The organism is Shewanella sp. 10N.261.52.F9 (assembly GCF_041471165.1).
GTDB classification, from domain to species: domain Bacteria; phylum Pseudomonadota; class Gammaproteobacteria; order Enterobacterales; family Shewanellaceae; genus Shewanella; species Shewanella marinintestina.
On the sequence record NZ_JBFRNX010000004.1, the window covers coordinates 1 to 54,590 of the forward strand.

General features: G+C 42.2%; 41 protein-coding genes and 5 tRNA genes. 11 read left to right on the top strand and 35 right to left on the bottom strand.

Translation table 11 applies throughout. From position 1 onward, the window contains the following. Positions 1-67: 67 nt before the first annotated feature. The 8 genes from AB4298_RS02970 to AB4298_RS03005 all read right to left on the bottom strand — a co-directional run bounded on the left by AB4298_RS02970 (position 68) and on the right by AB4298_RS03005 (position 3,529). Positions 68-144, bottom strand: a tRNA-Met gene (locus tag AB4298_RS02970). Between the two features lie 238 nt (positions 145-382). Continuing rightward, a tRNA-Val gene (locus AB4298_RS02975) sits at positions 383-459 on the bottom strand. Between the two features lie 2 nt (positions 460-461). Beyond that, positions 462-538 (bottom strand) — tRNA-Met (locus AB4298_RS02980). 38 nt (positions 539-576) lie between these two features. Next, positions 577-653 (bottom strand) — tRNA-Val (locus tag AB4298_RS02985). A 13-nt stretch (positions 654-666) separates the two neighbouring features. Next, positions 667-743 (bottom strand) — tRNA-Met (locus tag AB4298_RS02990). A 584-nt stretch (positions 744-1,327) separates the two neighbouring features. Next, positions 1,328-2,596, bottom strand: coding sequence for an MFS transporter (locus AB4298_RS02995; RefSeq protein WP_371985696.1), 1,269 nt, complete (start codon positions 2,594-2,596; stop codon positions 1,328-1,330). After that, positions 2,596-2,793 (bottom strand): hypothetical protein, encoded by a 198-nt coding sequence (locus AB4298_RS03000; RefSeq protein ID WP_248998539.1) that lies wholly within the window; start codon positions 2,791-2,793, stop codon positions 2,596-2,598. Before AB4298_RS03000 ends, AB4298_RS02995 begins: the two co-directional genes overlap by 1 nt. Positions 2,794-3,031: 238 nt before the next feature. Then, a complete protein-coding gene (locus AB4298_RS03005) occupies positions 3,032-3,529 on the bottom strand; it encodes a VF530 family protein (RefSeq protein ID WP_371985697.1) in 498 nt (165 codons plus the stop codon). A 343-nt stretch (positions 3,530-3,872) separates the two neighbouring features. Here AB4298_RS03005 and AB4298_RS03010 point away from each other — a divergent pair, with 343 nt between their 5' ends. After that, positions 3,873-5,477, top strand: coding sequence for an ABC-F family ATPase (locus tag AB4298_RS03010; RefSeq protein WP_248998537.1), 1,605 nt, complete (start codon positions 3,873-3,875; stop codon positions 5,475-5,477). A gap of 97 nt (positions 5,478-5,574) precedes the next feature. Here AB4298_RS03010 and AB4298_RS03015 read toward each other — a convergent pair whose 3' ends face one another. Next, positions 5,575-6,225 (bottom strand): CatB-related O-acetyltransferase, encoded by a 651-nt coding sequence (locus AB4298_RS03015; protein WP_371985698.1) that lies wholly within the window; start codon positions 6,223-6,225, stop codon positions 5,575-5,577. Between the two features lie 194 nt (positions 6,226-6,419). After that, a complete protein-coding gene (locus AB4298_RS03020) occupies positions 6,420-9,545 on the bottom strand; it encodes a UvrD-helicase domain-containing protein (protein WP_371985699.1) in 3,126 nt (1,041 codons plus the stop codon). A 346-nt stretch (positions 9,546-9,891) separates the two neighbouring features. On the opposite strand from AB4298_RS03020, the gene AB4298_RS03025 reads away from it, so the two are divergent. Beyond that, positions 9,892-10,233: a hypothetical protein gene (locus AB4298_RS03025; protein WP_248998534.1), complete on the top strand. Its 342-nt coding sequence runs from the start codon at positions 9,892-9,894 to the stop codon at positions 10,231-10,233. 194 nt (positions 10,234-10,427) lie between these two features. On the opposite strand, the gene ftsZ is transcribed toward AB4298_RS03025, so the two are convergent. Then, positions 10,428-11,633 carry a cell division protein FtsZ gene (ftsZ, locus tag AB4298_RS03030; protein WP_371985700.1) on the bottom strand — a complete coding sequence of 402 codons (1,206 nt, stop codon included), beginning with the start codon at positions 11,631-11,633 and terminating at the stop codon, positions 10,428-10,430. Between the two features lie 44 nt (positions 11,634-11,677). Further along, positions 11,678-12,706 carry a helix-turn-helix transcriptional regulator gene (locus AB4298_RS03035; protein WP_371985701.1) on the bottom strand — a complete coding sequence of 343 codons (1,029 nt, stop codon included), beginning with the start codon at positions 12,704-12,706 and terminating at the stop codon, positions 11,678-11,680. Positions 12,707-13,007: 301 nt separating this feature from the next. Between AB4298_RS03035 and AB4298_RS03040 the strand changes: the two genes are divergently transcribed. Then, a complete protein-coding gene (locus tag AB4298_RS03040) occupies positions 13,008-14,090 on the top strand; it encodes an AI-2E family transporter (protein WP_371985702.1) in 1,083 nt (360 codons plus the stop codon). Between the two features lie 106 nt (positions 14,091-14,196). On the opposite strand, the gene AB4298_RS03045 is transcribed toward AB4298_RS03040, so the two are convergent. Continuing rightward, entirely contained in the window at positions 14,197-14,631 is a 435-nt protein-coding gene (locus tag AB4298_RS03045; RefSeq protein WP_371985703.1) for a DUF1090 domain-containing protein, read from the bottom strand. A gap of 241 nt (positions 14,632-14,872) precedes the next feature. On the opposite strand from AB4298_RS03045, the gene AB4298_RS03050 reads away from it, so the two are divergent. Then, entirely contained in the window at positions 14,873-16,402 is a 1,530-nt protein-coding gene (locus tag AB4298_RS03050; RefSeq protein WP_371985704.1) for a glutathione synthase, read from the top strand. Positions 16,403-16,503: 101 nt separating this feature from the next. Here AB4298_RS03050 and AB4298_RS03055 read toward each other — a convergent pair whose 3' ends face one another. From AB4298_RS03055 to AB4298_RS03065, 3 genes are all read right to left on the bottom strand, one after another. Continuing rightward, positions 16,504-16,824 (bottom strand): hypothetical protein, encoded by a 321-nt coding sequence (locus AB4298_RS03055; protein ID WP_371985705.1) that lies wholly within the window; start codon positions 16,822-16,824, stop codon positions 16,504-16,506. A gap of 113 nt (positions 16,825-16,937) precedes the next feature. After that, the gene (locus tag AB4298_RS03060) at positions 16,938-17,813 is read right to left on the bottom strand and encodes a putative phage abortive infection protein (protein WP_371985706.1); all 876 of its coding nucleotides are present in this window, start codon (positions 17,811-17,813) and stop codon (positions 16,938-16,940) included. A 208-nt stretch (positions 17,814-18,021) separates the two neighbouring features. Next, positions 18,022-19,779, bottom strand: a complete 1,758-nt coding sequence (locus AB4298_RS03065; protein WP_371985707.1) for a DUF4435 domain-containing protein — start codon at positions 19,777-19,779, stop codon at positions 18,022-18,024. Between the two features lie 208 nt (positions 19,780-19,987). On the opposite strand from AB4298_RS03065, the gene AB4298_RS03070 reads away from it, so the two are divergent. Next, the gene (locus AB4298_RS03070; RefSeq protein WP_371985708.1) at positions 19,988-20,944 is read left to right on the top strand and encodes an IS110 family RNA-guided transposase; all 957 of its coding nucleotides are present in this window, start codon (positions 19,988-19,990) and stop codon (positions 20,942-20,944) included. Between the two features lie 22 nt (positions 20,945-20,966). On the opposite strand, the gene AB4298_RS03075 is transcribed toward AB4298_RS03070, so the two are convergent. The 6 genes from AB4298_RS03075 to AB4298_RS03100 form a co-directional block, all read right to left on the bottom strand. Continuing rightward, a complete protein-coding gene (locus AB4298_RS03075) occupies positions 20,967-21,428 on the bottom strand; it encodes a hypothetical protein (RefSeq protein WP_371985709.1) in 462 nt (153 codons plus the stop codon). 107 nt (positions 21,429-21,535) lie between these two features. After that, positions 21,536-21,916: a hypothetical protein gene (locus tag AB4298_RS03080; RefSeq protein ID WP_371985710.1), complete on the bottom strand. Its 381-nt coding sequence runs from the start codon at positions 21,914-21,916 to the stop codon at positions 21,536-21,538. Between the two features lie 86 nt (positions 21,917-22,002). Next, positions 22,003-22,437, bottom strand: coding sequence for a hypothetical protein (locus tag AB4298_RS03085; protein ID WP_371985711.1), 435 nt, complete (start codon positions 22,435-22,437; stop codon positions 22,003-22,005). Positions 22,438-23,302: 865 nt separating this feature from the next. Continuing rightward, positions 23,303-24,394 carry an HNH endonuclease gene (locus AB4298_RS03090; RefSeq protein WP_371985712.1) on the bottom strand — a complete coding sequence of 364 codons (1,092 nt, stop codon included), beginning with the start codon at positions 24,392-24,394 and terminating at the stop codon, positions 23,303-23,305. Continuing rightward, positions 24,391-25,233 carry a class I SAM-dependent methyltransferase gene (locus AB4298_RS03095; RefSeq protein ID WP_371985713.1) on the bottom strand — a complete coding sequence of 281 codons (843 nt, stop codon included), beginning with the start codon at positions 25,231-25,233 and terminating at the stop codon, positions 24,391-24,393. The genes AB4298_RS03090 and AB4298_RS03095 overlap by 4 nt, the downstream gene beginning before the upstream one ends. A 227-nt stretch (positions 25,234-25,460) precedes the next feature. After that, complete coding sequence (locus AB4298_RS03100; RefSeq protein WP_248998521.1) at positions 25,461-25,763, bottom strand: YkgJ family cysteine cluster protein; 303 nt, start codon at positions 25,761-25,763, stop codon at positions 25,461-25,463. Between the two features lie 348 nt (positions 25,764-26,111). Here AB4298_RS03100 and AB4298_RS03105 point away from each other — a divergent pair, with 348 nt between their 5' ends. The 3 genes from AB4298_RS03105 (at position 26,112) to AB4298_RS03115 (ending at position 28,101) form a co-directional block, all read left to right on the top strand. Further along, a complete protein-coding gene (locus tag AB4298_RS03105) occupies positions 26,112-26,495 on the top strand; it encodes a VOC family protein (protein ID WP_371985714.1) in 384 nt (127 codons plus the stop codon). 232 nt (positions 26,496-26,727) lie between these two features. Beyond that, positions 26,728-27,204, top strand: coding sequence for a GyrI-like domain-containing protein (locus AB4298_RS03110; RefSeq protein WP_371985715.1), 477 nt, complete (start codon positions 26,728-26,730; stop codon positions 27,202-27,204). Positions 27,205-27,408: 204 nt separating this feature from the next. Further along, complete coding sequence (locus AB4298_RS03115; protein ID WP_371985716.1) at positions 27,409-28,101, top strand: helix-turn-helix transcriptional regulator; 693 nt, start codon at positions 27,409-27,411, stop codon at positions 28,099-28,101. A 267-nt stretch (positions 28,102-28,368) separates the two neighbouring features. On the opposite strand, the gene prpF is transcribed toward AB4298_RS03115, so the two are convergent. The 9 genes from prpF to AB4298_RS03160 form a co-directional block, all read right to left on the bottom strand. After that, the gene (prpF, locus tag AB4298_RS03120) at positions 28,369-29,610 is read right to left on the bottom strand and encodes a 2-methylaconitate cis-trans isomerase PrpF (protein ID WP_371985717.1); all 1,242 of its coding nucleotides are present in this window, start codon (positions 29,608-29,610) and stop codon (positions 28,369-28,371) included. A gap of 423 nt (positions 29,611-30,033) precedes the next feature. Continuing rightward, positions 30,034-32,649, bottom strand: a complete 2,616-nt coding sequence (gene acnD / locus AB4298_RS03125; protein ID WP_371985718.1) for a Fe/S-dependent 2-methylisocitrate dehydratase AcnD — start codon at positions 32,647-32,649, stop codon at positions 30,034-30,036. 145 nt (positions 32,650-32,794) lie between these two features. Beyond that, positions 32,795-33,919: a bifunctional 2-methylcitrate synthase/citrate synthase gene (prpC, locus tag AB4298_RS03130; protein ID WP_371985719.1), complete on the bottom strand. Its 1,125-nt coding sequence runs from the start codon at positions 33,917-33,919 to the stop codon at positions 32,795-32,797. Between the two features lie 204 nt (positions 33,920-34,123). After that, a complete protein-coding gene (gene prpB / locus AB4298_RS03135; RefSeq protein WP_371985720.1) occupies positions 34,124-35,002 on the bottom strand; it encodes a methylisocitrate lyase in 879 nt (292 codons plus the stop codon). Between the two features lie 95 nt (positions 35,003-35,097). Continuing rightward, positions 35,098-35,754 (bottom strand): GntR family transcriptional regulator, encoded by a 657-nt coding sequence (locus tag AB4298_RS03140; RefSeq protein WP_371985829.1) that lies wholly within the window; start codon positions 35,752-35,754, stop codon positions 35,098-35,100. Positions 35,755-36,284: 530 nt separating this feature from the next. Next, entirely contained in the window at positions 36,285-37,754 is a 1,470-nt protein-coding gene (locus AB4298_RS03145; RefSeq protein ID WP_371985721.1) for an efflux transporter outer membrane subunit, read from the bottom strand. 1 nt (position 37,755) lies between these two features. Continuing rightward, a complete protein-coding gene (locus tag AB4298_RS03150) occupies positions 37,756-40,833 on the bottom strand; it encodes an efflux RND transporter permease subunit (protein ID WP_371985722.1) in 3,078 nt (1,025 codons plus the stop codon). 8 nt (positions 40,834-40,841) lie between these two features. Next, positions 40,842-41,963, bottom strand: coding sequence for an efflux RND transporter periplasmic adaptor subunit (locus tag AB4298_RS03155; protein ID WP_248998512.1), 1,122 nt, complete (start codon positions 41,961-41,963; stop codon positions 40,842-40,844). Positions 41,964-42,053: 90 nt separating this feature from the next. Next, positions 42,054-42,944 (bottom strand): LysR family transcriptional regulator, encoded by an 891-nt coding sequence (locus tag AB4298_RS03160; protein WP_248998511.1) that lies wholly within the window; start codon positions 42,942-42,944, stop codon positions 42,054-42,056. Between the two features lie 385 nt (positions 42,945-43,329). On the opposite strand from AB4298_RS03160, the gene AB4298_RS03165 reads away from it, so the two are divergent. Together AB4298_RS03165 and AB4298_RS03170 are read left to right on the top strand one after the other, a co-directional pair. Next, positions 43,330-45,603: a multiheme c-type cytochrome gene (locus AB4298_RS03165; RefSeq protein ID WP_371985723.1), complete on the top strand. Its 2,274-nt coding sequence runs from the start codon at positions 43,330-43,332 to the stop codon at positions 45,601-45,603. A 471-nt stretch (positions 45,604-46,074) separates the two neighbouring features. Next, positions 46,075-48,780 (top strand): bifunctional acetate--CoA ligase family protein/GNAT family N-acetyltransferase, encoded by a 2,706-nt coding sequence (locus AB4298_RS03170; RefSeq protein WP_371985724.1) that lies wholly within the window; start codon positions 46,075-46,077, stop codon positions 48,778-48,780. A gap of 90 nt (positions 48,781-48,870) precedes the next feature. On the opposite strand, the gene AB4298_RS03175 is transcribed toward AB4298_RS03170, so the two are convergent. The 4 genes from AB4298_RS03175 to dmeF all read right to left on the bottom strand — a co-directional run bounded on the left by AB4298_RS03175 (position 48,871) and on the right by dmeF (position 53,383). Then, complete coding sequence (locus AB4298_RS03175) at positions 48,871-49,923, bottom strand: GGDEF domain-containing protein (protein ID WP_371985725.1); 1,053 nt, start codon at positions 49,921-49,923, stop codon at positions 48,871-48,873. A gap of 101 nt (positions 49,924-50,024) precedes the next feature. Further along, the gene (locus AB4298_RS03180; RefSeq protein WP_371985726.1) at positions 50,025-51,644 is read right to left on the bottom strand and encodes a phosphoethanolamine transferase; all 1,620 of its coding nucleotides are present in this window, start codon (positions 51,642-51,644) and stop codon (positions 50,025-50,027) included. Positions 51,645-51,965: 321 nt separating this feature from the next. Further along, on the bottom strand, positions 51,966-52,385 hold the full coding sequence (locus tag AB4298_RS03185; RefSeq protein ID WP_371985727.1) for a MarR family winged helix-turn-helix transcriptional regulator: 420 nt from the start codon (positions 52,383-52,385) through the stop codon (positions 51,966-51,968). Between the two features lie 29 nt (positions 52,386-52,414). Beyond that, complete coding sequence (dmeF, locus tag AB4298_RS03190) at positions 52,415-53,383, bottom strand: CDF family Co(II)/Ni(II) efflux transporter DmeF (RefSeq protein WP_371985728.1); 969 nt, start codon at positions 53,381-53,383, stop codon at positions 52,415-52,417. Positions 53,384-53,941: 558 nt separating this feature from the next. Here dmeF and eco point away from each other — a divergent pair. After that, positions 53,942-54,520 (top strand): serine protease inhibitor ecotin, encoded by a 579-nt coding sequence (eco, locus tag AB4298_RS03195; RefSeq protein ID WP_371985729.1) that lies wholly within the window; start codon positions 53,942-53,944, stop codon positions 54,518-54,520. Positions 54,521-54,590 lie beyond the last annotated feature (70 nt).

Here is a 54,590-nt window from a genome sequence, read left to right on the forward strand (position 1 = left end):
CATTTTAGGTACAAAAAAACCAGCTTTCGCTGGCCTACATATCACGCCATTTTTTTAGTAAAAGAATTGGTTGCGGGAGCTGGATTTGAACCAACGACCTTCGGGTTATGAGCCCGACGAGCTACCAAACTGCTCCATCCCGCGTCCGTATTGACGCTAATAACTGTTTTGATTCTGCTATAAAAGAATCTATCACGTAAACTGGATTGCTTTTTACAAAAGCTTGGCAACGACCTTCGCCTATCTTTTATAAAGAGTTGAGTCCGAGTAGCTTTTATACTGCTCCATCCCGCGTCCGCAATAACAACTCAGTTCGAGCAGCCTACATAGCTTCTCCAACTAGCGTTAAATAATAGATTTTTGGATTCTTCTACAAAAGAATTGGTACAACCGAGTGGATTCGAACCACCGACCCCTACCATGTCAAGGTAGTGCTCTAACCAACTGAGCTACGGTTGTATTGGTTGCGGGAGCTGGATTTGAACCAACGACCTTCGGGTTATGAGCCCGACGAGCTACCAAACTGCTCCATCCCGCGACAGGATTATAGATTTTTGAATTCTTCTATAAAAGAATTGGTACAACCGAGTGGATTCGAACCACCGACCCCTACCATGTCAAGGTAGTGCTCTAACCAACTGAGCTACGGTTGTATCGTTTAAGAACTGGTTGCGGGAGCTGGATTTGAACCAACGACCTTCGGGTTATGAGCCCGACGAGCTACCAAACTGCTCCATCCCGCGACTATGTTCTTGCTGTCCGTTTGGCTGTTGCCTTGGAACGAGCGCTATAGTATGGCGATAGCGCTTTCGTTGCAAGTAAAAAAACACAAATAGATGTTAAGCGGTGATTTGCTAGTCAACTTGAGTGGTGTTTAAGCATTTTCGGCATTTTATAAGTAAAACAATTACAAACAAGAATGTTTTAACCCAGTTTTTAAGCAGCTTTTATTGTTTTACGACTCGGTAAAAGCAGCATGCAAACATAAACATGACTCAAATTAGTCATGTTATAGATATCAGCCACTAAAATTGCCTCATTATATCGAACGCTTTTCGAACACTCTACCACTTGCCATCATGCCTTCGAACTCGCACACATCACTCATTAGACTAAATGAAGTAAATTGAACGCAATATAGAAGCCATACATTTAATTGGTATTTAAGTTTACCAACTCAACTTGAATCTAAAACGGAAATTGTTAGGCTAATTTACAGCTATCAAATCTCGCATGACGTAAAAGCATTTAATACGACTGAGTCCATCGTAGAGAAAGAGCCATCCAATTGATGACTCAACTAGTGCTTAGTTTTAAACAATACAGATTAAGCTTGCTTAGGCAAATCGATTACAGTCGCTATAGGAGCAAGTCTGGGATCAAGACTTAATGGCTCAGGCTTATTGAAAGTAAATAAAGGGCGGTCATCAATTGGTAGATGTAATAAAGCTGCTATAAACGCTAGCACCACCGTAGACCACCAAATAGGATCGTAACTACCATAATAGTCATATATACGCCCACCAACCCAAGCCCCTAAAAAACTCCCAACTTGGTGCGTAAAGAACACTAGCCCATAAAGTGTCGAAAGATAACGAGCACCAAAGATCTGCCTAACTAGACCAGATGTGAGAGGTACAGTCCCTAACCAACAAAAACCAATTGCTGCACCAAACAATGCTGCAGTGTTGTCGGTCACAGGCAAAGTCACAAACGCAGCAATAACTGCCGTTCTTACGAAGTAAAGCGCACTCATCACATATCGCTTGCTATACCTGTCACCCATTACGCCCCAAAAATAAGAACCAAAAATATTAAATATACCAACATAGGCCAAGGCTAGTGCTGCAGTAGAAGCATCTAAGTGCTTATCAGCAAGGTAGCTAGGTAGATGTGTGGCAATAAACATAACGTGAAAACCACATACAAAGAACCCCATATGGATTAACCAATAGTTACGATTCATCGCTGCTTGCCTTAAAGCCTGCCCCAACGTCTGCTCATCGGCTAGCTCTTGACTATTACTTTCGCTCTTAGTGGTTTTCATAAAAGAGGCAAACGCAAACATAATGCAGCAAAGCAGCGCAAAAACTTGCAGTGCGGTTTGCCAATCAAAGTGGGTTAATAAGCTTTGCGCACCAGGGATCACTGCAAACATGCCAAAAGAGCCTGCAGCCGTAGTTAAACCAAATGCCTTTGCTGTATGCTCCGATGGCACAACTTTCGCCACAGCGCCAAGCACCACCACATAACTTGTTGCACTTAAACCCAAACCTATCAACATACTAATTGATAGATAAAACATATCGGTAGTTGTAGAAAGGGAGGTTAATAAGAGCCCAACACCATACACCAGTGAACCAAACATAATGATCCGCTTTGAGCCATATCTATCGGCAGCCATACCGACAAAAGGCTGAAACATGCCAAATAGCAAATTTTGTAACGCAATCGCTAAGCTAAAAAACTCTCGACCTTGCTCAAAGCTAACTGATATCGGCGTCATAAAGATCCCGAACGATTGGCGGATCCCTAAACTTAAAATCAATATACCAATGCCTAACCAAACTAACAGCGGGAAGCGAAATATACTCATTAATGATGTCCCCCAGTTTTAGTACTAACAACAGGCTGAGCGGATAGAGGTTGTTTCGGTATTTGGTGGCAGCCGACCTCAGCGCCGTTATCACTAAAGGCATTGAGTAATGGTGGGTAAGAATTAACTAAAATCAAAGTCAGTACTAACGCAGTGGTCATACGGATCAGCTGTGCAGATATGGATTGAGAGCGCATTACTATACAAGGTTACTTAAAAGGAAGCGCATGCTACTGATTTGTAGAGAATGAAACAAATGAATAAATAGAAACAACACTATGCATAAAACGCATAGTGATAATTAGACCTTAAGTTTGGGCTAAACCATGCAATAGGAGAAACAAAAAAGGATCCTTACGGATCCTTTTATTTCTATCATTCTATTATTCCCGCAGTCGCGGACAAGCTTAAAAATGATATTTACGTCAGTCTGGCTTACTTACCCCAAGGGTTTGTAGGATCTTGTGATACTGCAGGGCGTTTAGCGCCACTACGACGGTTTTGTGCATATGAATCTTGAGCTTTAGGTTTGTCTTTACCGAAGCGTGGACGCGACCCGTTTTTCTTCATTTCTTTATAGTTTTCCATAGCTTTAGTGCGCATTTCTGCAACCAACTCCACAGTTAACTTTTCTGGTTTACGCGGCACAATACCATCAGCATAACCACGCTCGCGTGGTTTAAGTGCCATTTGGTCTTCATTGCCTTTTGGCATACGCTTAAAACGGTACAGGTAAAACGCTTCTACACGTTCCCGCGCCCACTCAGTCTTTTTCAAAAACTTTACACATGCATCCATATTTGGATTTAAATTAAAGCATGCCAATCTAAGGGCAGCATAAAGTACTTTATAGTCATAAAACTTCACAAGCTCAGTTAGCATGGTTTCAAGTTTTAAGCCGTGAAGCGGGTTGTTCTGTTGATGTTCAATCATGGGGTGTCCAAATATCGCAGGTAATATATAAAGCGCAAGCACCTATTATAATGATAACCATTTAATAAATACTGAAGACCAATCATAGCGCTGGTCAAAACAATGTCTTAATAATAACAAGAAAAAGCCCTTATCACCCAATCAATTCGTACTCCGTGCGCATTTATTGATAAAAGCCAGCTCAAACACTATAAATATCAGGCTTTGCAATACATGATTGCTCGACATCTAAGCACCTACCTCTGTATAATCCGCGGCTGTTTTGCCTCTCGAACAGGATTAGCCTTGCTAACCTGTTAGCGTCTTTGGCTTTCACTTTATATTATTCACTCAGGATACTCTTTTGATTTCTACCGCAAATATTACGATGCAGTTTGGCCCAGAGCCATTATTCGAAAACATTTCCGCTAAGTTCGGTAACGGCAATCGCTACGGCTTAATCGGCGCAAATGGTTGTGGTAAATCCACCTTCATGAAGATCTTAAGTGGTGAGCTTGCTCCTACGTCAGGTAACGTTTCAATTACCCCGGGTCAAAAAGTCGGTACTTTGAGCCAGAACCAATTCGCATTTGAAGAATTCAGCGTCATTGATGCTGTTATTCAAGGTGATGCAAGACTGTGGGAAGTTAAACAAGAGCGCGAGCGCATCTATTCACTACCAGAAATGAGTGAAGAAGATGGCATGTACGTCGGTGAACTTGAAAGCGAGTTTGCAGAAATGGACGGTTACAGCGCTGAAAGCCGTGCGGGTGAAATTCTACTTGAAGCTGGTGTTGAAGAAGAGTTGCATTTTGGCCTAATGAGCCAAGTGGCTCCAGGTAAGAAACTGCGTGTACTTCTAGCACAAGCATTGTTCTCAAACCCTGATATTCTGCTACTTGACGAACCAACCAACAACTTGGACATTCACACCATTAACTGGTTGGCCGAAGAGCTTAACAAGCGTAAGTGCACAATGATCATCATTTCGCACGACAGACACTTCTTGAATACTGTTTGTACCCATATGGCTGACATCGACTACGGTGAGCTACGTATTTACCCGGGTAACTACGAGTACTTCATGGAAGCCGCAGCACTAATTCAAGAGCAGCTATTAGCTGGTAATGCTAAGAAAAGCGCTGAAATGACTGAACTACAAGACTTCGTTAACCGTTTCGGTGCAAACGCATCTAAAGCGAAACAAGCAAGTTCACGCGCTAAGAAGCTAGAAAAAATCAGTCTAGACGAAGTTAAATCATCAAGCCGTATGACACCATCGTTACGTTTTGAAGATGGCAAGAAAATGCATCGTCAGGCGCTTATCCTAGAAGATGTAGGCCACGGTTTTGATGGCGAAATGCTATTCGAAGGTGGTGAGTTGATCCTTGAGGCAGGTGCAAAACTTGCTGTTATTGGTGAGAACGGTGTTGGTAAATCAACCTTCTTACGTTGTTTGGTAAATGAATTACAAAACAAGCAAGGTGTAATCAAATGGTCTGAAAACGCGTCTATCGGCTATTGCCCACAGGACAGCAGCAAAGACTTTGATAATGACATGACTCTATTTGATTGGATGTCACAGTGGCGCTTACCAAAGCATAACGACCTAATGGTACGTGGCATGCTTGGCCGTTTGTTGTTTACTGAAGATGACATCAACAAAAAAGCACGTAATTGTTCTGGTGGTGAGAAAAACCGTCTGTTATTCGGCAAGTTAATGATGATGGACATCAACGTGCTTGTTATGGATGAGCCAACGAACCACATGGATATGGAAGCCATTGAAGCACTAAACAATGCGCTTAAAGTGTACCAAGGCACATTGGTATTCGTAAGCCATGACCGTGAGTTTGTATCATCACTCGCTACACGTATTATCGACGTAAAAGACAAAAAACTGGTTAACTTCCAAGGTACCTTCAATGAGTACATGGCAAGCCAAGCAGAGAACGAAGCGAAGAAGTAACTTAACGCTTACGCTTAATCAGAAAATGGCGCTACCTTTATGGTGAGCGCCATTTTTGTATGTGCTGTAACGCCGTTATATTTAGCATTAACTAAGGCTATTTATTAGCTAAATGATATTGATATAAACCGTCTATATCAGCACTACACATTAATGACATCGCCCCTTTTAGTTTATCAAGCGGCCAATCCCACCATTTCATGCTTAGCAACAGGGCAACCGCTGCATCATCAAAACGCTGCTTAACCAATTTGTTGCTACCAACCACCACGGAGTATGGCGCAACATCTTTTGAGATCACCGCCCTCGCCCCAATCACTGCGCCATCGCCAATGGTAACGCCCGGCATAATCATTGCCTCGGAGCCAATCCATACGTCATTACCGATAACCGTATTGCCTGCGCGCTCAAAACCACTCTTCACTCCCCCGCCAAACTCTTCTACAGGAAATGGATAAGTCGAGATCCAATCGAGTCTATGCCCCTGATTACCCGCTAGCATAAAACAAGCACCAGATGCGATTGAGCAAAACTTACCGATTATTAGCTTATCGACTTCACCAAAAACGTCAGCCTCCCATACATCTATGGTCGAGCTGTCTCCGAGAAGGTAGCGAACAGCTTGATCTTCAAAAGACTTGCCATGATAAAACCCAGAATAATAAGAGTACTCACCTACCTCAATATTAGGATTGGTGACTTGCTCTTTAAGTCTTTTAGACTCAAGCCAACTGGTAAATGCGCTCATGGGTAACACCTCAAACTTCTACAATAACATTTAAACATCAAAAATAATCATCGGAAAATGATATCAAAAAACAAAGCAACAACGGTAATCTAGCAATCACCTGGACTCGATTTCGTCATTAGGATATCCGCCTTTCAACAGGAAAGTTAAATCTACCATCAATTTTTTTGACCCAACTATTCATTCATAAAAAGCTAGGCTGCGGTACTTTGTTTATCACTGACAAGATCACATGTGTACTGACAACAAGTCGCATCGCCTCTTTTGTGCTGACTACAAGCTAAAAATAATTTTCCACTTTTAGCATTAGTGCGCTGCACAAGTTTACCGGTTAAACATTGAGGACAAATCTGCTGTTGATGGCCACAGTTTTCTGAGCCACAAATATAATGAGTTTGGTTAGGTAACATAGGGCCGCTTTTACACGCAGGACAAGCGTCAACCTTAGTATCGCAATAATCCTTGCCTAGTGAGCAGGTATAAAACAGACCATAGGGACCTTGCCGCGGGATAAGCTTGCCATCGTTACACTCAGGGCAAGACGCTGAATCATGATACTGGTTATCGATTTCACTCAAGTTAAGCCGAACATCGTCGCCGTAACCGCGTAACTCCTTAATAAAGCTTGATTCTTTACCCACTTCAGCTTGCACAAATACCGTTTGCTTGGCGCGAGATAACGCTACATAAAATAAGCGTCGCTCTTCAGCGTCTTTAAATGAGTCCAGCTTAGGTAGCAATACTTCTAAAATCGGGTCGTTCGCTATCTTACTAGGGAAGCCATACTTGTCATCGTTTACATCCAGCACTATCACATAGTCTGCTTGCTTACCCTTAGATGCATGGGCCGACATTGCTGAAATGGCTAATTGCGGGTAACGCTGGCGCCAAACATCTAAGTCCTTCAAACTAGTTTTAAAACGACTTATCAGCATAACACTTGCTTGGTGATTGTTACTCTGGCCAACAATGCTTGCAAAAGCCTGCTCCAATGCCGCTTGCTTAGTATCGATAAGCAAACACACTTGAGGGTTATCACTCTTACTATGGGTGGTAAGCTGTTTGGTTAACTGGGCAGGGTTTGCTTGAATAAAGCGAGAAGCGACTTTTTCAATCTGGTCATTAAATCTAAAGGTTTTATCTAAGCTAATTGTTTGCGTGGTGCCAAAAGTACGCTCAAACTCTGTGGTTAAGTTAAGATCGCTGCCGGCGAAACGATAAATTGCCTGCCAATCATCACCGACACAAAATAATGCGCAGCCAGGATTTGCATTTCGCAAGGTCTTTACCAGTTGTGCCCGTTCGCTTGAGATATCTTGAAACTCATCAACCATGATGTATTTATATCGAAAATGATTACCCGTTTTTTGATGAAACGCCTTACTCTTAGCAATATTAAGTGCTTTGCTGATCATGTCAGAGAAATCAATGGTGTTGTTCTCAACCAGATAAGCTTCATAGCGCTCAATAACCCAACTAAACAAGTGCAAAAATGCCTTCCATCTTAGCTGGTTATAAAGATTATGTTGTTTAACGGCCGTCTTAGTGTTGGCGGTCGGCTTGATATCATCTATACCAGGCGCAACTGCTACACTCTTTAGCGCCGAGTTAAATTTAGTCGCATTTAACTTAGCGACTGTCAGCCCCGACGATTTAAACAAACCCACAAAGCTTGCCATCAAGCGGCTTACATTACGGTATACGCCTAAGGCCTTAACTTGCTCAAATACTGCTTGCGGTGCTATTGGCTTAAATAGTTCACTTTGGGGCAGTCCAAGATCATCACACCGCTGACATAACTGCGCTTCTAAGTTTTGCTCTAGTTCACCGATATTAGCCTGCCAACTAAACGTCTGCAGTAAACAAGTATCATGCTGTTGATGTAGCGCAATCTTCCATTCTCGGCTTTGGTTATATGCCTCTTTATCAATATCAGGGCGAGTATTGCCCTTTTTATCAATGCCAAAGTGCTCGAGATACGCATCCAGTTTAGGTATATAAAAGTCAGGTTGATAAGCGCCCTTACCAGGCTCAGTAACACTTATGCTGGTATTTTCGTTAGCTTGAGCACGATAGTGAGGCTCATACTCAAACTCAATCCCGTGGGTATAAAGGTAATTGCAGATCTTAAGCTCTTGAAAGCTTTTAACTAAGTCACCTGAAAGCGCTCTGATCTCGTTATTTTTAAGGTAAGCATGGTATTGACCTTCCGACTTAAAAGCCAGTTCATTAACCTGCGGATACAAAAAGCGCCCAAAATACTCGGCGACGGGATCGGCCATTTTAGGATCAGCAACAATGCTATCAATCAGCTTATCGATAAATTGGGTAAACTGCTTCTCATCACTGGCAAGCACTGACACTCGCATAGGCTGATGTGTTGTATTTGGCGCTATGCCATTAGAGAAGTTCTCAATGATCTCTTTGCCGATTGCATGAAAAGTACTAATTTTTACACCGCAGTCTTTTACACCGCTGTCATTTCCGTTTGTGGGCTCCGTTTCAAAGGACTGCTCAAATACAGCTTCAAATACCGCTTTAGTCCGTTGTTCGAGTTCAACTCGGGCATCCTTACCGTATGCCAGCATTAAAATCTCTTCGGGCTTGGCTAGCCCTTGCTTAACTAAATAAGCCGCCTTTGCTGCCATAGTGCTAGTTTTGCCGGTACCGGCCCCAGCGATGACCAAGGTATTGTTTTCATCAATCACACAGGCTTGACGCTGCAGCTTAGTTAACGGATGCGCTTCAAGGGAGTCAAATAAGCCAGCGTGAGCGGTTAACTGTTGAGTTTGCCACCATTGGTTATATTTATCGGCGAATAGCTGTGGCTGCTTAATAAATTTGGCTAAGCGGCAATTAAATTTGTCGGTTGCAAAACCAAGGGTAGAAAAATGCGGCTCTAATGAGAACTGCTCAAAACTGGCAGCATAAGCTTGCTCAAACAGCTTAATGTCAGAGCCTCGTAAATAACGCTGATGTTTAGCAAAATGATGATTAAAAGCCTCAATATCCACCAGCAAATCATCAAAACTCACTTGTAATTGAGCGCGATTAGCCGCAAGACGATTATTGAGTGCCAGACTAAATAGCGGTCTGCTGTTGGTAAAATGAAAAAAGCTAAAGCGGTGATTGCCCCAGACTAAGGTTTTAGTGAACCAACCTCGCCTGACTTCAACGGTTTGATCCATCGCCGGATAAGCATATAGCTTGCCATTAACGGTTAAGCCTTGTTTACACAAGTGAGCGCTATTACAAAATACCACGCCTTGTAAAAATCCAAACTCAACAGAATGTCGCCTAAGCTCCATCAATAACCCCATCCGACAAAAACGCCATACTACCAATTAACGCTGTGACTCAATAGCAACAAGCGCCTTAAAAAACCAAATCAAAACACGAGTGCGCAAAAAAAATACGGTAAAAACCAATCGATTATTAGCTACAAGCGTTTTTAGGTTTTTTCACTTATGAAAAGTACACAACGACTGTGATTAACCACACAAAAATGACCCGAACCCGATAAAATGGGGCTTGCCATCACATACCCCATAATAAGTACATGCTAGCCTCTAGCCATCTAAAGTAGCACCTCAAATTAATAGAAATGCTACCAAATATCATCTAGATAACGCTTCCATAAGTGAAATGAAAAAAGGGTTCACCAAAATGAAAAAATTACTCGTTGCAGGTCTTGTAAGTTGTTTATTCGCAGGCACCGCTAGCGCTGAAAACCTAGATACTGATACCGCTGTTGGCATGGCAAGTCTAATGATTTGCACCTCTTTTTATGCCGAGCACGATATGCAAATTGAAGGTCAAATCGTAGGTCAGTCTATGATGTCTCATAGAACAGCTGGTATCGAAGAGATGATCATGAGCAAAGAAACCAGCCAAGCACTAGATGCTTATATGACTAAGTTCCAAGCTGCTAATAAAGAGCAGCAAGTTGTACTATGTGAAGACGCAATCAAGTTCGCTCGTGAAAGTACATTTGTAAAAGTAGACTAAGATCTAAATCGAATTCCTAGACTCCTAGACAAGGAATTAGGGAAGGCCTCAGATAAGTATTGGATTAAACCGGTGTAACGCTTATCACAAGTCATATTGATAACCCCGCAAGGGGTTATCTTGTTTTAGAGATTGTAAAGAGTTCAATAGCTCATTTTAAAGCGCTAGAAAGCCTTTTAATGCCAACGGCCCTATTAACAGTTCTGCTTACGAGTATAAGTCGGAATGTCTAATTCCTCCTCAGGTACGCTAATTGCCCTTGCTGATCTCTCTTTTAAAAAATCATGCAGATTAAGTAGCTCCGATGTATCGAAACGTTCTTTACTAACAGTAACAGGCTTGGCTAACTCTTTTTGACGATCGTTATTAAGTGTTTCATCCTCAACCATACTGTTTATTTGGATATGAGCACCATCAGGTTTAACCACCTTATCAAGCGGTTCATCACTTATCCCCGTAGCAATCACCATTAGCTCAAGTTCACAATCTAGCTCTGGCACTATGGTTAACCCGATAATCACTAATGCGTCAGGATCGAGCTGTTGCTGCAACGTCGCGCCAATACAGTTATATTGGCTTAGCTCAATTTGTTCAGTAGCCATTACACTGACAATAGCGCCTTTAGCTTTAGTTAAATCAATCTGTTCTAGCAGCGGATTTTTAAGGGCATTATTGATGGTCAGTTGTAAATCATCGCCTTGCATCTGCTTGGCCACGCCCATCGCCGCGCGGCCATGATGGCTAATCACCTCGACAAAATCATTGAGGTCGATATTGATTAAACCCGACTGGCTAATGGTTGTGGTTAAGCCCTGAAGCACATCTTGTAAAATACGATTACTTTGATAAAAAGCATTCACTAAACTGATTTTCTTATCTAACGCCTCAAGCAATTTATCGTTTGGCAGCACGATTACCGCATCCGCTTGCTGCATTAGCTCATCTATTCCGGCTTTGGCTATTTTACTGCGCTGGTGGCCCTCAATGCTAAATGGCGTCGTGACTACGGCGACCAATGGCTTATTTAGCTCTGCTGCAACAGATGCCATAAACGGAATCGCACCAGTGCCTGTTCCGCCGCCCATACCCCCGGTGATAAACACCACATCAGCCTGCTCAATCAAATCTCGAATTTCAGTATCAGACTCTTTAGCCGCTTCATAACCCTTTTCCGGCCTTGCCCCCGCGCCCAAACCTTTAGTCACTTGCTGGCCTATCTGTAAGCGAGTGCTGCACAGTGAAAGCTTTAATGATTGGGCATCGGTATTAACTGCCACCAGCTGAACATTGTCTGCGATGGCAGATTGGCTAAGTTGATTAATGGTATTACATCCACAGCCGCCTACGCCAAATACGGTAATACGCGGCGTCTGCTCATTGGGGGTTAGTAATTCAAACATCGGCAGTTATCCTCAATACATAACAAAAATTTGTATCGATAAGACTAAACCTGCTCTGCGACAACCTCCGACGTAGCAGTTTGATATTTATTAATAACTTTACTGCTGAGTTTACAAAAATGCGCGCGTAGCTTAACCGGGGCAATCACTTCAACGCTGTCAGCCATACTCCAAAGGAACTCTCTTAATTTTGGCGTATCCATGACGTTCGCTTTAACTAAATAGCGACCATCGACACGGCGCTCTAGTGTTTGATTGTCGCTCAATTTAGCATTGCGCAATATAAAGCTCGCTGAAGGCTCAAATAACAACTCGATATCGATTGTGCTTTCAGAGTGAACATTACCCACTCGTGCAATATCAAAATCGCTGCGCATCACCGCTTTAGTGTCTAGCAGTTCGATATTACGCAACATGTGTATGGGTTTCGCGTAGCGTCTAGAATGAGTGTTACCTAAGGTAAAGGCCAGTAACACCACACCACCACTTATTTTTATTCCCTCAGGATTAATAGGTCGGTAGTCAATCCAATAATTTTTACCTTTAATCACTCGTTGAATTTGGCAGCCGATTTGTTGATGGTCAAGCAGCGCTTGCTGCACTGTTTCCAGTGCTTTGGGATCGGGCTCATCAAAGGTAATGGGCAGCGGCTCGGGTAACTGAGCCACTCGGCACGCCCAATACAACCAAGGGTTATCGGGATCACTACCAAGAACTTGATCTGCTTTTTCAAAATAAGGCTTTAGCTGCTTAACGCTTTGTGGTGGCAGTAACTGATTAGCGCTGTGCTGTAATGTATGAAACGCCAATGCCACATGCTGATCCATCAAGGTTAAATTAATGCCACGCCAACAAGCAGCAATAGACCAGCCAAAGGGCTTACATCTATCATCCATCACCAATCCAAACAGCCCCATATCATGCATGGCTTTCAGCTCACGCTGCACTGTTCTTAGGCCAATATCAAAATCGCGATTGTTTAACTTCTCAGTAATATCGTTGGCGGTTATTCGTCTTGGGTGACGCGGGATCAGCTCAAGCATAGCAATCTGGCGTTGAATATTGGTTTGCATCAAAAGTTCTCATATTTTGCAGTGCAGACAGCATAATACTATCTTGCGACAGATTATGACGCAGCAAATTATTAATAAGCAAACCACTAAATAAAACCAGCGTTAGACAAAGATCAATCACAGAAGTTATTGTTAGCATTGACTATAGTTAACCTTGTTCTTAACCTTTAACCACCTTAACAAGATTATTTCAGTATTAAGTCGCTTTTATCGCCCAAAATAAAAGGCTTAAGATAAAAGACTTAAAGTAAAATCAGGCCCTAATTAAATCACTTACCCAAAGTGCTTGGAGTTCCTTTTAATGGACAGTTTTAAGCTAAAGCCGCGCCACGCCATATTACTGCTCGCTTTGGCGATTGCGTGTTATGCATGTTATTTGCTGGTATCCCCCTATTTAGGCGCTATCGTACTTGCGTTTATTGTCGCCATCTTAGTCATGCCGTTTCATATTAGGGTGCAACAACATCTACCTAATAGCCCAAATATGGCCTCTGTGGTTTCTTGTACATCTGTCACCGTGATGGTGTTAATACCATTGCTGTTCGTAGCCATTGCGATTATGAACGAAGGCATTAACTTTATGAGTAATGCCTACCAATGGCTTACCGATGGCGGTGCTAAAGACTTTCTTGCCCACCCCTATATTCAAAGTGGTGTTAGCCTATTAAATAAATGGCTGCCTTTCGACACCATTAAAATAGATGAACTCGTGCAGCAAGCAGCGGTAAAAGTGACACAACTAAGCAGTAGCTTTTTAACCGCCAGTACTGGTTTACTCGGCGATGTTGCCGATACAGTTTTATCATTTTCATTAATGCTATTTGTGCTGTTTTTCTTCTTACGAGATCAAGAAAAGATTATTGCAGGTGTTAGACACATCATTCCATTATCACGTTCACAAGAAGAGTTACTGTTTGATGAGGTAAAAATGGTAGCAAAGTCTGCCGTTTTCGGTGCATTTTTAACGGCGTTAGCACAAGGAGCTTTGGGCGGCATCGCCATGGCTATGGCTGGGTTTTCAGGGCTATTTTGGGGCAGTATGATGGCATTCGCCTCTTTCATTCCGTTTGTCGGCACCGCGATGATCTGGCTTCCCGCCTCAATCTACCTTTTCATCACTGGCGACTGGCAATGGGCGCTGTTTTTAATGGCGTGGGGCATACTGGTAATTGGTTCTATCGATAACTTCTTGCGACCTTGGCTAATGCAAGGCAATACCGGCATGAGTACATTGTTACTGTTTTTCTCACTCCTAGGCGGTCTACAACTTTTCGGCCTTATAGGATTAATTTATGGTCCAATTATCTTTGCGGTAACACTCGTGTTAGCCCGCTTATATGAAATCGAGTTTCAAGACTTTATAGAGCAGCAAGATAAGACTTAAAATTAGTCTTCTTAAGACTCATTTGTAAGTATTAAACTAAGGCGAGGCCCTTGCTAATAAGGGGCTTCGCCAGTTTTCTAACAGGCTGTTCTAGCAGTATGAGTATTTATGGAATCGCTTGCAGGCTTGCCAGTTCTTGCTCAAGTTGCTTGAGCTTAGTATTTTCACTCAATAGCTTTTGCTGGTATTTATAGGTTTTATCTAAATTACTCTCTTCTTCAGCTTCTTTTAAATCAGCTTCATATTTATCTATTTGTTGTTTTACATCGGCTATTTCAGCTGTTAAATCTTGTTTTAATCCATCGTTAGTGCAATTCGCTTCGACATTTTGAAGTGCTGTTTCTAAACCCGATACCTTATGCGTATTACCATGCGCCTTTGCCATAACGATTTGCTTTGAGATCTCACAACGCTTTTTGTCACAGCCAACCATAGTACTGCAGTCTTGATGGTGATCAGCAAAAGCAAGCTTTGCGGGCAGTGCAAAACTCAATATACAGGCGGATATAGCCGTTAACGCAACAACTGAGGTGTTTTTCATCTGAATATCTCCGGTTCATTATCAATGAGTTTATACTGCAAAACTAAACTAGCTATAGCTTATATAGACACTAGAACATTAATCGTCCATTTAGCAATACAAGTTGGCTGTTGTTCACCTTCTTTAATTCGGCTTTATTCGAAATATAAATTGACAATACTCGGCCACAGACCTATATTTCGAAAATAACAGAAATGTTTAAAACAAAGCTCAAATTAATACAGCAAATAAGGGTGACATCATGATTAACGACACAAGCAAACAAGCTGCGCAAGACGCCATCGAGTGGGCGTTAACTCATGGAATGGCGCTAAAGACCACGCCCTACTCTGCCGTACACACTGCTTTTAGCTTAACGCCTACGCCTATCACTGTCGCGCGCTACCAAAAGCTAACTGCATCGGTAGGTCTACTCGGCAAGTTAGTACATTTTGCATCTGAAGACAGTGAGTTCCTTAGCCAAGCGATCGAGCCGATCACCAAAGGCGATCCTTTCTTTAATGCATTATTAGAGATGCACCAGGCGATTCACCAAACTAATCAGCAACCCATTCAGCAAACTAATCAGCAAGCGGCGCAAAGCGCTAAACGCTTACCGCTACTCATTATGCGTAGTGACTTTATGGATGATGCTAATTTAGGCCCAAAACTAATTGAGTTTAACGGTATTGCGGCAGGTATGGGGCCATTTGGCCAACGAGTACACGAGCTACATAATTTCTTGCAGTTACAAGCCCCTGAAGCCTTCAGTGAATGGTCAACACCAGCAACGGGAAAATTAGTTGCCAACAAAGCGCTAGAAAACTTGGCTCAAGGCATTGCCAAGGCGACATTTAAAATTAACGCCGAGTTTGCAGCTGTCAAACCGGACACAAGCGTTCTAGCCCCAATTGATAACTCAGCCAACGCACCAACCTTCTTGATGGTTGTGCAAGCAGGTGAAGACAACGTTTACGATCAGCATCTGTTAGAGCATGCACTGCAAGCCAAAGGCATTCGAACCATTAGACGTACGTTTAGGGAGTTACATGGCAAACTTAAAACTGGCGATAACCATAGACTATTACTCGACGGCGTAGGCGCAATCGACACTGTATATTTACGCGCAGGCTACCAATATTGCGACTACCACGCCAATGACATCATCAGCCGTGTGTGCTGTGATGCATTAATGCAAACCCGCATCTTCATTGAAAAACACCGGGTTGCTGTTAACGCTACAGTAAGCCAACAACTGGCAACCAGCAAACGGGTACAAATGTTATTATCTTCTATGGAGCCTGCAGCCCTTACCCGTTTTGGCTTAACACTTGACGAGGCAAATACCGTTAAGGAGTTACTCGGTGACATGCTCGCGGTCAGCAAAGACAGCGCCGCTATCGTGGCAAACAGCAGTAATAATGACTGGGTACTTAAAAACCAAGGCGAAGGCGGCGGCCACTGTATATTTGGCGATGACATTTTGCCAAAACTAGCCGCATTACAGCCCCACGAATATCAAGCCTGGTCACTCATGCGTAGATTGCACCCAATAGCACGGGCAACAACCGCATTAACTGTTCGCAAAGGTGAGCTACAAAAAATCGACGACCTTATCAGCGAAATCGGCATGTTCACCGTACATATAAACGGCGAAGCGGCGATTGCAGACGAGAATAATCATAAACAAGCTTACGCCGGATATTTGATTAGAAGTAAATCAGCCCGAACCACCGAAGGCGGCGTCCACAGCGGCATGGGTGTATTGGATTCGCTGGTGTTTAGTGATTGAGACTGACGTTTAAATAAAAAATAGCCAACGTATGTTGGCTATTTTTGAGTCATAGCTGAATGTTTACTCTGACCCGACTAAATTACTGCTTTAATGCCTTGCTAGCTAGCTGGTGGAACTGCAACCGTTTTCAAATTCCATACTAACGAACTCATTGTTTCTTCCGCATCTGAATTGAAGTTAATAAATAACTCTTTCAAATAAGAACTAACTCTACCTAAGGTTTCTGCTCGTCTATCATCAGTCTCACATTCTAGTTCACGTTCATAAATAGAATCGAGTACAATTGTAACTTGAGGTAGATTAGTTTGCTCCGGCCATGATAAATAATATGTAAAATCAGATTTTTCTTCTGTAGTAGTTTCAAATCCATTAGGTGCGTATAAAGCTATATATTCTTCAATATTATTTCTAATACTCATATTTTAAAACTCCATGTAAATTGATAGTAATTGTGATTAAGCTAGCTAACGCCCATTTAAGGCGCTGATAATAGTTTGCTAAAATGTGCAGCGAAGCGAAACCGAGCAAACTGTTAGGAGTCCCGCTTTAAATTCTTGTTAGATTTCTCTTTAAAGTAATACTCCATATTGGTTTTTATAGCTTTGTTGTTCCCGTAAGCAGTCATATTATACTTACTTAGGTCGAATGCATTATCAATTAACCCTCTATAGCCTATGTATTCAAAAAGACTATACTTCTCAATTTCCACCTTCAGTTCGACTAAAGCTGTACCGTATAAAACCTGATAAAATACAAAGATTAACTCTCCATTAGTTAATTCAGAAAACAATACGCGATAATATTTCCTTTTATCAGAAATATCACTTTCCTCTATAAAATCTATAATGAATTTAAAATGCATGAAATAGGAATTTAAGACAATACAATGGTGCCCTTGATTGCTTATACCATCATAAGATTTTTTTGAATCACACCTTTCTGGATCTTCTCCGCCATACTGTTCAGAACTATAATATTCTTGATATTTATACAGTTCATACCGAAGATGTTCAAAACCACAATACCTAGTGTCTCTGTCTAATTCAAATTTACTCGGTACATTTGAGTCTTTTCCAACGTCTTCTGCAATATATACCCGAATTAAATGAGCAACTTGAGATTCAAATCGGTTCAACAAGTTAAAAAATGTTGATTCAAAGTTTTGTAACTTGGCAGTCTCTATTTGTATGTTTTGTGCATCCGCGCTACGTTTCAACTCTTCGGTGGAAAGTGTAAGTTCAGACCTTGTCATTTCTAGCTGTTTTTCGTTTTGTTTTAATTGAGCTTGTTGCATAAAAACGGTGATCAGAACACTAATGAAAGCGGCAAAACTCAGAAAAGGGTTTAATATGCCACCAATAAAATCACCAAAAGCCCCCCATATTTCAGGTTTACTAGAGATATCCATATGCCCAAAGTTTACAACGTAGGATATTGGAACCAGAGAACTAATACATACTATGAGTATGATTACAGCTAATATTTTTTTATTCATATACTCAAAACTAGTTAATTAACGGAAAACATAACGCCTCGTTAAGAGGCAAAAAATTGTTGGCTAAAATTAGCGACGAAGGAGCAAAAGCCAACTGTTTTTTGTCCTTTTAAACGACTTGTTATATCTCGGGTACGTAACTACGTAAACCAGCTAATATCTCTTCTCTTTTATCTGAATTCAACATTCTCAACACTAGCTTTTCGTAACCATTTTTCCCTAATTCAAATGCCGAACATATACTTGATAATAAGCCCTTGTTATTAAAATATTTCAAGATCTCATCCAAGTCATTACCTTCTACCAATCTTTGATATAACTCAGAATTTAAGTTGTACGTTGCGTCTATATCAATATTATCAAGAGTCTCAGCTACTGTTTTCTTAATAGCATCTAAGCCTTCAGACTTATTATTAATTCGGCTAAGTTGGTTCTCAATAGCACAGCAGGTACGAAGTGATATTTGGCGTTCCAAATCTTTTTGGAGCATATTCTTTGCTATATCTAGGGATTTTTTTACAACGTCGTTAGGATCTAAGTGTTGGTTTTCAGAAACAATCCTGAGCGTTGACTCATTAAGAAGGATATTTTCAATTTCAGCAACATCTATAGCAAAAACACCTAGTATTTTTAACCCTTCAATTTCATAGTCAGTTCTATAGTCTCGATCAATAATCCCAAATACATTTATGTGGTGAAAAGATTGATTCATTGACATAGATTTTACTGAGTCAATGACTTTTTGGCAGCCATTTCTTGGAACAACATTATGATTCCTAAATATTGATTGGTATATAGCGTGGTCCTTACCACCTTTCTCACCTTCTACAAAAATAACAGTTCGCCTGTTACCCATTAATTCAAGTAATAAGCTTTCAGGAAAATCTTCGACGTCAGGTACATAATCCCATTGCCAAGTGCTTTGACCATCAAACTCTTTCACCCATATGTTTGTTGAGCTTACCCTTGTTGAAGCAAACCCTAAATCATGAGTAATATAAACAAATAAACAGTCCGGCTTTGCTTCTTCTAGTTTATTCCACAAAGACTGCATGATTGAAGTATGTAAATGAATTTCCGGTTCATCAACAATGAATATTGAGCCCGCAGGTGCAACAAGACACTGCCCCATTAAATATAGGGCTACGCGCTCACCATCACTCATTTCCTTACCGTGATATTCAGTACCATTAGTTTTATCTATTACTTTAACTTTGCCGTCACGAAGTACAATTTCTCTATGAGGAAGAACTTCATCCCATAGATTTGTTAGCACATCTATTGGGGCGTCTTCTACAGGTATATATTCTTGCTTTATGCGGGTTTCTTCTGAATGCTTTCTATCTCTTTCAGCTGTAGTTGCAAATAAAGTAGACAAAACCTTTCCATAATCTTGTTGCATAAATGTTTCTGGGCGACCACCCCACTTGTGATTCCATTTATAGTTGTTACTTGCATACTGAGAATTTTCATTACCCCAAAGAAGATCATTCAAAGATTGTTCTAAAGATTTAACCGTCGCATACTCAGGTACATCCAACGCTCGCTGTGCAGAGATACGATGAACTACAATATTTGTGTCAGTATTTTTCTCTATCCATGCACCTAATCGACTTTTTCCTGCACCATTCGCACCAACAATAACTGCTGAGCCATTGTGAACAATTTCAACTTTTGATCCTGAACCATCTTGATTTGGTAAAAATAACTTTGGTAACAATTTATGCATCCTTAAAAATAATTGAAATGTACATTCGACTTGTAGAGATATAACGCCCCGCTGAGGGGAAATTTGTAGTTGGCTAAAATGTTGAACGGAGTGAAAACAGCCAACTGTAAATTTTCCCTCTTGAGCGCCTTGTATGGATAATAAACCCACCTAATTTACAAATGATTCCCTGTTTCGGGTAATGTGAGACCCAGGCTTTAGCTGCAACTAAAGCTTTCCTTGTCGTAGTTCGATTGAATGATGGCTCCTCAGTTGAGAGACCGATAACAAGAACGAACGCGACAAAGGACTCCAAGCAAAATACTCGAATAGTCTACTGGGCCTCGAACCCGCATTTGCAAGCAAGAGTTAGCTTATTATGAATTCAAAAACTAATCAAAACATTAACGTAGGTGTAGATACTGGCAAGTTTCAGCTGGATATTTATATCCGTCCAGTAGGTCATTTTTTTAGCGTAACTAATGATGATAAAGGGATAAAAGAAGCCGTTAAACAACTAAAGAAGTATCAACTCGAACGCATTGTGATTGAAGCGACGGGTCGGTTAGAAATGCCTTTTATAATGGCCTGCGCTGAATCAAAACTACCATTTGTCATTGCTAACCCAATTCATGTTAAACGCTTTGCAGGTGCTATTGGTCAGCGAGCAAAAACAGACAAGTTAGACGCTCAACTTATTGCTCATTATGGTGAAGCTATTAAGCCTCCCTTATCAACCTTAAAGCCAGAGATAATGCGCTCTATGAGCGATTTAGTCGTAAGACGTAACCAATTATTAGTCATGCAGACTATGGAGAAAAATCGTCTTCAAATTCTTCCTCAAGAACTCGCTATGACAATAAAGCCTGTCTTAACTGCGTTCAAGATTCAGATTGAAAAGATAGAGGCAAATTTTGTTAAACTCATAGAGTCATGTCCAGACTACCAAGCTAAAAACACTATTCTCCAGAGCATGAAAGGGATCGGGAAAATAGCCGCAGCTTCTATTATTAGTAATCTCCCTGAACTGGGTTACATCAATAGTAAACAGGCTAGTGCTTTGGTAGGCGTTGCCCCGATGAATAAAGAAAGTGGGCGGTTTAAAGGGATGCGAAAAATTCAGGGAGGAAGGTATCAAGTTAGAACAGTTCTATACATGGCTATGATGTCTGCAATTCAGTCTAATCCTATTTTTAAAGAAACTTATCAGCGATTGGTGGCTGCAGGAAAACCAAAGAAAGTGGCGATAATTGCCTGCGTTAGAAAGATGGTTGTAACGTTAAATTCGATGCTAAGAGATGGTGTAATGTGGGAAGCGCCAAAAGCTCAAAGTTAGCTATTGACACCATAGTCTCTTGTTAGGAGATAAGTTTCTTCCACAAAGCTTTCAAGTTAACCCCAAATCCAGAAAAATTTGGCTTGAGCTCCAATATTTCTTCAGGCTCAGGTTTTACGACTATGTTATTCCTGCGAATGTACTCGTCATAACGCTGTCCCAAAACCATTTCTAATAGTTTCAAATCTTCACAACCAAAGCTTGGCATTAATATTACTAAAACATTGTCCTCAATATTATTCACTCGATTCTCTTTACCTATTTCACGAAAGTCGTCATACGATAAGATTTTCGGTTTAAAAGAAAATGGAGGATTTGAGAATTGTTTCGGTAAAAGCCCTTTTTCATATTCAATTTGATGAATCCAAGCCCCTAAGAAAAAAACTTCCTCTAATGTTTGTTCAGAATCTCGATCATACTTAACTGGTGCAAATTTGGTCTTTTCTAAACTAAAACAATAGATCGCATATTTTTCTTTCTGCATTTTATCTCCTAACGCCTCGTTAAGGGGCAAAAATCAGTTGGTTAAAATTAGCGACGCAGGAGCAAAACCAACTATTTTTTGTCCTGCTTTAACGACTTGTTATGTGTTTAATGGATGGAATACCCGACAGATATAATATCGTATTTATTTTCTTTAACTTTGAGATAAACCACTAAACGACTTTCGTACATTATTTCTATAAGGTTTTCACCTTTATTGTCAAAAGGTTTAAGAGTAATTATCGAGTCAATATCAGGAATCAAAGCTAAATTTTCTAATAATTTATTTGGCAGTTTATCATCCAGCTTTGCGAAATGGAGTGATTCAGTGTGTATTTTACGCTGGTTTTTAAAGATAAAACCTTTAACCTTTTTCTCAATTAATTCAGACGATACTACAGATGTAGTTACGATAAATAAAAGAAGACTAAAGGCTAACCTAAAATTGAGCGATTTAATGACCCCCCTCCCTAAACACATAACGCCCATTTAAGGGGCTGATAATAGTTTGCTAAAATTGTGAAGCGAAACCGAGCAAACTGTTAGCAGTCCCGCTTTAAATTCTTGTTATGTACCTATTTACTCAAGTGTTTGATAGCCAATGGATATTTTTGTTTAACTGCATCTTCCGTTAACTCTGTAACTATTTTAGAACAAAGCTCTCCTTGTTCAGTTTTACTCAGTTTATTAAATAGGATAATTCTATTTCTAGAAGTTTTCTGAGCTACCGCTAATAACTCATTGACCTCATTTTCTGGAGTACGCTCAAGGCCACTCAATAAGCTGGCTACGATTGTATTATTTCGATTCATCCAATCATCGGTTGCTCTAGAAATAGTCTCTTTCATTTCTGGAGCATACTTGCTGCACATGAATTTATATACATCTACTTCTTTGAGATAACCAAACAAAATCCCAACGGCTTCACCTTCATTTTCAGCATCAACGGATGAATTAGCGCTAGCAAAATATGAAGTTGAGATTAACACCAAAAATATAAATATTCTCATACGTGACCTAGGTACATAACGCTTAAAACAAAGGTTATTTATAACACCTCGCGAAGCGAAGATAAATAATCCTTTGATTTTCCTAGTTATCTGGCAGCCAGAGCCTTAGCTCGCTTTGACTGCGAATCAAAAAAATACGGAAGAAACGGTACGGATGGGATATTCGCTACCTTAAGATAATCGCTATGTCTGATTGCGAAGAACCACGCACTCTTCCAACAGCATAGCGATTATCTTAAGGGATAGAAGTGAGTATAGTCCCGTCAAGTTCCTTTATTAGATTTTATGGTGATAAAAACAGCCAATTAAATACTGTTTAAATATACAGCTAAAGTTTCTGTATCACCTATAATATATAGGCTCCGTGTTTTTTATGACACGATAACAGTATATTAGACTGAATTCCGAATAAGAACAGTTAGCCTAGTTAATCCCACGCGAACAAGGCAACTTAAAATGCAACTAAAATCAACAGTTTAACAAGATCCCAACTGCAAATCCACTTACTCTTCTGATGGTGAAAACAAGAATTTATTTATTTATTTGTGACGTGATTTGATTTAACTATTGAGTAGAAGTTTTTTTAAACAGCCACTTAGCAGTCGTTAACTCTAAATCGCTTTCCTTCTTACACCAAAGTATTGCTGAAAATTCACAATGCTTATTATAACTGTTTATATGTACAGCTAGTGTAAAGATGAGACTATGCATAAGCTTTCATATTAGGTTTTCTACTAACAAAGGTTCACGTCTGCTACTCAACACCTTTTGTAGTGAAACTGATAAATGGGCAGAAATGCGTTAGAACTAACTTCCTTTATCACCTGCTTCGCCAACTATCAATCAATACCGAGAACCCACTAAATCAGCTCAACCTCTCCACCATCTTTAACGTCTCAAACTCCCTTCCCGCTAGCCACAATGGCGATTCTCCTTGGTGCGCTAATTGATACGCCCAAGCGGTAATCGCTTCTGAGCGTGAACTATCACAAATAAAATACTGGCTGAGTTCCGATGTGATTTGTGCAGCGTTATTTATAATGTTTTGCTCATACCAGCGCTCTTTATGGCGCTGGGCTGCGAGATGATCGCGCTTGGCGTTATTACAGCTGCGATGTGCTAGCACAAAGTTGTGGCCGAGGTCGTTTGGATATCGCGCCCAAGGGATAAAGTGATCCACTTCGGCTGCATTGCTGCCATCGTTTTTCAGCGGCTTATTACAGTAAAAGCATTTACCTTGCTGGATCTCGGTTAGTAGTGGTCTAGCACTGATAATCGAGCTGCGGTCACTACCGAACAAAAACTCGGATAAGTTACCTTTGCCGCCAAGCGCGTTGAAGTTTGCGGGGAATGCGCTGACTTTTTGTGTCCAGTGGGTTCTTGAAAGTGACACAACAAGATCGTAAAAACGCCTAAAACAAAAAGCGATGCCAGGTTTAAGCACAATATGCTTTTGCGATTTGTCGTGGTTGTAGTAAAAGCACTCTTCCTTACCCGCAAGCAACTGTAAGCGCCAGAGTGGACCTTGCTTAAAAGTACTTCGGGTTTTACTGACTAACTTATTCCAGCCTGCATGTTGTTTTAGCTGACTAAGGGTACGTATACCTTGCTGGCGAAATGCTGCTAAATCTTGTACCAATGCTGATTGATTGCCTGCATTTTGCAACAGTACAAATGCTTCATCACCCACGCCGTTATAAGGTAAAGAGTGTTGCCAATAAAGTTCGATAAATTTCACCACCAACTCATCTATGGTGATCACACTGTCTAAAGCATCGTGCAGATTGGCGGTAACATCACTGTGCAGTGGTCGCTCGATACAGATATCAGCTAAGGCGTGCAGTAAGGCGAACTTATAGGTTGCGGTAAACTCTCCTTCGACTAACAAACGCTGCAAATAACTAATAAAGCTAACTTGGGTTTGTGCATCAACTTGTTGAGATACAGCTTCTCTCATGACTGTTCACCCGTCGATTGCATCTCAATACTGTAACCCTGCTTGGTTACCTTTTGCAGTACTAGCGTTTCCCAGTAAACCTTGTCTCGACCCAGCTTATCTTTTTCAGCTTTTACGCTATCGATAATCGTTAGTTTTAGGCTGTCATCACTCAGGTTTTGGCATAGCGTTTCTAGCTCTTGAATACTTACCTGATGCATTTCTCGCTCATCACCACTTGGTCCGTGACGTAAGGTGATTATCAACTTGCCTTGAGGTTCAAGTAATTCGGCTAAACGTGTAAGCGCTTGCAGCCTTTGTGATGCAGGAATGTGCATCCAAACAGCGCTAAGTAAAATGAGCTTAAAGCGCAAATTGGCTTGGTTAAGATCTGCCGTTTCATTCAATGTATTAAGCGCCGGGAGTGAGTCTTGTATCCAAGTGACGTTAAGGTCTTGAGTTAAGCTTTTGCCTATTGCGGCTAGTTCGTTTGCTGGCTCTATGGCATAAACTGCAACACCTTGCTGGGTCGTTGCTTGCTCTGCTAGATATTTAGCATCACGGCCGGAGCCAGCGCCAATATCCAGCACATTAATGCTTGCAGAATACACAGAGGGGGCGGTTAAAGCTGATTGAGAATTGGCGTAAGAGTTAGTGTGATTGCTGGCATTAGAAGAGCCGAGAGAACCAATATGAGAGCTAATATGAGAACTGGCATGAGAAACAAAAACATCAGATAAATGCGCGATCCACGACTCGTGCACTAGCTCAAATGAAGTTGATTGATACTGGGCAGCTAGTTTAGCCGCATGGGTATTATAAAAGCTCGCAGTGTCTTGCTGTTTGGCTATAGAAACCACTAATACATTCCTTTGTATTGCGCCTTTTACTTGGTTGTTCGATTGTTATTAGGCGCTTATTTAATCCAAATAAATTATCATACTCAGTGAGTTAAAAGAATATCTAGATCATATATTTAAAGCGAAATAGTATGATTGAGGTCACGATAAACAAATCCTTTGTTTAGCTAAACCTCAAACTATTTTTTTTTAAAAGCTCTTTAAAAGAGCCATTTAAAACAGTTCTTTTAAAGCAGCTCTTTGCGCTCGCTGATGCACTCGTAAGATCCCATTTCAAACAAACGGCAGATCCATGGGCGATTCTCATAAATCGTGCACATTAGGGTGTCTCTATCGACTGCTGAGCACCAGCCGTCATCGAGGCGTAACATGGTTTCGGCGCCATATTCGTCAATACTGATGTGTTCATCGGGAACACCTGTATCAGTCACGATCATCACTTCTAAACGGCAGCAACAGGCTTGGCAGTTTGAGCAGGTGATCTCAGCGTTGATTACCGGATCGGATATGTCTTTTACGTCAATGTTCATAAACAGCAGTATTAAATTTAATGGCCGCTAGGATACGCTAAAACTGCAATTTTCTCGATCTATTTGCTGCTTTGAGGGCCCGTTCTAGCCCAATTATCCATAGATTTAGCCGCTTTTCGATTTATTGCTCACGACACAAACCATAAACGCTCATTTTTGCAGCGCGATTGCTTATGAGACGCGACTTATCTGCTATTAAGGGGTAACCGTTAACCCAGCAAATCAAATATGCAAAACACTACTGACACTATGCTGTCAGTAGCCCTCATTTATGCTTGTTTCAACGCTAACCGATGGCGCTTATATCAAGTGCCACTTAGCCGATATTAATCTTAAAAGGAGTTAATTATGTTGGAACAAGCACCGTTAGTTTGGGGCGAGATTGCAGTCGCTGATATGGACAGAGCCGTGGCTTTTTATAGCAAGCATTTTGATGTTAGCTTTCACCGTGAAACCATGAACGATATGGAGATGGCCGTACTAGAAACTGCTGATAAAGAAGCGGCGAGCATAGGCTTGGTGAAGCACGAAATGATGCAGCCGTCTGCGCACGGCAGTGTACTTTATCTGCATTTAAGCCCGCAGCTCTCGCCATTAGTTGAGCGCATAAGCCAAGCTGGGGTAAAAATCTTACTACCTGTTATGCCGATTAAAGATGGCGAATGTGGCTTTATTGCATTGTTTGAAGATAGCGAAGGTAATACGGTCGGGCTTTGGTCCAAGGAGAAATAGGACTAAGGTTAGTGCTAGTACGGGGACTAAGAAATAGCCCTATAAAGCTAATTTTTGATAAAGCTAATGTTTGATACAAGAAAGGCGCTTTTAGCGTAAACAACACAGTGCGCTTGCTGCCATAGCGGCAAGCCACTGATTATTTATAAGAATTGCTCTGTTTGTATTGGCCTGCTTATTTGGGCAGCTTATTTGGACGGCTTATATGGGCGAAGCAAGAAAGGAACATGGAATGAGTAAAAATAGTAATGAAACCCTATCGCCACAATTAGTTAATCAGCCTGCTATTAAGGTCTTTGGGCTCGCCGTGACGACTTCAAACGAGGCTGAGCAACACCAAGCGACGCAAAAGATTATGCCACTGTGGCAAGCGTTTATGCAGCGCCCTGAAGTCAGCAATAATACCACCTCGCCTATCTACGGTTGTTACTACCACTATGAGTCTGACCATAATGGGCAATATTCTATTCTGGCTGGCCTAACACTTAACGAACCCGCTAGCGAAGATTTAACTGAGGTTGATTTAGTTGCAGGCAAATACTTAAAATTTGGTGCCACTGGCGAAATGCCAGCGGTGATAATCGCGCTTTGGCAGCAAATATGGCATTATTTTGAAGTAAAAGAATGCCCATTTGAGCGCTGCTTTGACACCGATTACGAGTGTTACACCTCCACTGCCGGGGTCGATATTTATATTGGTGTTAACTAATAGCGGCTATAGATTGCTACTATTTACCGCTACTATTTATAACTACTCTTTATAACGGCTAGGTACAGCCACTGTGTTTGCTATCTGAGTACAGTCACTCGGTGCAGTAACTTTGTACAGTCACTGGGTAACATCAGTAAAATATTCAGTGCCTTTTAAAAAGGCTTAACCCAAGAAAACCTAACCCCAGCTTGCAGGAACCCTATGCGCCGTGCAGACCGATTATTTCAGCTCGTTCAAATACTCCGTAGTCGGCGTTTAACCACGGCGCAGCAATTGGCCGAACGGCTTGAGGTATCGACCCGTACCGTATATCGCGATATTCAAGATTTATGCTTAAGCGGCATTCCTATTGAGGGCGAAGCTGGCGTGGGTTACCTGCTTAGGCAAGAAGTCAACGTGCCACCCCTGATGTTTAACGAAGCGGAACTTGAAGCGATTCAAGTGGGGATGCGCATGGTGCAAGCCTGGGGCGGCAGCGAGTTATCGAGTGCGGCTAAACAGGCGATGATTAAAGTCGAGTCAGTTTTGCCCGAACGCTTAAAGGAATATCAGTCGTTGATGTTTGCCCCCGACTTTTACATCGATAATGACGAATTTAAATTTTTAGATGTTCTGCGTAAAGCTTCTCGTCTGCGAGAATACCTATTAATGGATTATCGCGATGCAAAAGATGACTGCACTCAACGAGAATTGCGGCCGCTCGCGATCTACTTCTGGAAAGGCACTTGGACGTTACTCGCTTGGTGTGAGTTACGTAATGACTTTAGAAATTTTAGAGTCGATAGAATCGTTAATATCACCAATCTAGGCCGCTACTTTGCCGTTACTGCCGGGCAAGAGATGCATGACTACATTAAGTTGATGGAAGCCGAATACGGCGGGACTTATTCGTAAGTGTTGTTATTGCCGCTCTGGTTGTAAAAGTGATTGTAAGAGTGACTGAAACTGTTGTTCGCGCTGTTAACAAAGTACTCAATAAATTTGTGAATCAAGCCTCTATTACATAGCCCCTAATACCTCGCCCATAGTACATAGCCCCTCATACATAGCCCCTTAAAGATGCTCTGACCGTAGCTTTCCACGACTTATCACATAAAAAAAGCAGGCATTCATTATCGAATCGCCTGCTTTGTTGTTTTTAGCGCTAGATGTTTAAAGGTGCTAAATGGCAGTGGCAGGTACGCGAACCCAACCTTCCATTAATACCCTTGCGCTGCGGCTCATCACTACTTTATTCACCTGCCAGTTACCGTCGACTTCAGTCGCTTCGGCGCCTACTTTTAGGGTACCTGATGGATGACCAAAGGTGACAGAGTCCGAATTAGCACTATTGCTCAGACTCAGGCTCTGGCTTTGACTAGCTGCTAAGTGCACTAAGGTGCCCGGTATTGCCGCTGCGGTCCCAATTGCCACTGCAGCAGTGCCCATCATGGCGTGATGCAGTTTGCCCATAGACAAGGCGCGCACGTTTAAATCGATATCGGTTTTGGCAATCTGTTTACCGCTTGATGAAGTGTAATCTATCGGCGGCGCCACAATTGCCACTTTGGGCGTGTGCTGACGGGTTGCCGCTTCGTCGATATGTTTGATTAGCCCCATTTGCACTGCGCCATAAGCGCGGATGGTTTCAAACATGGCAAGCGCCTTTGCATCACCGTTAATGGCATCTTGCAGTTCTGCGCCGTTGTAACCTAATTCGCTGGCGTTAATAAACACGGTTGGAATACCAGCGTTGATCATGGTGGCTTGCAATACACCACTTTCTACAACATCAGTAGGTACAGCTAAGTCATCAATTAAATTACCAGTTGGGAACATAGCGCCCTCACCGTCTGCAGGAGCTAAAAACTCAACTTGGACCTCAGCTGCAGCGAATGTGACGCCATCTAACTCAAAATCACCGGTTTCTTGCACTTCACCATTAGTGATAGGTACATGGGCAACAATGGTTTTTTGTATGTTTTTTTGCCAAATACGCACGACGCTAATACCATTTTCTGGCACACGGCTGCTATCGACTAAACCGTTACTGATAGCGAATGATCCGACCGCCGCAGTTAAGTTGCCGCAATTGCCACTCCAATCTACAAACGGTTTGTCGATGGCAACTTGACCAAATAGGTAGTCAACGTCGTGATCGGCTTTATCGCTTTTAGCTAAGATAACCGTTTTACTGGTACTGGATGTTGCCCCGCCCATGCCATCGGTTTGTTTACCGTAAGGATCTGGGCTGCCAATGACTCTTAGTAACAAGGCATCACGCGCAGCACCTGCTTCCTGCGCCTCAATAGGTAAATCGGTTAAATTAAAAAACACCCCTTTACTGGTGCCGCCGCGCATATAGGTGGCCGGCACTTTGATTTGTGGCGCAAATTTTGGTTTTGGATCTGTTGATGTGGTCATTTGTTTTACCGTTTTAATGCTGTTTGAGTCATTTAGTCATATGTAAAATGAAACAACATAAGCGTGAGGTTTTATATCGTTATAAAGATGAGCCTTGGTGGCTTTTTTAGCTTCGATGCCACCGCAGAGCCTACAAGGATGTACTTGCGTCGTCTCATCAGGATAACGATATAAAAGTATCTACTTACAGCTGCGAGATTAAAGAGAAAATACTAAAGCTCTACTCTATTATTGGCTGAACTAATTGAAACCCGCCCGCTTCAAAGGTGGAGACTTCTTCTAGTATACCGAGTCTAAGCTTGGATGGTATCTCCACCATCCAAGGCTTCTTTTTAACAGCAAGATTAAAGAGCAAAGATTCAAACTCTACTCTTTATCCGCTGATGGCTCTCTTGAAGACTCTTTACTACGTTGAGGACTCCATTACGTTGAAGACTCTAAAAAATCTTGGGCGAAGCGCTGGAGGATGCCGCCCGCTTCATAGATAGAGACTTCATCTAGGGTATCGAGTCGGCACTTAACTGGGATCTCAACGGTTGCACCATTACTACGGGTCATAATTACCGTGAGCATGGCGCCTGGCGTACGTTCACCAAGTACATCGTAAGTTTCAGTGCCATCAATCTGGTAAGTATGGCGATTAGCACCATTAGTGAACTCAAGCGGCAATACGCCCATACCGACAAGGTTAGTGCGGTGAATACGCTCAAACCCTTCAGCCACAATCACTTCAACACCAGCAAGACGCACACCTTTTGCAGCCCAGTCGCGGCTTGAACCTTGACCGTAATCGGCGCCAGCAATAATGATCAGCGGCTGTTTACGATCCATATAGGTTTCAATCGCTTCCCACATGCGTGACTCAACACCTTCTGGCTCAATACGGGCGTAAGAGCCCTGCTTCACCTCAACTTCGCCATTGCGGCCAATTTGCGTCACCATTTCATTAAACAATTTAGGATTAGCAAAGGTGGCGCGCTGAGCCGTTAAGTGGTCGCCGCGGTGCGTTGCGTAAGAGTTGAAATCAACTTCTGGTAAGCCCATTTTATCCAAATAAGCACCAGCAGCACTGTCGAGCATAATCGCGTTTGATGGCGATAGATGGTCGGTGGTGATGTTGTCACCGAGTACCGCTAGTGGACGCATGCCTTTCATGGTGCGCTCACCTGCTAATGCGCCCTCCCAATATGGTGGGCGACGAATATAGGTACTTTGTGGACGCCAATCGTATTGCGGATCATTTTGGCTGCCATATTCCACTTTTATGTCAAACATTGGCTCGTATACTTTGCGGAACTGCTCAGGCTTAACGCTTTGGGCGATGACCGCGTCAATTTCTTCATCAGACGGCCATAGATCTTTAAGTAAGATGTCGGTACCGTGCTCATCTTTCCCTAAGGCATCTTTTTCAATATCAAAACGTATGGTACCCGCAATAGCATAAGCCACAACTAATGGCGGCGACGCTAAAAAGGCTTGTTTAGCATAAGGGTGAATGCGGCCGTCGAAGTTGCGGTTGCCACTTAATACCGCCGTAGAGTATAAGTCACGATCGATCACTTCTTGTTGAATCACTGGATCCAGCGCGCCACTCATGCCATTACAGGTGGTACAGGCAAAACCGACAATGCCAAAGCCTAAGGCTTCTAGCTCTGGTAATAGATTGGCGTCTTCTAGATATAACTGCACCGCTTTTGATCCCGGTGCTAATGAGGTTTTAACCCAAGGCTTGCGAGTTAAGCCTTTAGCATTAGCATTACGAGCCAATAAGCCTGCGGCAATCACATTGCGTGGGTTTGAGGTATTAGTACAACTGGTAATGGCGGCAATAATACACGCACCATCGGGCATTAAGCCTGCTTCCTCTTCTGCTTTGTTAGCATAAGGAGCACTAATGCCTTTTGTGGCTAGATCGGCGGTAGATACACGGCGATGTGGGTTTGACGGGCCAGCAATATTACGGCCTACACTTGATAAATCAAAACGCAGTACTCGCTCGTATTCCGCTTCTTTTAAACTGTCAGCCCATAAACCACTTTGCTTAGCATAGGTTTCTACTAGCTTAACTTGGCTGTCGTCTCGGCCAGTTAGTTTAAGGTAATCAATGGTTTTATCGTCGATATAGAACATGGCTGCGGTGGCGCCAAATTCTGGGGTCATATTTGAGATTGTTGCACGGTCGCCCAGTGTTAAATTGGCTGCCCCTTCACCATAGAACTCAAGGTAAGTAGACACCACTTTTTCATTACGTAAAAACTCGGTAATCGCCAGTACAATATCCGTTGCGGTAATGCCGCTTTGACGTTGCCCCACCAGCTCTACACCGACAATATCAGGTAGGCGCATGTACGATGGACGACCTAACATCACGCTTTCGGCTTCTAGACCGCCAACACCAATAGCGATAACGCCTAAGGCATCAACATGCGGCGTGTGGCTGTCAGTTCCGACTAAGGTATCAGGAAAGGCAACGCCATCGCGCGCTTGAATAACAGGCGACATCTTCTCTAAGTTGATTTGATGCATGATGCCGTTACCCGGCTGAATAACATCAATATTTTTAAAGGCAGTTTTAGTCCAGTTAATGAAATGAAATCTGTCGTCGTTACGTCTGTCTTCAATCGCGCGGTTTTTCTCAAACGCGTCTTTTTCAAAACCCGCATGCTCCACTGCTAACGAGTGATCGACAATAAGCTGAGTCGGCACCACAGGGTTCACTTTTGATGGGTCGCCGCCTTTGTCAGCAATGGCATCACGTAGGCCTGCTAAGTCTACTAACGCGGTTTGGCCTAGAATATCGTGACACACTACGCGCGCGGGATACCACGGGAAATCTAAGTCGCGTTTACGTTCAATGATCTGTTTAAGGCTGTCGGTTAATGTTTCTGGTGTGCAGCGACGTACAAGGTTCTCGGCATAGACACGAGAGCAATAAGGTAGCTTTGCATAAGCGCCAGGGCTTATAGCATTAACCGCAGCTTCGGTATCAAAATAATCGAGATCGGTACCGGGTAAAGGTTTACGGTATTGGGTATTCATAGGGCGTTCCAGTTTAATTCGTAAAGGTTAGAGGGCGCTTAGCTTCTAGGTCCTTGCAATATTTTCATCCCACTAAAAACCTAAATTACAATCACTTACCTAACAGTAAGGCAGAGTAACCTGCCTTTATCGTTATTTATTATGACTATCTTTCACTAATAGGATTAACTTTACGTGGCTCGCTACCAGTGTAATCAGCACTTGGGCGGATAATACGGTTGTTAGAGCGTTGCTCCATTACGTGTGCAGCCCAACCCGTTAGGCGTGAACAAACAAATATTGGGGTAAACAGCTTAGTTGGAATGCCCATGAAATGGTAAGCCGATGCATGGAAGAAGTCAGCGTTACAGAATAGCTTCTTGCTGTCCCACATAAACTCTTCACAAGCGACTGAGATATCGTAAAGTGAGGTGTCACCAAACTCATTTGCCAACTTTTCTGACCAGGCTTTGATGATCACGTTACGTGGATCTGAAGTGCGGTAAATCGCATGACCAAAGCCCATGATCTTTTCTTTGCGCTCAAGCATGCCAGCCATTTGGATTTTTGCATCTTCAGGTGAGCTAAACTGCTGGATCATATCCATTGCCGCTTCATTCGCGCCGCCATGCAGTGGGCCACGTAAGGTGCCGATGGCCCCTGTAATACACGAGAACATATCTGATAAGGTTGATGCACACACACGAGCGGTAAAGGTTGAAGCATTAAACTCATGCTCGGCGTACAAAATCAGCGATACATCCATTACACGGCGGTGCTGCTCAGATGGTGCTTTGCCATTAAGTAGGTGCAAGAAGTGACCACCAATTGAGTCTTCATCGGTTACGCAGTCAATCTCTACCCCTTCGTGAGAGAACTTATACCAGTAACACATGATGGCCGGAAACGCGGCTAATAAGCGATTTGCCGCTTGGTTTTGCTCGCTAAAATCATTTTCTGGCTCTAGGTTACCTAGGAATGAACAACCGGTGCGCATCACGTCCATTGGGTGCGTATCTGCAGGAATGCGTTGCAGTACTTCTTTTAGTGCCTTTGGAAGATCGCGCAGGGCAAAGAGCTCGGTTTTATAATGATCAAGCTGGGTTTGATTAGGTAGCTCGCCGTTAAATAGCAAGTAAGCCACTTCTTCAAATGAAGCGTTATCAGCAAGATCTGATACGTCATAACCACAATAGGTTAAGCCAGAGCCTGACTTACCTACAGTACATAAAGATGTTTCACCTGCACTTTGGCCACGTAGACCTGCGCCACCAATCTTCTTATCAACCATTGCTCTCTTCCTTTTATTTGTTTACCCGTCAGCCTTAGCTGCAAGTTATTTTTATATTTATTACGTTTGCCCTTATCCATCATGCAAACGTTTGTAAGGTTTTATCTAATAGGTATTTCTCAATATTTGGCAGCTTGGCTATGGATAACTGCATGCTTTACTGCCGTTTTATTTTTTGTTTGTACGATTACACTTAAATAAGCGTTACAGGTTTTTACCTTCAGAAAACAACTTATCCAGCTTTTGCTCGTAATCGTGGTAACCCAGGTAGTCGTATAGATCCATGCGTGTTTGCATTGAATCAACTACTGCCTTTTGATCGCCATTTTCAAGTATTGAGCTATACACCATTTCAGCCGCTTTATTCATGGCTCTAAAGGCACTTAATGGATATAACACCATTGATGCGCCCCACTCGCCTAATTGCTCTTTATTCCACAATTCGGTTTGGCCAAACTCAGTAATGTTGGCAAGAATTGGCACATCTAGCGCGTCGCTAAATGCGCGGTAATGCTCTTCCGTTTTCACCGCTTCTGCAAAAATGCCGTCAGCGCCTGCTGCCACATAGGCTTTAGCACGCGCAATTGCCGCTTCTAAGCCTTCTTGAGCAAACGAGTCAGTACGCGCCATGATGAAAAAGTCAGGATCGGTGCGGGCGTCTACCGCTGCTTTAATGCGGTCGACCATCTCTTCTGTTGAAACAATCTCTTTATTGGGGCGATGACCACAGCGCTTTTGCGCGACTTGATCTTCCATGTGCACCGCGGCAGCGCCGGCTTTTTCCATATCACGAATCGTTTTAGCAATATTGAACGCCCCGCCCCAACCGGTATCGATATCAACCATTAACGGCAAGTCACAAGCTGAAGTTATACGCTGCACATCAACAATCACATCATTGAGCGATGTCATGCCAAGATCCGGTAAACCGTATGATGCGTTTGCTACACCGCCACCAGAAAGGTAGATAGCTTGATGACCAATTTTCTTCGCCATCATGGCCGAGTAAGCATTGATGGTACCCACGATTTGTAGGGGCTTGTTAGCGGCTAACGCTTCGCGAAACTTCTTACCTGCGCTCATGTGTTTTTCCTTCTTGTTGATTATGTGCGGCGTCTAACCTATCGCCCTGCAAACTTATTTTGATGTTGTATTTTTATGTTTTTAATTAACTGTGCCTATGCCAGCTTATTTTCAATACTGGTTTTTGAGTACAGAATATGGCGACGCATCAGCATCTCTGCTAGCTCTGCGTCACGATTACAAATTGCTTGTACTATGTGTTTATGTTCATCAAAGGCGGTGGTCACTCTCGGGCCGGTCATGCCGAGCTGTACGCGATACATGCGTACTAAATGGTAAATACCGTCTAGCAACATTGAGATTAAATGCTTATTTTTACTGCCTTGGATAATACGGTAATGGAAGTCGACATCGCCGGCTTCTTGGTAATAACTGCCCGCTGACTGAACCGTCTTAAAATGGCTATTGAGTAGCGTTTGTAAATTATCAATTTCTTGATCGGTCATATTTATTGCTGCAAGCCGTGCTGCCATGCCTTCAAGGGATTCGCGCACTTGATAAAGCTCAAGTAATCCTGCTGGCGTTAAACTTACCACTCGTGCGCCAACATTGGCTTTGCGCTCAACTAGGTGGCTTGCTTCTAAACGATTAATCGCTTCGCGCACGACCGCCCGGCTTACACTGTACTTTGTCGACAACTCGGTTTCACTCAGCTTGGAGCCCTGCACGATCTCGCCTTCCACTATCGCTTTGCGTAGCTGAAAGAAGGTTTTATCTGCGCTGGTAACCGGTTGTTCGTTAAAGAATGTCATTGGCAAAATAGAATATTAGCTCTTAATGGATTGTCGACAATCTAGCCATTTAAAAACAAATAGTCAACAATGAACCGACAAATTGTCGACAACATTAGAGTAAAGTCTAAGAGACACTCTTTAACCCATTAGCGAATTAAGGCAAAAAACTTTTACAGTTTTTCGTTGAAATGAGACTGATTTTCTCAAGGTGTTTAATAGTATTTAAATTAACAATTGGGTAGGTTGCAATGCACTTTAACAACTGACTGCTCTAATAACTGACATCTGACATCTGACACTTGGCTACTGGAAACTGGAAACTGGAAACTGGAAACTGGAAACTGGAAACTGGCAGCTTAGCGGATTAAAAAATATGATGGTCGGGTAATTGAATAAGACTAAGCTAGCAGCTTTATACATAAACATGCAGCGCTTAAACGCTGCATTTGTTGACTTGTCTTATCCTGTATTGCAGCTCTAAGCCAATTGCCTAATAGCGGCACTTTAATAAAGGCGTGCTATCAGGCAATTACGGCAAAACAAGTTAGCTATACACCATCTTCTACACTCCAATTTCCCCCAAGCGCTTTATGTAGGCCTATTGTCATATGTGCAGTCTGTAGTTTGGCGGCAACTACACGGTCTTTAAGCATGTTTTGCTGACGCTGGGCATCTAGAATTGATAGATAATCACTTAATCCGGCCTTATATAAAGATTTCGCTTTATTGACCGCTATCGTGGTTTCAGCCTCAGCTTCGATGACCAGTTGCACATACTGCTGACTATGACCATAGCCCTGTAACAAGGTTTCTACTTCACCGAATGCTGCAATGACTGAATGTTGATACCTCAGCACGCTTACGTCGAAACGCGCTTGTTGTAACTCAACCATGGCGTCGCCGCGGCCACCATCAAACACATTCCAACTTATGCCTACACTGCCTAACCATGCGACTGAGTCGCTGCTAAATAGATCATCAAAGTCTTTAGCCAGAACGCCCGGCGACCCAGTTAGAAAGACTTTTGGGTATTGCGCCGCGATTGCTGCGCCCTGCTCTTGGTTTAAGGCTGCCATTTCTCGCTCTGCCATTCGAATATCTGGGCGACGATTAAGCAGATCAGATGGTAAGCCTGTTGGGATCACTCCTGTAAAGTCTGGTAACGGCATATTTTGGTTAAAGCGCTGCTGCGCCTGTTTTGGGGTTTCTCCAAGTAAAATAGCTAAACGCTGGCGATGAGCATTCTCGGCAATTTCTAACTGCGGAATCACCGATTGCGTTACCGCGAGCATCGCTTTGGCTTGCGCTTCATCCAGCTTAGAGCCATAACCACTCTTAACCATAAGTTTAACCAGATCTAAGGTACGTTTTTGATCGCTAACCGTATCTAATGCGATTTGTTTACGCTCCTCGGCACCGCGCATTTGTAAGTAATTATGGATGACATCAGAGGTAATTAATGTTGTTAATCCCTCACGCATGATCACTGCTTGCTCTTTGCGTATTGCCGCCGCTTGAGACTGCCTGTCTATTTGACCAAATAGGTCGGCTTGCCAAGCAATACTGGCACCTGCAAAAAATGCACTGTTATTGTCATCCACTAAACCCAGCGCTTCACCGGTTAATGGATTGGTGGCAGCAATTGCTCCTCCTAACAGCGGATCGTTTTCACTTATCTGTGCATTACCAAAACCCGCTCCTAGATTCACCGTTGGCACTTTAAATGACTCAATTGCGGTTTGGTAAGACTGCGCCATTTTTATACGCTCCGCTGCAACTTTTAGAGGAATCGCTTGGTTTTGAGCATCCACAACGAGTTGATTAAGCACAGGATCATTAAATTGATACCACCAAGCATGCTGCTGTTCAGCGTGAGCTCCTGCCGCTATTGTTCCTTGAGTATTTTGATTCAAGTACTCAGATTGCAGCTGAGTTGTCGGCACTTGATAATCTGGACCAACCGCGCAGCCAGAGACAATGAGCGCCACTGCAAGTGGAGCCAGTTTTAAAAGTTTCATATTATTTTTGCTCCAATGCAGGTTGCGCGATAAGTGGTTCGATTTGAGTTGATTGTTGTTGCTCGTCGCTATTGCGATAAAGCAGACAATAAAAGGCGGGCATAATAAATAACGACAGTACGGTCGCTGCGGCCAAACCGCCAATAATAGTTGCTGCCATCTGATCAAACAGTCTATCGCTTAATAATGGGATCATGCCTAAAGCAGTTGTTAATGCTCCCATTGAGATTGCCATGGTGCGATTAAGTGTTGCCGCTAATACAGCCTCTTGCAGAGGCTTTGCATTTGCACGCTCTAGCTCTATTTGATCCATCAGCACAATACCGTTTTTGATGATCATGCCAGATAACGTAATGGCACCGATTAACGCCATAAAACCAAATGGTTTGTCCATGAGTAGTAACGTCCAGGTTGCACCTATTGCCGCTAATGGCAATGTGATCAAAATGATTGCCGGCTGTTTAAAGCCATTAAACATGGCGACCATAATGACTATCATCATCAACAATGCCTTAGGTAACTGGCTCAAGGTATCGGTTATGGCGCGATTTTCGTCGTAATACTCACCGCCCCACTCAAAGGCATAGCCTGCTGGTAGTTCTATTGTCTCAATTTGATGTTTTATTTGATTTCTTGCCTCTGCTGGAGTGATATCAAAAACATCAGCCTGTGCAGTAATGGTGGGCATCCGGTTTCTGCGCCAAATCATGCTCTCTTCGGCCTTAAGTTCAAAGCTGTCAACCACTTGGCCTAGTGGCACACTATGCACACCGAGCAGTGAACGCACGGGTAGTGTTTCCAAATAACTCAAGTCGGCATCTGCACTTCTAAAGCTAATCGGGATTATCTGATCGCCTTGATTAAGCGTGCCTAATGTCACACCTTCTGTTGCACGCTTAATGGCTAGCGAAATATCAGTGCGATTAATACCTGCGCGCCTTGCTTGCTCTTGATTGATAATCGGCTCAATCACTTTACTGAGTTGACGCCAATCATCGCGCACATACTTAATGTTTGGATGGCTAGCTAATATTACTTTGGCTTGTTCTGATAACTGGTGCAGCACCTGTGGATCAGATCCGGTGAATCTTGCTTCAATGCTAAATTTGTCCTTAGTCGCCAATTTTAATGCTCTAAAGCGTGGCTCAGAATTTGGGAAGTTTTGCGCTAACCAAGCGTCGCCCCGCTTAACAAGATCGGCAATAGCGTCATATTCCGCCACGTTAATCACCACCTGACCATAACTAGGATCATATGGCTCAGGCTCTACAGTGACCGAAAAGCGCGGTGCACTTGCGCCGATATAGCTTGAAATCGTGGTAACCTCAGGCTGTTTTAACAACCAACCTTCAATTTTTTTCATATCCTCTGATGTGCTTTCTATCTTGGAACCATTAGGTAACCAATAGTCTAGGAATACCATTGGACGGTCTGAGCTAGGAATAAAATTGATAGCAACATAAGGCACAGCCATCGCGGTGATTAGCAATAGTGGGACCACCATAGATATGGCTTTTAGTGGATTTTTAACCGTCCAGCCCACTGCAAGCTGGTAGCGATTCGTTTTATGTTGTTGTTCTTTTTTAGTGTTTGGCTTTATCCATAACCAGCACAATAACGGCGTTAGGGTTACTGCTACTAACCATGAAAATAAAAGTGATGAACAGATAATTAAAAACACTGAGCTTGCAAACTCACCAGCGTCAGTTTGCGAAAACAACACCGGACTTGAGCCCATAATCGCGATGACAGTGGCGGCTAACAGCGGCTTAGCCGTTTCTTTTACTGCATCAATCGCCGCTTTGGTACGCGCTATTCCTTTGTTGAGTTTGACCACAAATAGATCAGTGATCACAATGGCGTTGTCCACCAGCATACCTAAGGCCAGAATAAACGTACCCAGTGATACACGTTGTAGATCAACCCCAGCTAGGTACATATAAATAAGCGTTAGCAATATGGTAAACAGCAAACTGCTACCCACGATTGTCGCGCTTTTAAAACCCATAAAGATCAAAAGTACGGCAAATACAATTGCTACACTTTCAAGCAAGTTAACAACGAACTCTTCAATCGACTTTTCAACTTCATCAGGCTGGAAAGCAATGGTGCCGATTTCTACTCCGACGGGTAACTCTGCTTGATAATCATTAATAATTGCGGTCAGTGATTCACCTAGGCTCACCACATTTATGCCTTCAACTGGGCTGACCGCTAAACTAACCGCGGGTTCACCGTTGAAACGGCTCAGTGTTGTTGCTGGGGTTTTGTACCCTAAAGTGACATCGGCAATATCACCGAGCCTAATTAGACCTGTGCTGTATTGGCCTATTCCTCCTTTAATTGTCAGGTCCTTGATATCTTGCACAGACTTAAAGGCACTACTCTGGTCGATACGGATCCGCTCAGCATCCGCCGCAAAGCTACCACTATCGAAGGTAAGATTCTGAGTAGATAATTGATTGATCACTTGAGCAGAAGAAATGCCGTATTTAGCTAATCTTTGTTCAGGTAAGTCGATATAAACCGCTTGGCTTTGTACACCATGCAACTCAATTTTCTTAATGCCATCTAGCGTTTTTATCCGGCGCTGTAGCTCCTTAGCATATTGACGTAACTCTTCTGGTTGCGCATTGTTGCCATAAACACTAAACAACATACCGTAGACTTCAGAAAACTCGTCCTGCACTATGCTGATTTGCGCTGTTGCAGGTAAAGAGAGCTTCACATCTTCTACCTTGCGACGTAATAGATCCCATTGCTGTGGTAATTCTTTTGAATTAGTCGATTCTTTCAAATCAATAAATATCATTGAGCTACCCGGGCGAGACAAGGAGCGAAGCTTCCACATTGCGCCCATCTCTTGCAGCTTAGTCTCTATTTTATCGGTCACTTGCAGTTCAATCTCTTTGGCGGATGCGCCAGGATAAAGCGTGACAACGACTGCGCTTTTAACTGTAAATGAAGGGTCTTCTAACTTGCCTAACTCAAAGTAAGACACTAAACCAACAATCACACATAGCACACTAAAAAACAGTACAAATACCCGTTGTTTTATCGCAAATTCAGCTAAATTCATCATGACTCCTAGTAGCTAAATGCTTTAGCAACAGTATTGGTGACTCGCTGGTTTGGTTTAAGGTAATGCACACCAGCGGTTACTAGCGCATCTCCTTGAGATAAGTCGCCACTAATACAGGCTTTATTTTGCCCAAAAGAGCGTACAGTGACATTTTTCTCAATCACTGTTTGCTCATGCACCACATAAACACTATTGCTTTCAAACTTGCCAACTAACGCGCCATAGGGCACACAATAGCTAGGCGTATCACTGTCGAATGTCACCGAGACATCGACTGCTTTACCCGGTAATGCAGTTGTACTTTGGGCAATAACAAACTCAACCTCATAAGTTTGCTTGATTGGGTGAGGCATTGTGTCCATGGCACTTAACGAAGCGGTGTAAGGCTTGTCTTGACCATACCAATGCACCTGCGCTTGTTGCGAGCCTTGCAGTTGAGGCATGAGGTTTTCGGGTACATCAATAACGGCTTTCATATTGCCGAGTTGATGTAATGAAAACAGTGCTGTGCCCGGCGCAGTTTGTTCAAAGGTTTGCTGATTCTTTGCACCAATAACGCCAGAGAAAGGTGCCGTTAGCTCGGTGTAACTAAGGGCATCTTGGGCTTTTTGCAGGTTTTGCTTCATCACGTTAACCATAGCTAAACTGCGCTTGTAACCGCTTTGAGCTCTATCTAAATTGACTTGCGAAATCGCATCATCAGCAATGGCAGTTTTTACACGTGCTAGCTCCACTTTAGCCAAGTCGTGTGCAGCATTTGCCTCAGCTAAGCGTGCTTTTAACTCAACAACGGTTACTTGGTAGTCATGGGGTTCTAACTTAGCGAGGACTTGGCCTTTAACGACGCTATCACCCGTTTTAACCAAAATGGCTTCAATGGTGCCAGGAACTTTAAAAGCTAGATGTGCGGTTTTAGTGGCTTCTAATACGCCAGAAAAGTGTCTGATATTGCTCTGCTGGGAATCGTCGAGCAATAGAATCTGCACAGGACGATGCTGATGTGTTTGCGCGTCTTGCTCTTGGGATATTGGCGTTTCGCTGCAGCCTGTTGCCGCCAGTATGGTGCTAACAAGGATTAGGCGCTGTGTTACTGGTCGCTTAAGACTGCTAGAGGTTGGTTTTTTCATTACTCTCTCCCGTAATATTTATTAAGGGAGAGTCTAAGTGTTTAACTTATTGAGATAATCTGCCGAATGCGTACAACACTGTCACGATAATCATGACAAAGAAGCCATTTCAGGAATTTCTTGTAATAAAAAGTCAATCAATAACCGTGTCGGTAAACTGATGCCTTTTCTATCTGGGTAGATTAACCACACATCTTCTTTCTTAGACTCGTACTCAGGCAAAATCCGTACTAATTGATTGTTTTCGATTGCGGCTAACGCAAATAACGGCGGCATAAAGCCTATCCCCTGCCCACCAACAATGGCTCGCCTGATAAAGCCCATGTGATTACAGCTGACTTTACAATTCACTTTTACGCTGTCGCTAATGAGATCCCAATTATCATCAAGTGTTCCATCAGGCCAGCGATAGCAAATAGTTTGATGCTGTGTAAGTTCATCTAAATTGGCTGGTGCGCCATGCTCGGCTAGATAATCGGGACTGGCGTACATGCCACGGCCCAAACTTAAGAGTTTACGTGCAATAAAACCTGAATCTTTTATCTTACCCGCATGCAATACAAAGTCTAAACCCTGACTGTAAATGTCGTTAACGTAGTTATTGGTAAAACGAAGGTCTAACTCGATATCGGGATACAGTCGCTGAAACTTGGCTAATGCTGGTTGCAGTGCTTCGTCACTTTCAGGTAAAAAGCCAAGCTTTACTTTTCCAACTGGATTTTCATCAACATCGAGCAGTTTATTCTTAGCTTGCTCAAATCCATCAAGTACAGTGAGCAGCTCATGATAGTAGGCTTCGCCGTGTTGAGTTAGACGTAACTGTCTGGTGGTTCTAAAAAATAGCTGGGCATTGAGTGATTTCTCTAACTCACCAATACGGCGGCTAACATTTGCGCGCGGTAGATCCAGTGCCGTTGCTGCAGCGGTAAAACTCCCAAGTTTAACCACAATCGTAAACAGCTTTAAATCTTCAATTCGCATCGTTTGCCTCACATCTGATTTTACCACGATAAAAATAACACTCATTTTCTTTAATTCGTGATGACTCTATAAAAATTTGTATTTAGTCATTTTGTTGACAATAAATGAGATAAAACTTTAACGTGTTTTACTCATTGATAAAAACTAAGCTTGTCTGGCTGTGCACTCCTCCACAAAAAGTTCACTGTAATTTCAAATTAAGATTCTAGTAAACCCTATCCTTTTATGGACAATCTAAAATGGATCAGCGATGTTAGTAGCAAAGATTATTGATTGTTTTATTTGATATAAAGGGAATTTATTTATCAAAACTTGTCATGCTGTATCTTGTTTTGTGACGCAATGGCTAAATAGCAGATTGTTACTCGGGCTGTTAATCTGTCTTATGATCTGCAGTCTCTGGTTTTCAAGCCTTGCTAATGCGGCCGATTTTGTTGGCTCATTTGCTTGTAAGAGTTGCCATGAGCAAGCCTTTAAAGACTGGCAAGGTTCTGATCATGATATGGCGATGAAGCACGCTGATGAACAAAGCGTATTTGGAGACTTTAATCAGATCACTATCAACCATCAGAACCAACAATACCGATTCTTTAAGAAGCAAGAGAGTTATTGGGTAAACCTTGCTGATCGCCAGGGTAAATTGACTGATTACCAGATAAGCTTCACCTTTGGTTACTACCCACTGCAGCAGTACATGGTTGAGTTCGAAGACGGTCGAGTGCAACTTATTCCTTTTGCTTGGGATAATCGCAAGGTTGAAGATGGTGGTCAAAAGTGGTTTTACCTTTATCCAAATAACAGTGCTCAACATCAGGACTTCTATTGGTTAAATGCCGGGCAAAACTGGAATCACATGTGTGCTGATTGCCACTCAACCAATGTGAAGAAAAATTATAATCCGCAAACGAACCGATTTGATACTCAATTTGCAGAAATTAATGTTGGCTGTGAAGCCTGCCATGGCGCAGCAAGCGATCACCTTTCTTGGGCTAACGACTCACCAAGTAAAAACGCTAACAATGAAGGCGCATCTTCCGCTTTAGTCATCGCTGAAACCCCATTTAAAGGGTTTGATCGAACTCTTGCTAAATCCGTTGCCCAATGGCAACGCTCGAATTTGGGCTCAGCTAGAAGCTCTAGTGAAAACACTGCTAAACCTTTGGCAAAACAAGATAGTCAACAGCTTCAAACCTGCGCCCAGTGTCATAGTCGTAGATTACAGCTCAATGACAAAGAGCCTTTGGTAACTAAACCATTTGGGGACCGCTATCAGTTGAATCTTATTGCTCAGGCGCAATACTTTGATGATGGTCAGGTCTATGATGAAAATTATGTCTATGGATCATTTTTACAGTCGAAAATGCATGAAAATAGCGTGGTTTGCAGTAATTGTCATAATCCACATACCACCGAGTTAATATTACAGGGAAATTCACTTTGTAGTCAGTGCCATGAGCCTGCCACATTTGATACCAGCGAACATCATAAACACGATAACAACACTGGTAGCTTGTGTGTTAATTGCCATATGCCTGAAACAACTTATATGCAAATTGATGACAGACGTGATCATAGTTTCAGTATCCCTGTCCCGGCGAATACTCAACGATTAGGTTCTCCGAACGCATGTAACCAATGTCATGATGACAAATCAACTCAGTGGGCAATTGAGCATTCAACGTCTTGGTATCCAGAGTTAAACACTTTTGTACCGCAGCACTTTAGTAGCGCTTTTGCCAGTGCTAGAGCCGGTAATCCTAACTCTGTTGATGCTTTGTCTTATCTATCTCAGGACCACCAGCAAGCCAATATTATTCGAGCTGCCGCCATTGAGCGTTTACAGCAATTTACTGGACGAAATGGGATTGTAGCGATCGCAAGAGCAGTAAAACATCAAGATGAAATGTTAAGGGTCGCAGCAGTCGAAGGTAGCAGCCCATATACTATTGCCGAACGATGGCAAATGCTGGCACCTTTGTTGACCGATGAAGTGTTAATGATCAGATCCCAAGCCGCTGCAGCACTTGCAAACTATTGGCAACAGCTATCAAGTCAGCAACAAGCTCAACTAGAAGCGCCATTAAAAGAATATATTGAGATCCTCAGCTTTAATGCTGATAGAGGCTTTGCGCGCACAAATTTAGGTAATTTATATGCAAACCAGGGTTTTGCAAACAAAGCCGAAGCAAGTTACAAGGCTTCTATCGATGTACAACCGAATTTTGCCGGCGCATATACTAATCTTGCTGATTTATATCGCTCACAAGGTAAAGAATCTGCGGCGGTTCAAATACTAGAGCAAGGCATTATTGCCAAGCCCGACTCGGGTACTCTGCGCTTTAGTCAAGCGTTAGCCCTACTACGCAGCAAACAAAATGATGCCGCGCTAAAGAGCCTTAAAATGGCAACTAAGCTTGAACCTAATAATGGCCGATTTTGGTATGTCTACGCAATTGCATTAACACCTTACTCCATTGGTGAAGCGGCTACCGCGTTTAATAAGGCTTATCAAGTGAGTGGTAATCCACAGTACCTTTTCGCTTTATGTGAGTTGATGATCGATAATCGTTCACCGCAAAGTTTGCAGTGTTTAAACAAACTGACCCCATTGGTGCCGAACAATGTAGTTGAAGACCTTAAAGCACGGCTGCCGAACTAACTGATGACTGTTATTAAATAGTGGTCAGCTAATTCTTGCTACAGCTAATTGAACTAGGTTATGAGCTTTCAATGCCAGTGATGAGCCCAATTAATTACACAGGGTTACTTTAGTGACGTATTAAAACTCAATCGCAAAAACATCGAAATGAAAACCAACTCATCAATATTATTGATATTAAAAACTTGGCTTAATTGCTGAGCAAAATAGATTGTAATTGATATAAAACTTAGGAAAAACGAATTAGCGGAGTAATTTATTCACATCAAAATCTGCAGATACTTAGTGAAAGTACCTCAGACTTTATAACTGCTTTTTGTATCACTTTTCTATTAACGGGTCTCTTTGCTCAGTTTGATATAGCTTTGATAAACCAGATGTCGAAGCTTCTGATTCGATTCGACCATTCTACTATGGTAAATATATTGGGCTCATGTAAACTCATAACATACTGACTTATCGGATAAGTTCATGAGCCAACGTACCCTTCATACTCTGTTTAAACCTAAATCTGTTGCCATCATTGGCGCGTCAAATAAACCCAAACGAGCGGGGAATGTATTAATGAAAAACCTGCTGTCTGGAGGTTTTTCAGGGCCTATTATGCCGGTAACCCCTAAATATGAAGCGGTATTGGGCGTATTAGCTTATCCAAACATAGAATCTTTACCTCTAAAACCGGATTTAGCCATTGTTTGTACCGCGGCGACTAGAGTGCCTGCAATCATTGAAACTCTGGCTCAATTTGGCTGCAAAGTCGCTATCGTGATGGCATCGGGCCTTGGTGATGAGTTAACCGAAGATGGTATAAGCTTACTCACTGTCACTCAGCAAACCGCTAGACGTTATGGCATGCGTATTCTTGGTCCAAATAGCTTAGGGATGATACTGCCAAACCTTGGGTTAAACGCTAGCCTTGCCCATACAGCTGCACTACCCGGTAAAATTGCATTTGTGTCGCAATCAGCTGCAATATGTACCACTGTACTTGATTGGGCGAATAACAAAGGCATTGGCTTTTCATCGTTTATTTCTCTTGGCGACGCCAATGACATTAACTTTGATGAGTTACTTGATTACCTAGGCAGAGACTCTAAAACCGATGCAATTTTACTTTATGTCGACTCGGTTAATGAAAAGCGTCACTTCTTATCGGCAGCGCGAGCAGCGTCGCGTAACAAGCCTATTTTAGTCATCAAGTCTGGTAGAAGTATTGAGGGGACCAGCGCGGCAAAACTTCACACTGGCGGTGTTGCAGGAAACGATGCCGTGTATGAAGCAGCCTTTAGGCGAGCGGGTATGCTTAGGGTAAACGATCTTATCGAGCTATTTGCCGCTGTAGAGACGCTAGCTCACTCTAGACCGTTACAAGGTGAGCGCCTTGGGATCATCAGCAACGGCGGTGGCCCTGCAGTGTTAGCGCTCGATGAACTTATATTAGGCGGTGGCAAACTACCCTCTTTATCCACTGAGATCTATCAAAGATTAAACGCCCTACTTCCTAAAAGTTGGTCTGGCCAAAACCCGGTAGATATCGGGGGGGACTCGGACGCACTGCGCTATGCCAAATCACTAGAAATTCTGATGGATAGTGACGATCTAGATGCCATTTTAGTACTGCACTCACCATCAGCTTTAGGCGAGAGTGTTGAGATTGCAGAAGCAATAGCTGAAACAATTGCAAAGCATCCGAACCGTAATAGAGTCAATGTCTTAACTAATTGGAGTGGTGAAGATTCTGCTTATGAAGCGCGTAAACACTTTTCAAAATCCCGAATTCCAACCTACAGAACACCGGAAGGCGCTGTGGGCGCGTTTATGCATATGGTTGAGTATCGTCGTAACCAAAAACTGCTCCAGGAAGTACCACAATCTATCCCCGTTAATGTTCCAGCTGATACCGCTACCGCAAGAACCAAGCTTCAACAAGCAATAGATTCTGGTAAAACTCTGTTAGAGACCCATGAATCCCGCGTGATTTTAGCGGCTTACGGTTTAAATACTGTTGATACTTGGTTTGCTAATAACCCAGATCAGGCTGTTGAATATGCGAAACAAGCCGGTTACCCAATTGCACTAAAAGTGCAATCACCTGATATTCATCACAAGTCAGACGTACACGGCGTAATGCTAAATTTAACCTCAGACTTAGAAGTTAAACAAGCGGCTAAAGCCATGATTGAACGCGTAATGTCACTTAACCCCGATGCAAAAATTGAAGGGTTAATCGTACAGAAAATGGCGCTAACCGCGGGGGCGCAAGAGATCCGTGTTGCCGTTGCCAATGACCCGGTATTTGGCCCTGCTATTTTGCTCGGCGAAGGGGGGTCCGAATGGGAACCAACTAAAGATGCCGTCGTTGCGCTACCGCCTCTTAACATGACACTAGCCCGTTATATGGTGATCCAAGCACTCAAGACTCAAAAACTTAGGGATCGCCATTTACCACTTGGGTTAAATATGAATGCGCTATGTGTATTGCTTACACAAATATCGCATTTAATTATTGATTGCCCTGAAATAGCGACCTTAGATTTAAACCCTGTTTTGTGCGCAGGCGAGAATATTACCTTGCTTGACGTTAATATTGGCCTTAATCCTGAACCTGTTGATAATGCCTCAAGGCTGGCAATCTCCCCTTACCCTAAAGAACTAGAAGAGATTGCTACCCTAAAAAATGGCAACCAAGTAATGCTGCGGCCGATTCTTCCTGAAGATGAACCTAAACATATGGCCTTTGATAATTCACTATCTGACGAAGACAGGTACAAACGTTACTTTGGCGTACGCTCGAAAATGACTCATGAGGAAATGGCGGTATTAACCCAGATTGACTACGCCCGTGAGATGGCTTTTATAGCCACAGCGTTAGGTGATGATGGCGAAGAAACCACCTTAGGTGCAATTAGAGCCTCAATTGACCCTGATAATACAGAAGCAGAGTTTGCCATGGCTGTACGCAGTAATTACCAAGGCCAGGGATTAGGTAAGTTATTACTTGAGAAGTTGGTGCGCTACTACAAACAAAATGACACCTTAGCCCTTACTGGGTTTACCATGTTTGAAAATAGAAATATGGCCAGCCTTGCTAAACATTTAGGCTTTACAGTGACATTTGATATGGAAGAACGTCTAATTAATATGCATATGGATTTAAAGCCTGCATCAAACGACTAACTTTAATCATCTCGCACTAATCTGTTAACTAAAAAGGCCACCAGCATAAGCTAGTGGCCTTTTTAGTATTCTTTATAGATAACTGCTTTACTAAATCGGCGTTTCAATAACGGGCTCGCCAACGACGCAATTGCGCCCAGATGACTTTGCGCGATATAAAGCTTCGTCAGCACGTAAAAAGTAGCTATCTTTATCATCTGTAGGCTTGAGTGACGCAATACCTACTGACACAGTAATATTGCCTAACGGTAGCTTTTTCTCTTTACCGATAGTTAAGTTACGCTCGGCAATTTTACGTCTAATATTATCCGCAACTTTTTGAGCGTTTAGATGGTTAGTTTGCGGCAGCAAAATTACGAACTCTTCGCCACCGTAACGTGCAACAAAATCAGCACCTTTAACCGAACTCTTCAATGCCTGAGCAACATAAGTTAATACCTTGTCGCCGATTAAATGTCCGTGCGTATCATTAAATTTCTTAAAGTAATCAATATCAATCACCAGCAAGCTACTTTCAAAGTTAGGCTGACTAAAACTATCAATATGGCTAATCACTTCTTGATCGAAAGCTCGGCGATTATGTAATGAAGTCAGCTGATCTGTCATCGCAACGGAACGAAGCTCGGCCATTTCGGACTTAAGAGCATCAACCTCCTGCGTCATACTATGCAGACTTTTATCCATTTCAAGATTCGTATTGATGATTTGTTCGAGCTCTAAGCTAACACCATCAACAAGCTTCTGCATGACGAGTTGATCTGGTTGTTCTTTTAAAGCAGTATCAAATTCACTCAGTGATTCAGAAAACCGTGACGTACCTTTTGTCATACTAGCAATTTTTGCAATTAAGCTGTTAATTAAAACTTGAGTTTCAATTTGGACATTTTCAATGACTTCAGAGGAGTTGACCTGAATATAGGTTTTATACAGGCTGCTACATACCTCAGGAGTAAACGCTAATCTGTTAGCTAAAAAACCATCAATTGCACGCTTTAGGTCGAGGTTAATTCCTTTATAGTATTCGTACCATACAGCGTAATTGTCAGGGGTAACAGGTATGTTCAACTCTGACATCTTAGGTACTGCATGGCGTAATATCTTTGCCGACAGCTCAGTTTCTGATAATTGCTGCGCCACATCCATAAATTAGTAACCCCTTATTGATATCCATACTTATCAATACTTTATACAAAAAAAGCCTGCTTAACAGCCTATTTTTACAGAAAGTCTATTATTAAAGGAGTTTATTTTCTGCAGCGAGCAAAAATATCAGTGCTCTGCCGGTAAACATCGCTAGTGACATTTAACAGACCCAGTAAACTATCAAATAGATTGTCATGGGAAAAACCACCGGACTTAGCATACTTATTCAAGCAACCTAAATCTAAATTGTTCTGTGTAGCAAAATCTTCAGAGAACCAACCCAAGAAAGGAATATGAGTTTGCTCTTTTGGTGCAAATGCATAAGGCGCACCGTGCAAATACATGCCGCTTTCACCTAAAGACTCTCCATGATCAGACAGATATAGCATAGCTGTATCAAATCTAGTTTCTTGCTGCTTTAGCTTATCAACTACCAATGACACAATATAATCAGTGTACAAGATCGTATTGTCGTAGGTATTTAACAGCTCTTGTTTACTGCAGTTTTGTATATCGCTACGCTGACAATCTGGCACAAATTTACGGTGACTTTCAGGGTAGCGCTGGTAATAGGTTGGCCCATGAGAACCAATTAGGTGTAATACTATCAAAGTGTCTTCTAGCTTTATTTGCCCTAATCTCGCCACTAACTCATCAACTAGTACTTCGTCATAGCAAGACTCACCATTGCACCATTTAGAATTATTGTTATGATCAATAACGATATTTTCAACGTGCTGGCATACTCCTTTACAGCCACTATCATTGTCTAGCCACTGTAATTGTATTCCTGCATGTTTTAATACGTCGATAGCACCGTCTTGTGCTTTCGCTCGACGTTCGTCATAGTTTTCACGACCCATTCTTGAAAACATACAAGGCAAAGAAACCGCCGTTGCAGTGCCACATGAGCGCGTGTCATTAAAGACAACTAAATCGTGCTTTTGAGTATGAGAGTTTGTCGGCTTGTCGTAACCGTAATAGCTATAGTTCATCGCACGAGCAGTTTCACCTACCAGTAACACAACTAGGTTAGGTTTCTTTTTTTGGCTAGAGTTATGAGCATCTAAACCCAATTGTTTGTATTCAAGTGGCGACTGTAAGTAATTAAGATTAACGAATTTAACCGTAGAACCGATAAAGTATGTTGGGATTATGGAGCGTTTGATTAAACTATTATTGCGGCCAAATGCTAAATAATTTTCATAATAAAATGCGGCAATAAGTAGAACACCACTAAGCATTGCTAGCATAAACAAGACTTTATGCAGTAGCTCTTTAGTAAAAGGTTTGTATGTAATATTAACTTTGTAAATCAATAACGCCGGGATCCCGCCTGTTATAACTAGATTGGCAATAGACACCCAATTGAGGTAAGTCGCAGCTTCAGCTTGGTTGGTTTGGACCATGTTTTCAATCATGCCATAGTCAAAAATAACGCCATATTGCAACTCAGCAAAGAAAACGCAAGATGACAGTATTGTCAGCCCAATAAAAAATGGCTTGGCTATATACTTGATGCTAAAAAGACTAAATAAAAATGACAGTATAAACACTAGAAAGAACGGAATCGTAGCTATAAACAGCATGTTGACGTTAGCTTGTTTATCGATCCCGTGCTTTACAATATTAAAGAATGGAATGTTGAACACGCAGACATAATAAAGCGCAAGAATAAAAGTAAATTGGATGCTGTTTAGATTTTTAAGACGTGATAGCACAGAATTGCTCACTTTAATTTGATGACGAGTAATAACGGTTTATGGCCTTCCTTGCCACTAGCCTTCAGTCGGCACTTTCGCTTTAATTTTAGCACCATAGGGCTGCGCTAAAAAGTGATTCGCTAGAAATAGCCGCTATTTCGTATCAAAACGTATCACTTAATGGCGATAAGATTGGTACCAAAGCTATGTCACTAAAAACATTTGGAGGATTTCAAATTGGAGTATGGCTTACTTTCTTGCTGAATTTGTAAGCCATTAAATGGTTAGGTTAAGCTAAATGGCCAATATACTGAGCAATCCAATGTGGGAGACAATCTATTAAAACTCTTTATTAATCCTCTCGAAAAATTCTAATAACTTAGCACGTTCACTATCATCAAACTTGGCCGTTAAATCTTGTGTTAGTTGCATATGCAACTTATCGTGTTCGGTAAACATCATATGACCATTTTCGGTCAGCTCAATTAAGATTGAGCGCCGATCATTAGCATGAGGTACACGCTTAACCAAACCAGCATCAACCATTTTGTCGACTTGAACAGTAAGCGTCCCCGTGGTCACCCCTATTTTTTGCGCAAGTTCTTTCATTCGCATTGGGCCATTCAGCCCTAATATTTCAACTGTATGTACTTGAGGCAAACTAAAGCCTTTATCTTTAACTACGGCCATCTCCCAAGATGATAACTTCTCATAAAACTCAATCATGGCATGATTTAGACTATCATCTTGGTTTTTCATTAGTTTATTTACTCTTATTGATAAGGCGTCTATTGTGCCTCAGCCACATGATTCACTTCAATAGTGACATGAGATAAGCGTTTAAAATAAGAAAGCTTATTTTTATAATATTCGACTCCTTTACCATCAGGGCTTTCAATGACAAAACTGGCGGCGTAGTGATCAGCACTGACTTTCCAAATATGTAAGTCCACCACTCGTGCTCCTTCTTGTTCAATACTGACTGTTACCTGATCAATATAAGATTGCTCAATACTCGCATCGAGTAACACTGGGCTTGTTTGCTTTAGTAAGCCCCATGCCCAACGACTAATAATAATACCACCGATGATCCCCATTAATGGGTCTAACCAAGTTAATCCAAAATATTTGCCCATTAATAGAGCTGCGATTGCCAGTACAGAGGTAAGCGCATCGGCAAGAACATGGAAATACGCCGCACGTAAATTGTGATCATGTCCGTGACTCTCTTCATGGTGGCTATGATGATCGTGATGTTCATGACAGTGGCCATGTCCATCGCCATGTGAGTGACCATGATGATCTTTAAGTAAAAATGCGCTTGCTATGTTTACAGCAAGTCCAATAAAGGCGACCAAAACGGCCTGATCGAATTGAATTTCATGGGGCTTAAATATTCTAATACCAGATTCAACCAACATCACCAGCGCCACAACCCCAAGCGCAATCGCACTGGTATAGCCGCCCAGAACACTCACCTTTCCCGTACCATATGAAAACTCAGCTGAATTGGCATTATTCCGTGCATAACGATAAGCAAAAAGTGTAATCATAAATGCCGCTGCATGTGTGCCCATATGCCAGCCATCTGCTAGCAAAGCCATCGAGCCATACATTGTTCCAGCTACAATTTCAGCTAACATAGTTACTATCGTTAGCAACAGAACATAAGCAGTATTTCGTTCACCTGCACTATTTAAATTTGAAAAGCCTTGTTTGTGCTGACAGTTAATTTGCACTTGCTCCCCCTTAAGCATAAAAATACCTTCTTTCCTTTTCTAATTATGTACGGTGTTACTCAGCACATAGCCTTATAACTACTATTTAAAAGCAACTTTGCCCAATTTCTGAATAATTAACTCTAGCTATATTGGCTCTTTCAACAAACTAGCAATGTTGACTAGCTTATGACGCAAAGGAGTCACACTCATTCAGCCTCAGTGAAGGAGTTACTTTGAAAAAAGTATAATTTGAACTTAGAGTAATTTGATCATCAAACAAAGTTTGAACCTGTCAGTACAGTATTTCAAGGAAAACTCGGGTTACTGTGATCGAGATCAATTTGTACTGAACAGCGGAATTAGCTAAATTTTTTGGATAATTTAACAGCGATACGAACTGTTTTTTGCTTGAGGATAGGTTAAAAGGAATGTTTTATTTAAACAGGAGGAAGAAGATAATCGTTTGAATTAAAATGTATTTTTTAGTTGAAAGTAAATAAAATTAAAAAAATACAATATTTTTTAACCCTTTTTAAAATCTAGGCCGTTCATATAGATATTGAATACGAACAATACTTTTATTTTGGAGAATTTATGACTTTATTCACTCAACGCAAAAATAAGTTTAGCCGTGCCTTGTTAGCAACTTCTTTAGTTTTTGGCGCTTTTTCTTTTAATGTGAATGCTACAAGTCCTACTCACCCGTCTGGATTGAATCAAAATATGATAACGACCCAAATGTATAGTGCTAGCAATTATGTTTCTATCAACGAAACCAAAATGTACCCAAAGCCTGCAGCCGGGCAAGAACAACACATTTTAACCCTACCAAAAATCGAGAATGAAAGTGATTACATGATAGAAATTGAGATCGGCCAAACACAAATGGTTGATTGCAATAAACATGGTCTGATGGGGGAGCTGAAACAGTTATCAGTTGAAGGTTGGGGTTACAATTATTATCAAGTAGACACCATAGTTGATGGGCCGAGTACGATGATGGCCTGCTTTGAAAAAGCGAAAACGGCTAAGTTTTTATCGATTAATGCCGATCTAGTACTTAACTATGATAGCCGTTTAGCAAAAGTATTTTACCTTCCGGAAAACAGCCAGTTGCGTTATCGCGTATGGAAAGTTGAAACTGAATTTAGCTATTCAGGCCAAACTAAGTAACCAACAATATACATTATGGTATTTTCGAAAGTTAGGCGCTAACAACGCCTTGCTTTCTGCTTTCTGCTTT

Coding starts and splice junctions, on each gene's coding strand:
- AB4298_RS02995 (WP_371985696.1), bottom strand. CDS start 2,596: ATGAGTATATTTCGCTTCCCGCTGTTAGTTTGGTTAGGCATTGGTATA.
- AB4298_RS03000 (WP_248998539.1), bottom strand. CDS start 2,793: ATGCGCTCTCAATCCATATCTGCACAGCTGATCCGTATGACCACTGCG.
- AB4298_RS03005 (WP_371985697.1), bottom strand. CDS start 3,529: ATGATTGAACATCAACAGAACAACCCGCTTCACGGCTTAAAACTTGAA.
- AB4298_RS03015 (WP_371985698.1), bottom strand. CDS start 6,225: ATGAGCGCATTTACCAGTTGGCTTGAGTCTAAAAGACTTAAAGAGCAA.
- AB4298_RS03020 (WP_371985699.1), bottom strand. CDS start 9,545: ATGGGGTTATTGATGGAGCTTAGGCGACATTCTGTTGAGTTTGGATTT.
- AB4298_RS03025 (WP_248998534.1), top strand. CDS start 9,892: ATGAAAAAATTACTCGTTGCAGGTCTTGTAAGTTGTTTATTCGCAGGC.
- ftsZ (WP_371985700.1), bottom strand. CDS start 11,633: ATGTTTGAATTACTAACCCCCAATGAGCAGACGCCGCGTATTACCGTA.
- AB4298_RS03035 (WP_371985701.1), bottom strand. CDS start 12,706: ATGCAAACCAATATTCAACGCCAGATTGCTATGCTTGAGCTGATCCCG.
- AB4298_RS03040 (WP_371985702.1), top strand. CDS start 13,008: ATGGACAGTTTTAAGCTAAAGCCGCGCCACGCCATATTACTGCTCGCT.
- AB4298_RS03045 (WP_371985703.1), bottom strand. CDS start 14,631: ATGAAAAACACCTCAGTTGTTGCGTTAACGGCTATATCCGCCTGTATA.
- AB4298_RS03050 (WP_371985704.1), top strand. CDS start 14,873: ATGATTAACGACACAAGCAAACAAGCTGCGCAAGACGCCATCGAGTGG.
- AB4298_RS03055 (WP_371985705.1), bottom strand. CDS start 16,824: ATGAGTATTAGAAATAATATTGAAGAATATATAGCTTTATACGCACCT.
- AB4298_RS03060 (WP_371985706.1), bottom strand. CDS start 17,813: ATGGATATCTCTAGTAAACCTGAAATATGGGGGGCTTTTGGTGATTTT.
- AB4298_RS03070 (WP_371985708.1), top strand. CDS start 19,988: ATGAATTCAAAAACTAATCAAAACATTAACGTAGGTGTAGATACTGGC.
- AB4298_RS03075 (WP_371985709.1), bottom strand. CDS start 21,428: ATGCAGAAAGAAAAATATGCGATCTATTGTTTTAGTTTAGAAAAGACC.
- AB4298_RS03080 (WP_371985710.1), bottom strand. CDS start 21,916: ATGGGCGTTATGTGTTTAGGGAGGGGGGTCATTAAATCGCTCAATTTT.
- AB4298_RS03085 (WP_371985711.1), bottom strand. CDS start 22,437: ATGAGAATATTTATATTTTTGGTGTTAATCTCAACTTCATATTTTGCT.
- AB4298_RS03090 (WP_371985712.1), bottom strand. CDS start 24,394: ATGAGAGAAGCTGTATCTCAACAAGTTGATGCACAAACCCAAGTTAGC.
- AB4298_RS03100 (WP_248998521.1), bottom strand. CDS start 25,763: ATGAACATTGACGTAAAAGACATATCCGATCCGGTAATCAACGCTGAG.
- AB4298_RS03105 (WP_371985714.1), top strand. CDS start 26,112: ATGTTGGAACAAGCACCGTTAGTTTGGGGCGAGATTGCAGTCGCTGAT.
- AB4298_RS03110 (WP_371985715.1), top strand. CDS start 26,728: ATGAGTAAAAATAGTAATGAAACCCTATCGCCACAATTAGTTAATCAG.
- AB4298_RS03115 (WP_371985716.1), top strand. CDS start 27,409: ATGCGCCGTGCAGACCGATTATTTCAGCTCGTTCAAATACTCCGTAGT.
- prpF (WP_371985717.1), bottom strand. CDS start 29,610: ATGACCACATCAACAGATCCAAAACCAAAATTTGCGCCACAAATCAAA.
- acnD (WP_371985718.1), bottom strand. CDS start 32,649: ATGAATACCCAATACCGTAAACCTTTACCCGGTACCGATCTCGATTAT.
- prpC (WP_371985719.1), bottom strand. CDS start 33,919: ATGGTTGATAAGAAGATTGGTGGCGCAGGTCTACGTGGCCAAAGTGCA.
- prpB (WP_371985720.1), bottom strand. CDS start 35,002: ATGAGCGCAGGTAAGAAGTTTCGCGAAGCGTTAGCCGCTAACAAGCCC.
- AB4298_RS03140 (WP_371985829.1), bottom strand. CDS start 35,754: ATGACATTCTTTAACGAACAACCGGTTACCAGCGCAGATAAAACCTTC.
- AB4298_RS03145 (WP_371985721.1), bottom strand. CDS start 37,754: ATGAAACTTTTAAAACTGGCTCCACTTGCAGTGGCGCTCATTGTCTCT.
- AB4298_RS03150 (WP_371985722.1), bottom strand. CDS start 40,833: ATGAATTTAGCTGAATTTGCGATAAAACAACGGGTATTTGTACTGTTT.
- AB4298_RS03155 (WP_248998512.1), bottom strand. CDS start 41,963: ATGAAAAAACCAACCTCTAGCAGTCTTAAGCGACCAGTAACACAGCGC.
- AB4298_RS03160 (WP_248998511.1), bottom strand. CDS start 42,944: ATGCGAATTGAAGATTTAAAGCTGTTTACGATTGTGGTTAAACTTGGG.
- AB4298_RS03165 (WP_371985723.1), top strand. CDS start 43,330: ATGATCTGCAGTCTCTGGTTTTCAAGCCTTGCTAATGCGGCCGATTTT.
- AB4298_RS03170 (WP_371985724.1), top strand. CDS start 46,075: ATGAGCCAACGTACCCTTCATACTCTGTTTAAACCTAAATCTGTTGCC.
- AB4298_RS03175 (WP_371985725.1), bottom strand. CDS start 49,923: ATGGATGTGGCGCAGCAATTATCAGAAACTGAGCTGTCGGCAAAGATA.
- AB4298_RS03185 (WP_371985727.1), bottom strand. CDS start 52,385: ATGAAAAACCAAGATGATAGTCTAAATCATGCCATGATTGAGTTTTAT.
- dmeF (WP_371985728.1), bottom strand. CDS start 53,383: ATGCTTAAGGGGGAGCAAGTGCAAATTAACTGTCAGCACAAACAAGGC.
- eco (WP_371985729.1), top strand. CDS start 53,942: ATGACTTTATTCACTCAACGCAAAAATAAGTTTAGCCGTGCCTTGTTA.